The following is a 40,573-nucleotide window of genomic DNA, read 5'->3' on the forward strand; positions in this document are numbered from 1 at the left end:
TATAACGGAAAAGTTTTACCGGTAGCTGCAACAACACCTTAAGGTGTTGCCAAGCTATCTGCATTTGTATCGTCTATTAACTTTTTAACTTCCGGCAAGCTCCTAACACGGTTATTAATACCATTTACAATATTTAACGGTAACTTCACTGTAAGGTCTACTCCGTTTTTATCAACTATTGTAAACGATTTTGCCGAAAATTTAAAATTCTTTCTTTCGTCGATTTTTAAGTCATACCACTTCTTAACAGCATCAAGGTAAGCGGTAGTATCATTAGCAGACAATAAAGTATCTACCGTCGGCACGTCTTCATACGCGCTTTTAGCATCGTTAAATTTGTCTTTGTGAGTTGTCACCACATATTTTTGGGTTGGTACATTTTTGTTGGTTGAAGTATTCACCGATGATGGGTTGTTATTGCATCCTGCAATCACTGCTATAGCAGCAAAGAATAAAATTTTTTTCATGTGATAAAGTTTAATATGGTTTAGATACTCGTGTAAATAGATTAGTGATATTTATTGTCCGTCCGCTTAGGGACAGAACAGTTAAACTATCGGATATTCGAGGTTTATTTTTTTAATAGCAACATAATAATAGCTATTATGCCGCTAAACTGGCCTGCCCAAAAAATAAACATCCATTTAATTACATCAACTTTTGTCTCATTAATTTCTTTACGAACTAACGTTAGATCATCTTTAGTAGCTAATGTCTGGATAGTATTTTCCACAGATCGTTCTGTTTTATTATCGATGTATTTAAACATGGCCTCGGTAGTGTCATTACCTAATTTATCAGATAACAACTGGTATAGCCGGGCGGTTTCTTTTGCCTCTAAATACATAACAAATATAGTGATAAGGTTTAGGTTTAATAATGATAAGGTTTAGGTTTTTATATCATTATATTTCTTTAATTACGGCTGCTTACTTTTAAAAACTCGTTCACCACAATTTCTGAGGTATACTTTTTGTTGCCGTCTTTATCTAAATAGCTGCGATTGTTTATTCGGCCTTCAACTACAATTTCGTCACCTTTTTTCAGGACGTCTTCGGCTATTTTAGCCTGTGCGCCCCACAGCACTAAGTTATGCCATTGCGTGTCGGTAATCTTTTCGCCTTTGTCGTTTTTGTAACTCTCGCTGGTAGCAAGCGATAGCTTAGCCAGTTTCTTGTTGGTGTCAAACGTTTTAATTTCCGGGTCCATGCCTAAGTTGCCTACCAGGCGTACGCTGTTTTTTAATGAGTTCATGATTTCTAAATTTTACTTGTTCTACGTGTTTTAATTGACAGGACAAAGGTGCAGTGACACCCGAAAATTAGTCGGTTGTTAAGCGTTTATAGTCGACAATATACATTTGCAAACGTTTGCAAACGGATATAATATTGATTAACTTAGCTTTATGGAAACCGAAAAACATGCCTTGATTGCGGCAACCCCATCCACGGCCGCGCCGACAAGAAGTTTTGTAATGACTTGTGCCGCAACAATTATAACAACCAATTGAATAGCAATAGCTATAACCTGGTGCGCAATATCAATAATATATTAAAGCGTAACCGGCGCATTTTAGAGGAGCTTAACCCCGGCGGCAAAACCAAAACTACCAAAGCTAAAATGGCAGCGAAAGGGTTCGACTTTAAATACCTGACAAACAAATACGATACCCATAACGGCAAAACCTATCACTTCTGTTACGAATACGGCTACCTGCCCTTAGAAGGCGATGAAGTACTACTGGTTAAACGCGAAGAGAAAATAGAGTAGGTTTATCATCTTACTATCATAAGCCGTTAATCTTACAAAACGGTGAGACTACTAATGCCGCTACTATCCATATTTGCTTCAAAAAACATAAACATGCCCAATTTATTCTCACCGCTCAAAATAAAAAACACCGAATTCAGGAACCGTATCGTTGTATCGCCCATGTGCGAGTATAGCAGCGATGACGGATTTGCCACCAACTGGCACCTGGTACATTTAGGCAGCCGTGCCGTAGGCGGCGCAGCGCTGGTATTAACCGAAGCCATTGCCGTATCGCCTGAGGGCCGCATAAGCTACGGCGACACGGGAATCTACAAAGACGCACACATCGACAAGCTAAAAGAGATCAACGAGTTCATTCAGTCGCAAGGCGCGCTGTCAGGTACACAGTTGGCCCATGCGGGCCGCAAAGCCAGTCATGAGTTGCCATGGAACGGCAATGCGCAAATCCCTTCCAATCAACCTAACGGCTGGAAAGCCGTAGCCCCGAGCGCCATCCCTTTTGATGCAAAGGAAGAAGCACCTTTAGCACTTGATAAAGCCGGTATAGAAAAGGTAAAGGCTGACTTTAAAGCCGCTGCCGCCCGCACCTTAGCCGCCGGTTTCGATGTGATCGAGATCCACGCCGCGCATGGCTATTTAATACACGAGTTCTACTCGCCGTTAAGTAATCAACGAACCGATGAGTATGGCGGATCATTCGATAACCGTATCCGTTTGCTTTTAGAGGTAGTTGAAAGCGTGCAGCAAGTATGGCCGGCTGATAAGCCGCTCTTCGTGCGTATCTCATCAACCGATTGGACTGAGGGCGGTTGGACGATTGATGACTCTGTGGCCCCGGCTGCAATCTTGAAAGATAAGGGTGTCGACCTGGTGGATTGTTCATCTGCCGGTAATGTGCTGGCCAAGATCCCGCTTAAACCTGGTTACCGGTGGAGTTTGCCGGGGCCGTTGGCAAAACCGGCATCCTTACCGGCGCGGTAGGTTTAATAACCGAAGCCAAACAAGCCGACGACATCATCCAATCCGGCCAGGCCGACATGGTATTCATCGCACGCGAGCTATTGCGCGACCCACATTTCCCGCTGCGCGCAGCACACGAGCTTGGTTATGAAGTGAAATGGCCGGTACAGTACGAACGGGCTAAATGGCAGTGATTAGAAGTTGGTGATTAGAGAATTAGGCTGTTAATTGCAATAATGTTCAACTAATCTCTAATCAATAATCTCTAACCACTAATTACTATCTTTACAAATACATAACCATTAAACTATAAGCACCATGAAACGCACCGCACACGCCCACTGGAACGGTACTTTAACCGAAGGCCGGGGAGAGATCACCACCCAAAGTACCATACTTAACAATACCCAATACTCGTTTAAAACGCGCTTTGCCGATGGCATTGGCACCAACCCCGAAGAGCTGATTGCCGCCGCGCACGCAGGCTGCTTTACCATGGCGGTTGGCGCGGCCTTAAGCCAGGCCGGTTTTACACCGGGCGACCTGACTACCGACGCCATCCTCGGACCTCGATATGCAGGCCCTTGCCATCACCGGCATCCATTTAGAGTTAAAGGGAACCGCGATTGCCGGGGTAGACGAAGCTAAATTCAAAGAAATTGCCGAGGGCGCCAAAGCCAACTGCATTATCAGCAAGGCACTTAGTGTGCCTATTACGCTGAATGTGAGCTACCAATAACCGCGCTTGTAGAGACGCAATATTTTGCGTCTCCTATACGGGATATATCAAAAGCCATGGGTTTATAACCCGTGGCTTTTTTATTGTGATCCCCCTTGAAAATATGACGTGGCGGCAGGTATTACTCACCGTTTCCAAATGTAATGATCAACCCGCCTGAAACTATAAGCAACCCGCCCACGATCATCGGTAGGGTAGGGACGGATTAAACGTTATATAGCTTATCACGACTACAAAACCGGACCAACACAGAATTAATCATTTTTTTCAAATGCCTTTAAAACGCCCAGATCTCCGTCATCATCTATAATACGAAGTTTAAAAGTAGCATTATCCACAATCACGTCCACAATTATTGGTGCTGCAATCGGCGCTTTTTCCTGTTCTGCCAGATGAGTCCGGTCAAATATCATGGACACATAACTAACTTTCTCCGGTTTCCGGTTTATTCCATATAGCAGTGGCACACTCTCCAAATTTTCTACTAACTCTTCAGTGTTGGTAAGTATCCACCGTACCGCCTGAAAATATACGATATAGCCAGTTTTCGGGCCTTTTATTAGCTGCTTTTTTACAAAATCTGTGAGTGGTTGCTTGTCACTCCGCTCACAGGGGATAAAGACCACATACATGGGGATGGGCTGACTATCTGTATCATAGATAATCAACCCGTTTATTGTAGCGATATTTTTTTCTGCGCCGCCGCATATTCAATAAAGGAACTAAAGGTAAATACCATAATAATAATGATTAATCGCATGTGTGATAAGCTCTTTATATTTTTACGCATATTAACTTCAGCTAAATTAAGCGCATCGGCGGCAATAGCCTTGGCTTGATTTTTTGTATAAAGCAAATTTCTTCTACGTTATAGTAAGGCAAAACAAAGTAAACTTGCGGTAGTTGTACGGCCCTGACGTCAGCCGGGGCCGTTAAATCCTTAGTCATAATTGTCCCAGTCATATTCGCTGCTTAACCAAACCATACCCGTGCTTTTACCTGTTTCTACCTTCAAATCAAAGTTATTTCCGGTTTTGTGATAAACATAGTTTCGCCACATAAAACCAAAGTAGTTTTTAGGAATTGTTGTTAATTGCCCCGGTACCAGCTGGCTTAATGAATCAGGATAATGTTGATGTACAGTTTTATATGCTTCTACCGCATTAATAATTTTATTGGCATTAGTTAACCTGCTATTCTCCTGGAAGCGTAACAGCCCAAAAGCAATCAACAAACTAACAGGTACGGCAATAGCTGCATACGTTAGCGGCCTGTTTTTTTTTATTAAACCAAACACTATTATAAAAAGAGCTATTATGGTTAGAGCAAATGCTAAGTAAATACTAAACGGCGAAAGAAAATCAAGGTAAGAACAAACCAGTCCTATCATAATTAAACAATCAATTGGTAACCAGGTTAAGAAAGTTTTCATAGTGTTCTATAATACATAAATAATTAAATAACCTCTTTTTTGCCCGTTTATATAAATTGAAATAGAATTATAACTATAGTCACTCTCCTGTTATTTTATTGTAAGAGATTATGAAATAGTCACGAGTAAAAACCGGGCTATCTTCCAGACCGAGGCCTGCTTTTTTAAAATATAAATGGTTTCGCTGGAGTCCTCCGGGCCGCTCCAATGGTAAACTGTACATATCGCCAGGCTTTTATCAGTCGAATAAGCTACCGGGGACAATTCTAAAAAGGCTGTTCCCTTGAATTGATACTTTGGTATTTCGCGGAGATAAGCGGATGGCCTTTTAGTGCAGGGAGTTTATCTTCCCTTAATTTCCGCAGGTCGACGCCGGTCAAAAACGCGCGTAAGCCGGGATTTGTTCAGTACCCAGCCATTGCAGCTTGGCGTCCTTGAAATCGAGCCTTTTAAATACTGTAACCGATGTTTTATAAAAAATGGGGATTTGGCTGTCAACTCCCAGCTGTCGAACCAAATCTTGGTAAAGTTCAATTTTTTTCAGCACCATTTACCCGGCCCTTTACACTACATCCATATAAAAATGCAATGAAAATTAATATAATCTTTAGCTTCATAAATCGTTCACTTTTTGTTTAGTGCTTTGTACTGTCAACCGACCTGAAGGGCTGTAACATATTTGCGCACCACTTCTTATGAAAATTGATGCTTTTAAATACAACAAGAGTGATGCTACGAAACATCCGCAAACTAACGACTGGCTTTCAAAAAAACAGCTACAACCATGCAGGTTAGCATGATTAAGAGGTATATATAAATTGTTTTTCAGTTTAGGTAATATTAGCAAAAGCATCAATCTCATCAAATTTAAACAGATTTAATGAGATGGCCAATAGCTAAATTGCTTACCCGCTGCCGAAGTTTGTAACTTCCTACCACTATGCCTGTGGCCTGCGGCTACACCAATAAACTCTGCGCGCCAGGTTGTCACGTTAACCTATCGTGCAGGGATCGCCACACTTGTGTATCGTTCGCAATGACGGTGTGGCTGCGGTGTCGAGTTGGGGAGCGGATACCGGCCTGTGCCTAACGCTAACGCAAATAACTATAAATCAGATATTTTGATAGAAAATGAATTTCGCTTGTAAATAAATTAAACAAGTTAATAACAAAGTTGTTACATTCGGGTAAGTTTTAGCCCTGAACTACCGGTAAAACTATATAAACCAATGTTAAATTTAAATTAACTCTGTGTTGTTTGTAGTAACTGCATAGCATTAGTTTAACCTAAAAATTTTTTAAAGCTAATAGTAATTTGACCTTGTAATAACAGTATAACCCTTGCTTTGCCTAAAATTTTAAATATGTTTACTAATTCACAATAAATCCCAAACTTGACCACTATGAGACAAATTTACCAGCGATTATTAATAGTTTGCTGTATGATGTTAAGCGTAGCTGCGCTTGCCCAGCAACCGGGCCGGACAATTACCGGTAATGTAAAAGACGAGAAGAACCAACCGCTGCCCGGCGTGTCGGTATTAATTGCGGGCACTAACACGGGTGTAATGACGGATGTTAACGGTAACTACAGCCAAAGTAAACGGTAACGTAACGTTACGTTTTAGTTTTGTGGGCTACCTGACACAGGACCTGCCAGCCACCAGTAACACCCTGAATGTTACCTTGGTGCCCGATGCTAAACAACTTAAAGACGTGGTAGTAATTGGTTATGGTACATCAAGCAAAAAAGATGTAACGGGCGCTATAGCCACTTTAAAGGCCGAAGAGTTTAATATGGGTGTAACCACCACTCCGGCCGACTTGTTACAGGGTAAAATAGCGGGCCTTAACATTACCAAAAGCGATGACCCTAACAAAGCGCCTACGGTAATTTTAAGGGGGCCGTCAACCTTCCGTACGGATGGTGGGGCGCAGGAGCCGTTTTATGTAATTGACGGTGTACCGGGCGCTGCTATTGATGTATTGGCTCCGGCTGATATTGAAAGCATTGATGTGTTAAAGGATGCGGCGTCGACCGCCATATATGGGTCGCGGGCTGCTAACGGGGTAATTATTGTTACCACCAAAAAAGCCAAAAGTGGCCAGACGCGTTTATCATACAGTGGTTATGCGGGGATACAAAGTGTATCTAAAAAAATAAAAATGTTAACCGGCGACCAACTGCGCCAGTACCGGCGGATAACAAGGTGCCTGCCTTGGCAAACCCGAAAGATGATGATGGATCAAACACCGACTGGCAAAGTTTGGTGGAGCGTACCGGCTACTCGCAAAACCATAATATCAGCTATGGCGGTGCCGGCAAAAACTCTGATTATGGCGCAAGCGTAAACTACTTTAAAAATGATGGTGTGCTTAAACGTACCTCATTACAACGCACCATTTACAGGGGCTACATTAACCAAAGGTTTTTTAATGACAGGTTGAAATTGGGATTAAATATTACCAACACCAACTCGGACGTGAACGATATTTACCAGGCCAACGTATTGCCGGGCATGTTGTTTTACCTGCCAACGGTTAGCCCATACAACCCTGATGGCAGCTATAAAGAAAACTACCAGCGTACCGGCAGCGGTACTTTAAACCCGCTATCATTATTAAATAACAATACCATTAAAACCAATGATAATAAAACGCTGATAAACGGTATTGCCCAGTTAGATATCATTGACGGGCTGCGGTTTACTTTCAGCGGATCGATACAACGCGACCAGAATAACTGGAATAGCTACCAGAACAGCATGTCGGGTCTGGCTATAGGGTTAAATGGTGTTGCCAAGCGCCAGTCGTATTTAAACACTAATAATATCTTCGAATCTTACTTCAACTACGATAAAAACTTCGGTAAGCACTCGTTAAAACTATTAGCGGGATATTCTTATCAGCAAAACCGTACCAATGATGGTTTTGGTGTGCAAACGCAAGGATTCTCAAACGACGAGTTAATGTATAACAGCCTGTCGCTTTCAAACCCGAGCCAGTTATCGCAAATCGTGTTTGATTCTACCACGCCTATATCAACCTTAAGGCTGATATCTTTTTACGGCCGTGCGCAGTACCAGTTTGACGATAAATATTTACTGCAGGCTTCCTTACGGGATGATGGTTCGTCGGGCTTTGGTTTAAATACGCGCCATGGTTTGTTCCCGGCGGTATCTGCGGGCTGGAGAATTACCGGCGAAGACTTTATGCAAAAAGTACCTGTTATCAGCGATCTGAAGTTAAGGGTAGGTTATGGTGTATCTGGTAACAGCCTTGGTTTTAGTCCGTTTACGCCTTTATTGATTTATGGCAGCGCCAACAGTAAATTTTTATATAACGGCAACGTTATTAACGCTATTGGCCCGGTACAAAACCCTAACCCCGATTTGCGTTGGGAAAGTACCGGAACGCTTAACATTGGTTTAGATTTTGGCTTGTTCCAAAACCGCTTAACCGGTTCATTTGATTATTACGACAAACGTACCAGCAACCTGATCTACTCACAGTACCCGGTATCATTAACCCAGTACTTCCTGCCAACCATTACGGCAAACGCGGGTAATATCAAAAACTCAGGTGTCGAGTTAAGTTTAACTGCGGTTGCGGTAAGATCAGGCAGTTTTAACTGGAAAACCTCTTTCAACGTATCGCATAACACCAACGTGGTTGAGAGCTTATCGAAAGATATTTATAACCTGCCGGCATTTTATACCGCGCAACTGGGCGGCAAGGGGCAGTCGGGCAACTACAGCCAGATTGTACAGCCGGGCCAGCCTATTGGTACGTTTTACTTATGGCACTACCGGGTAAAAATGCTACAGGTGTAAGTACTTACCAAAACGCTGCGGGTGCTACTATTGCTACACAGCCTTTAACAACAGATCAGCGCGTCGCAGGCAGTGCGCAGCCAAAAATGATATATGGCTGGAGCAACACCTTTAGTTATAAAAACTTCGATTTGAATTTCTGGTGCGTGCGGTAACAGGCAACAAAATATTGAACGCAACCCCGGCTAACTTAAATAACCCTACGGATTCTAAACTACAAAATATCCCTCAGTTTACTTTAAATGAGGCATTTACAGATGTGAATGGTTATTTGATATCTGATCGTTTTCTGGAGAGCGGCTCATACCTGCGTATGGATAACGCTACATTGGGTTATAATATTAAAACCCAGTCGGGTGCTTTTAAAGCAATCAGGTTGTACGTAACAGGCGATAACTTATTTGTGATAACCAAGTACCGCGGTGTTGACCCTGAAGTTAACATAGGCGGTTTAACGCCGGGTATTGATAACAATAACTTTTATCCAAAAACACGTACATTTTTATTTGGCATTAACGCTTCATTCTAATTTAATCGAAACATAAGAACATGAAAAAGATATATTCATTTTTAGCGGGATGTGCAGCTTTAGCCACTATAGGCTCATGCACCAAGTTAGATGTGCCTGTAGAATCGCAGTATGTACAAGCTAACTTCCCAAAAACCACGGCTGATTATACGGCTTTACTGGGTACCATGTATGCCAACCTTTCTTCAAACTACGCTGTGCCTTACTGGCGCATGCAGGAGTTATCAACCGACGAGGCCATTTTGCCGGCGCGTGATGGTAACTATGATGACGGCGGCCAATACCGCCAGCTGCATTACCACACACGGACGTTTGATCACCCTAACGTTATAGGCGTTTGGCAATGGGGCTTTAGCGGTATCAATACCTGTAACCGTTTGTTAACACTTGTTAACGGAGGCCCGTCGCCAGAGTCTGTTAAAGCGTCTTATTCGGCCGAGATAAGGGCCATGCGCGCATTGTATTATTTCTTTATGATGGACCTGTATGGTAATGTGCCTATCATTACCTCCTTCCCGGTAAACGGCCTGCCGGCTACCGAGCAACGTGCAAAAGTAGCTGCCTTTATTGAAAGCGAATTGAAAGCAATTTATCCTATCCTGCCCCGGAAATCAAGCAACGCGGCAGCCAATACGCTGCAATATGGCCGCCCTACCGGGAAATGGCATTCGCATTATTGGCAAAGCTGTATTTAAATAATAATGTTTATACCGGTGGCGCAGACCGTGGAAACGAAGTTGTTGCAATGTGTGACAGCGTATCTAAAAATACCAACTACAGCTTAGATGGCAAATACCGCGATATATTTTTACCAAACAACGGCCCGCAGATAAACGAGACCATATTTGCCGTTCCTTACGATCAGCAAATTGGTACTAACCAGTTTACCCGCTTTGGTTTTTACCCGGCGCTTTACGGCCTACGGCCTTGCCGCCCCAAACCTGAGTATAGCCATGAGTACTACCCCCGAATTTTATAACCGCTTTAACATACCTAACGACTTCCGTACCAAAACCTGGTTGGTTGGCCCGCAGTATGTACCGGATGGTGCAGGTGGTTTTACTGCGCAACCAGCTTATTACCCAGGCACTACCAACCAAATTGTTATTACCGCTACTTTAACATTGGTACCGCCAAAACCTATGGATTTAGGTAATACACAGGCAAGCCAGGGCAACCGGCATACGTTCTATAAAATTTTATCCTGATCCTACTATTACCACAGCTACCCGTTTAAACGGGAACGACATGCCGGTATTTAGGTTAGCTGATATTTATTTAATGAAAGCTGAGGCCATTTTGCGCGGCGCTGCGCCAACTACCGTTAACGGCGTATTAGAAACACCTTTAATACTGGTTAACAAATTACGTGGCCGCGCAGGTGCGCAGGCAGCAGGTACCGTTGATCTGGATGTGTTGTTAGACGAGCGCGCCCGCGAACTATCATGGGAGGGCTGGCGCCGTAATGACCTGATAAGGTTTGGCCAGTTTGAAGTTGAGTATCCGTTGCCAAACGATGTGCTGACGATGAATAAAGATGTAACAAGGAGACTTTACCCGATCCCATCAACAGAGCTGAAAACAAATACAGCCCTGCAGCAAAACCCGGGATATCCCAAAAATTAAAATAAAAAAGAGCCCCAACAAAACAGCCCCGGATATTCGGGGCTGTTTTTGTTTATGTCTTATCGATCTTTATATACACAGTAGTCTTAATTCAACGAGTGCCGTTGTTCGGGCTTGTGCAAAGTGTGATAATTGGTGTTTAATAAAATCATGGTAATTAAACCAAATACCGGGCAAAGGCCGGTAATAAAATTCGATAACAACACATTATTACTTACAACACTTTTCCCGGTTTCCATTAGCCGGCTGCTTTCGGCAACCTGGATATTTATCAGCTGGTTTAAAGATTGCTGTAGCTGTGTAAAGTAAACCTCGCTTAATGCTATTTGCCCCTGGCCGTTAGTTAATAACGAAAAGCTCTTCAGTTGCAACCTAAAAACGGCCCATTGGGCGGCTTCTTCGGGGTTAAATGAGTAGCCTCATATTTCTTTGCCAAAGTTTCAATAGCGGTAAGATTAGTTTTTATACTTGCCGGACTACTATTTTTAGCCATCATGAGTTTATTCTCATAAAGCAAATTGTTCATTTCGTGAGCAAAAGCCGCAGGCAATAGCCTGTCGTTTCTTAGCGATGTCAGCGTTTTATCCAATGTCGCCACATGGTTTTGGCTAACTACATTGGCCAACAACAACAATACAGTTAAAATTGAAAATATACACGCCGCTTTAACTTTGTTTTTTACAGAAAATGCCCACTTCATAATAAATCAGATTTTTATATAAAGATACCAATTAAATAGCAAGTGATCTATTTATTGATCAGCCCCTAATATTGGCGCGCTGATTTGTTTGCCTTCCCCGGCGGCTTAATTACACCAGCAGCCATGCCAAAATGGTACCAACCACAAATCAAGGTTTGTTAAGCTATTTCACGCCCACCGCTTCTTTGCGGCGCCTGCTCCATAGCTGTCCCATGTGTTTGGTGGGGATGTTGTCGCCTAATATTTTGCCCGGGGTTTAAGGTCGTCAATACGGTCGAAGATGATTTTAAGTACCGCTATAAAGGGGATAGATAAAAACATGCCCGCTACGCCCCATAGTGCATTACCCAGCAATACCACCACGATGGACACCAGCGCATTGATTTGTACCTTGGATGATACGATGCGCGGCACCGGGATATTATTATCAATAAACTGGATAACCGCATAGGCTAATATTACCAGCAGTTGGGTGCTGTAGCCGTCCTTGGTTACAGTTGCCATTAGCACCGGCAATGCTATAGCCACTATACCGCCCGGTAGGGTATTAAGTTTAGTATGGCGCCTATACAGCCTATTAACACCCCGTATTTTATACCTAACAATAATAGCGCTGCTGAGTTCATGGCGGCTACGATCATCATTTCGATCAGCAACCCTACGATATAGCTTTGTATGGCGGTTTTGGTTTCTTTTAAAACTTCGCTCACCTTTTTTAGATTTTCTTCTGCGAATACTTCGTATAAAAAATTAAGAATAAGTGTTTTATACAACATCATTAAAAATATATATACCGGCAGCAATAGTATGACACCCAAGGTACCAAACAGCGAGCCCACAGTTTGGCCAACCATGGCCTGGCTGCTACCCAGTGCATCTTTTATCATTTGGTCCTGCTTTTTTACGGCCAGGCCAAAAGTAGCGGCTATCCACTTTTTAAGGTCGACAGACATCTCGGCAAATTTTTGTTTGAGCATAGGCAGTGAGTCGCCAAACTGGATGATCTGGGTGGACAGGAAATAAAATACCGCCGCCACCACTACAAAGGCTATCAGCATTGCCAAACAAATAGCGTAAATTTTGGGGATTCCATAGTGCTCGAACCGGTTGGCCAGCGGATTAAGCAATACCGACAAAAACGCCGCGAAAGCCAGAGGCACCAATATATCTTCTAACTGTGCAAATACGTAAACCAGCAAAACCAGCCCAAATAGTATTACGGTGGTTTTTAAATAGAAGGGATATTCTTTAGCAGCCATGATATATAAGTTTAACAAACAAATAGCATAATGGCTATAATTGTTTTAAGTTAAGCCGGGCTTTAATGGCCGGCAGGCAGCATAAAGCAAAGTTCGGTACCACGGCCGAGGGCGCTTTTGGCCCAGATCTTTCCTTTTTGTTTTTCTATCAGGTCCTTGCAAAACAGCAGGCCCATGCCGGTGCCGCTTTCGTTTTCGGTGCCGGTAGCGCTGGTTACCTGGCTTTTAAACAGGGTGCTTAAATATTCAGGACGCATACCCACGCCGTTGTCCTTTAAGCAAAATGACACGCTCTCATCGTCCTCCAACCAGGCCGAGATCTCGATAAGACCGTTGCGGTTTGAGAATTTAATGGCATTGGTTAAAAAGTTATGCACCACAATCCGCACCGAATTTGGATCGGCGTGTGCCACGGCATTAATGGCTACGTTTATTTTAGTGGTAATGTTTTTTTGCTTGAGCTTATCTTCCATGTGCAATAACTCGCGGTTCAGAATATCAATCAATCCAAAATTGGTTGTGCGGTCCTCGGCCAGGTCTACTGGCTGTTTATCCAGAACAGCAGGGTATCCAAAAAATCAGAGGTGTGCTCCAGTGTATTAAATACCTTAGGCGTCATGGCTATAAATTCCTCGGTGCTGATGCTGGTATCAATCATCAGGTTAAATAACCCTCTTAGCGTACTTATAGGCGCCCGCAGGTCGTGTGCAAGCACACCTATCAGGCGGTCCTTTAGTATGTTTAGTTCGTTTAGTTTAGCGGCACGGGTGTTAAGGTCGGCTTGCTGGGCGGCCAATAAGGCATTAATTTTTTGCTGTTTGCTTTTTGCGACATAATAAACCAACGCTATTATGGCCAATATAAGAATAACGGCTGCCGACACCTGATTCTCAGTGTTTTGTTTGGCTATTTTTTGTTGGTAAACTTTTTCTTTCTGACGTTGTTTGGCTGCGAGGTCTCTTCGTTTTTTGGCGAAGTCGAGCTCCGGTTATAAAACATTATTTTATTTACACTTTCGTTGTGTTTCAGATCGCTTTTTAAAGTCGAATACAATTCATACTGATGGTAGGCCTCTTCAAAACGTTTTAGACCCCGCAGGGGCCTTGCTAAGCGCTAAAGCTGCATTGGTTTTAATAGACAGGCTGTTTAGCTTAGCACCTATGTTTTGGGCCTGTATTGCGTGGTTGTAAGCTTGCTGGTATTTCTTCTCTAAGTTATAAACTAATGCGAAACCGATATTAGCATTGGCCCTGTTAAATAAGATCTTATTGTTGGCTGATGTACTTAAAGAAAGGTTAAGGTAATAAAGTGCAGAGTCGAGATTTTTGGTATAATAATGATAAAGCCCCAGATCATAATAAACCAAACTTTTGCCATCAGTGTCGTCAAGACGATGGAATATTACTGATGCCCGCCTTAAAAATTTAATGGCCTCGCTATAGCGTTGTTGTGCAATTAGTGTTTCACCTATATTTTGGCACCCGGTACTAATTCCCTGCTGGTCATGTAATCGCTCCCAAACGCTAAGTGCTTTGTTAAAATAAGATATAGCTTTTGGATACATTTCGAGTTGATGCATAATTAAACCGATATTGCTATATACATTAGCCGCGGATAGATGGTTATTATGTTTAGTATAAAAAAACAAGGCTTTAAAGTAGCAGTCCAGCGATTTTGAAAACTCTCCTTTGTTATTGTAAGTAATACCCATCAGGTTATAACATTCAGCCTGATCGCTTTCGTCAGCTGTTTTTGAACACCAACGCAGCGCTTTATTGTAAAGTGTAAGTGCGGTATCATAATTACCCAGATAATCCTGTATGTAACCTAACCCCCGGTAGCCTATGCAGATACCATGAGCATACCCTATTTCTTCGTATAAATTTAATGCGGTTGTATAATTTCTGGTAGCTATTTCATAATCTCCCCTAAAGGTGTTTACATCAGCAATATGGGCCAGCCCATCCGCGACGCCTTTTTTAAAGTTGATCTGTTTTGATAGTTTTACCTGTAGATTGCCATAGTAGGTAGTGCTATCCGGAATTGATTCAAAATATTTTTCTGCGAGTTTATCAAGCCAGCTGATGATGAGCGTATCAGGTTTAGCCGAACTTTTTAAAGAAGCTGTAACTAACCTCTTAAGGCTATCAGTTGACCTGTCTTGCTGTTTTGCAAACACATTTAACACAGCCAGATTAAAAATAATAAGTATAGCGAAATAAGGTTTCAATATAGAACTGATCGACAATTAATTAAAAATAAAAGTATAACTTATTATTTAAAAAATATCGACAATAATAAATATCAAAAAAGCCCGCTAATATTTTCAGCGGGCTTTTAATAAGTTGTTATCCGATCATGACTTATGACTGCATCAGGTTAATTACTTCAACAAATTCTTCCAGCTTACTAAATCGCCAATAATTTTATCTAACTGGTCGGCGGCAACACGTTCTTGTTTCATGCTGTCGCGATGGCGGATGGTAACGGTGTTATCTTCTAAAGTCTGATGATCAACCGTGATACAGAACGGTGTCCCGATAGCATCCTGGCGGCGGTAGCGTTTGCCTATGGCGTCTTTCTCCTCGTATTGCAGGTTAAAGTCCAGCTTAAGGCTGTCCATTATTTCGCGGGCCTTTTCGGGCAGGCCGTCTTTTTTAATTAACGGGAATACAGCCGCTTTAACCGGTGCAAGGCAAGGGTGCAGGCGCAATACGGTGCGGCTGTCTTGTTTTTCATCTGTGCTCAGGTCTTCTTCCCGGTAAGCGTTGATCATGGTTAGCAGGAACATGCGGTCCAACCCAATTGATGTCTCAATTACGTAGGGGATATAGTTTCCATAAGGTTTTTCGGTAGCCGGGTCAATCTCAGGGTCGAAGTATTGCATCTTCTTGCCCGAGAACTGCTGGTGCTGGCTCAAATCAAAATCGGTACGGCTGTGGATGCCTTCCACCTCTTTAAACCCAAACGGGAACTCAAATTCGATATCATAGGCAGCATCGGCATAATGCGCCAGCTTGGTATGTTCATGGTAGCGGTATTTAGCCGCGTCGGTGCCTAAAGCCGGGTGCCATTTAAGGCGGGTTTCTTTCCATTTGTCAAACCATTGGGCCTGTGTGCCGGGGCGTACAAAGTATTGCATCTCCATTTGCTCAAATTCGCGCATACGGATAATGAACTGCCTTGCAATAACCTCGTTACGGAAAGCTTTACCTATCTGCGCAATACCAAACGGAATTTTCATCCTGCCCGATTTTTGAACGTTTAAATAGTTTACAAAGATGCCCTGGGCAGTTTCCGGGCGAAGATATATCGTGTCAGATTCATCGGCTATAGCGCCCACACGGGTGCTAAACATCAGGTTAAACTGTCGCACTTCTGTCCAGTTGGTGGTACCGCTGATAGGGCATTTTATATTTTGTTCGATGATAAGTTCGCGCAGGCGGGGCAGGTTTTCGGCTTTAAGCGCGTTGTCCATTTCCACCTGTAGCTCTTCGGCTTCGCTGGTTTTTCCTTCTTCGTCAAGTTTGGCTATGCGGTCTTCCAGTAACTGATCGGCGCGATAGCGTTTATTCGAATCTTTATTATCTATCATCGGGTCGCTGAAGCCATCAACGTGGCCGCTGGCTTTCCAGATCTTTGGGTGCATAAATATAGCCGAATCGATCCCTACAATATTATCGTGCATTTGCACCATGCTTTTCCACCAGTAGGTTTTGATGTTGTTTTTCAATTCGGCGCCAAACTGGCCGTAATCGTAAACGGCACTAAGGCCGTCATAAATCTCACTACTCGGGAAAACAAAGCCATACTCCTTGGCGTGTGCTATAACGTTTTTAAACAGTTCGTCGGTATTCTTGCTCATAATAGGGGCAAAGATATATTTTTTTGATCTTGGATGGGGGAATTAATACTTAAAAGTGTTTGATGGTAAATGGAGATAAATTAGGATGTGTTTGATAATAATAATAGCGTTGCCTTCGGCCCGGGCTGTCCATTCATACGCCTGCAGGCCTTAGGCGCCTGGCCGGTATCCATTGCCATCCCTAACGCGGGGTTTACTTCCTCAATTCCCGCAAAGCATCGCCCGCAATCCACTTAGCAGCCTTGCTATCCTGCTGCTGTATCCGCTCGGCACATTGAATAGCCAGCGGCCTTAATGTACCGTTGCGCTTACCAATTTGCCTTAGCGCCCAGTTAACGGCTTTCTTCACAAAGTTACGATCGTCCCAGGCTTCGCGCTCTATGATGGGGAAGAACCGGATAAACACCAGGTCGTCAGCCTTTTTATCATGCACTGCAAGCTCAGCCATTAGCACAAAGCCGGCGCGTTTTATAAATTCTTCTTCACGTTTGCTAAACTCCAGTGCTTTGTCAATAGCATAAGGCGTGCGGTCAAATAGATTGCCGCAGGCCTGGTCGCATACATCCCGAGGAGGCAAAATCTTTGGTCCAGTTATCAATTAGTTTGGGGTTGGTTAGCTTTGGGTCGGCTATCAGGGTTGCCAGTATGCGGGCCTCGTGGATGCCGGTATCCCACAGTTGTTGGGCCAGCTCGTGGTCCTTTTTTATCAGTTTTGATAATGCCCTCACTTCTGGAATTTTAACGCCCAATGCTTTTTCATTAGCAATACCAAAGCGGGCCATACCGGCGTGGTACTGGCATCGGCTTTCTGTTTAAGGTGATCAATTACTTCGGTAACGGTCATGACTGGTGAGTTGGATAAGTGAAAATTATGAAATTACATGAACTTTGCGGCATTAATGGTGTTTAATAGCCAGCAGTACTAAGTGTTTTGTTTCACGATGTGATGAAACAGATGAAACAAGTGAAACAAGATTTAGGCTTAACAGATTGACAGTAAATTGATTATAAAAACTGGTGAAACAAAATGAAACAAATTTTACCTGTCAACTATCTAATAATCAATTCATTAATAAAAATAATAATTGTTTAAACATTATAAGAAACTCATAAATTATTGCTGATGAAATTACGCTTTACTTCGCTCTTGATGTTGCTGTTTGTAACCGGATATGCACAAGAATTTACCGATACTACCGGCAAAAGATCGCCTGCCAGAACATTAACTTCTGCGCAATACCAGGCCTATTTAAAAGGCGAAGCAGGTGAGGACTGGCGCGCGTGGCCGAAATGAACCACTACCCGCTGCCGGACAAAGTATTAAAATGGCGCAATGAAATTGACCTGAGCCCTATCCAGATCAAAAAAATTACTGAGGCCAGCGCTTACCTTCGCCGCCGCCGGTTGCAGATTGGTGGCTCTATTATTGATACAGAAAAGATGCTTGACAGTATGTTCAGGTACAATAAAGTGCAGGATGGTAACCTTATTTTTTATGCTACCGGGTATGGCTCTTACCGGGGCGAACTGCGAAATGCCTTATTACAGGCCTGTTTATCAACCCAAAAGCTACTGTCGCAACAGCAGTTAAAAAAGTATGAAAGCCTGCAAAAACGTAATTGATGAATATGCCGTTTGATTTATTTAATTTAGCGCCCTCATTTAGTTAGGATATGAAGATTAGTTTCGATTTTGAAAAACCACTGGCCGAGTTGCTTCACCAAATTGAAAAAGTGAAGCAGGTTGAAGACAAGAACAAGTTAGACATGTCTGCAACATTAACCGAGCTGGACAATAAATTAGAAGCAGCAAAGAAAGAAATATATGGCAACCTTACCGGTTGGCAAAAAGTACAGATCTCCCGTCATCCTGAAAGACCCTATACTTTACAATATTTAGAGTTGATGTGCGATGATTTTATAGAACTGCATGGCGACCGTACCGTTGGCGACGATAAAGCGATAATAGGCGGCTTTGGTACCTTAAACGGCGAAACTGTAATGTTCATCGGCCACCAAAAGGGCCGTAACACCAAGGAGCGCCAGTACCGTAATTTTGGTATGGCTAACCCCGAAGGTTACCGCAAGGCTTTAAGATTGATGAAGCTGGCTGAAAAATTTGGCAAACCGGTAGTTACCCTGATTGATACTCCCGGAGCGTTCCCCGGCCTTGAGGCCGAAGAGCGCGGACAAGGCGAGGCTATCGCCCGTAATTTGCTGGAAATGGCCGTGTTAAAAGTTCCGGTTATTTGCGTGGTTATTGGCGAAGGCGCATCGGGCGGTGCGTTGGCGATTGGGTATTGATGCTGGATAGGAGGCTTCTCTGCCGCACATGGCCTTATGCGCTGCAAATCAGGTAAAACCTAAGGCCCGGTCCTTTTGCCTCCTGTTGTCGCACAAAACCCTCGCTTCAGTCAAAATTACCAATGCCTTTGCAGCCGCACAGCCCACCTTGTTTTACCTGATTTCGCCCGAAGCTGCCCGTACGACAGTTTTAGGACAGAAACAACATCTTCTTATTAATGAGTATTAGAAAAAAAAGCGTAAAGGCCTGTCAGCACGCCGGGCCGGGAGTATGGCCTTGCGGGCGGAAGCGATCGGGCTGACTTGATTCCGCAACTTCCTGCGCGGGGATGATATCCGGCATTACTTCATTGTATTTACGTAACGCGTTTTTAGCCAGGTCGGCGTGGCCTTCTTTATACAGGTTCTCGGCGAGGTTAGTGTATAAGCGGCTAATTAACGGGTAAAACATGGTTAAAGATTCATGGTCGAGGTAACTGGCCGTTTTCATGTTGCCATATTTAAACTTATTCATCATATTATTATACATCACCATGCTATTGGTGCTTTCCAGTGGCTGGGCGGCGGTATCAGGTTTTAATGGTAATAAATGATAAGTAAAGCCCTCGTTATACATGTATTTCCCTAAGCCTATCATACTTTCAGATGGCACGGTAACGGTAAAGTAAATGGGCCTTTTCCAGTTGTTATGCGACAGGATATCCAGTAATGCTAAATTATCTTTAGTAACAAACTGGCGGGGTAGGTAAAATTAACCTCGGGTGCTATCTGGTCGCGCTTGTCGGCAGGTAGTGTCCCGGTTTTTATTACTTCATCGGCATTAACCGTTATTTTTAAGTTTTTGGTAGGTAGGTAGTTTACCGATTCGCCATTTTCATACTGTGCCATAGCGTCTTTATTGTCCGACAGCATAAAGTCAAACACATCCTTTAACTCAGAATAGCCCGGCAGCTTGGCATCATTAAAATAAATAACATCGCGTGTGCCGTTTTTAAACTTATCGTTAGCCATAGTAATAGGCAATGGCGCCGATTCATTCATTTTGGTTTTCATTTGTTTAATATACCAATCGGTGCCTAACAAACTTAAGTTTACTATGCGTACATCCGGGCGTACATTTTCTACTTCCTGCAGGTACCATACCGGGTAGGTATCGTTATCGCCATAAGTAAACAATATGGCATTTGGCGCGCACGAGTTTAGGTAGTTGTATGCCATATCATGCGGCGTAAGCTTGGTAGACCGGTTATGATCGTCCCACTCTGGTTAGCCATTAATATCGGCCCAACAGCCAAACAAACAACAGTTGATAATACGGCCGCGTTAACCGCTTTTTCTTTGTTTCTTCTTAACAGATCAGCAATAAATAATACCGCCAGGCCTATCCATATCGCGAAAGCATAAAAAGAACCCGCGTAGGCATAATCACGCTCGCGCGGTTGCAGTGGGTCCTGATTAAGGTATAGCAATATGGCAATACCAGTGAAGAAGAAAAGGACACCAACCACACCGGCGTCTTTTTGGTTACGCTTAAAGTGGAAGTAAATCCCCATAAGCCCCAAAATCAGCGGTAAAAAGAACAGGCGGTTATAGCTCTTGCTTTTAGTTACCGAGTAGGGCAGTTGTTTGCTAAAGTTCCAGCCGCTTATCCAGTCGCCGTCTATACCTTTTTGCTGTCCATCCAGTTCATTGGTGCGGCCGGCAAAGTTCCACATAAAATAGCGGGTATACATTTGGTTAACCTGCCGGGTAAAAAAGAAGTTAAGGTTATCGGCAAAGGTTGGGTTCTGGCCCTCGCCAAGCCCCACCCAACTCCTGTAAAAATCGGCGTGGCCGGCTTTCTCGCTAAACATGCGGGGGAAGATGGTGTTGCGGTCGTAAATTGTGGTCAGCTTTTTACCTGCAACTTCATATTTCTTTTCGCCGCGGCGATATAGGGTTGCACCTTCGGTTTGGTCTACAGGTTTTGAGTCGAAGAACTGACCGTATAATAATGGCGTATCGCCGTACTGGTCGCGGTTAAGGTAGCCGTTCAGCGCGAATGCATCCTGCGGGTTGCTGTTATTTAAATTGGTACCCGCTTTAGCACGGATAACAATCATCACAAACGAGCTGTAGCCAAATAATATAAACGCAAAGCATATTAAAAAGCTGTTTAAGGCAAAGCGTTTGGTACGGATCTTAACGATATACTCTAACAGCGCAACAATCGCGATAGCTAATACCAGGCCTAATATGCCGGCGCTGATGGTAAGCGTTAAAATAAAGCTTGCTACCATTACAATTAGCGCAGTTTTGCTCTCGTTTTTGGTAAAGATTATACCGGAGACAATAGTAGCGGTAAGCAACAGGAAGAAGGCGATAGCGCCACTGCCGAAGCCAAATCCTAAAGTATTTACAAAGAACAGGTCAGAAAACGCGGCGCCTTTTACCGTGTATTGAATAATGCCCCACAGCACCGCGGCTACAATTACCACGCCCAATAAAAAGGCCTTAATTGTGCCCCCGGTAGTTGCCGTTGGCGATTTGCGGAAATAAATAACCAGCGCTATAGCCGGTATAACCAGTAAGTTTAATAAGTGGATACCTATAGAAAGGCCCATTACATAGGCTATGAAAATGATCCATTTGTCAGCACCCGGTTCGTCGGCATGTGCATCCCATTTTAATATCGCCCAAAAAACAATAGCGGTGCATAATGATGATTGCGCATAAACTTCCGATTCGACGGCTGAGAACCAAAAGGTATCAGAGAAAGCATAAGCTAATGATCCAACTAAACCGGCGCCAATGATTAATATGATATTGGTGAGGTGTAAATCCCCTTCTTTTTTAATCAGGATTTTTTTGGCAAGTGCGGTAATGGTCCAGAATAAAAACAATATGGTAGCGCTGCTGGCTAAGGCCGATGCCATGTTGGTCCAGTAAGCAACTTTGGTAATATCGCCAAATGATAGTAGCGAAAACGCTTTGCCCAGCATGGTAAACAACGGCGCACCCGGTTGGTGGGCCACTTGCAGGCGGTATATACAGGCAATAAATTCGCCGCAATCCCAAAAGCTTGATGATGGCTCAAGCGTTAAAACGTAGGTAATAGTAGCAATTGCAAAGGCCAGCCAGCCAAACAGATTGTTGATTTTATTATATTTCATTTTAAGAAATTACAAAAAGTAGTGGTTTATTCAAGCAACGAAAATAAGAAACTAACCCGATGTTGCAGCTAAATAGGGAAGGATTTAGCATTTTTTAACATAATTTACGCGCCCCACCCAGCCCTCGCCGGTAGGGAGGGCTTAGTAATCAGCACTTAAAGTCTCCCCTTCCGGAGGATATTTTGTGGGACCTTATTTTTTTGAAATTTCCATTTTGAAGTTGAAGATTTCGTCTTATATTTGCATTCCTTTTCGGGACGTATGTTTTCGGAGGAGGAGATTGCCTGATAGTATAATGGTAGTACGACGGTTTTTGGTACCGTTTGTCTAGGTTCGAATCCTGGTCGGGCAACAAATCAATTCGGATTTCGGATTTTCAATTTCGGATTTAGGTCTGGAGGGAAATGAAATCCGAATTGTTGTTTATAGCTATTAACTCATTAACCAATTCGAAATCGAATATTCGAAATTCGAAATCAAAAGATGCCTTTACAGTTTAACACGGTTAAATTATTTGCAGGTTCCGGATCAATAGATCTGGCGCAGAAAATTGCCGATGCTTATGGGCAGGAGTTGGGCCAGTCAGCCTTATCGCGCTTTAGCGATGGCGAGTTCCAGCCCCACTTTAATGAGTCTGTACGTGGTTGTGATCTGTTCCTGATAAATTCTACCCATCAGCCTACCGATAACTTAATGGAGTTATTAATGATGATAGATGCCGGTCGCCGCGCATCGGCCCATCACGTAAACGCCGTTATCCCTTATTTTGGTTTGGCCGGGCAGGACAGGAAAGACCGCCCGCGCGTTGCTATAGGCGCTAAGCTGGTTGCAAATTTATTGGTTGCCGCGGGCATTGACCGCATAATGACCATGGACCTGCACGCTGCACAGATACAAGGATTTTTTGACATCCCGGTTGATCACCTGGATGGTTCAATAATTTTTGTACCTTATATAAAAAGCCGGGTTTGAAAATGCTCACCATTGCTTCGCCTGACATGGGCGGATCATACAGGGCGCGTGGCTTTGCCAAGTTCTTTAACGCCGAGGTGGTTATTTGCGATAAGCAACGTAAACGCGCCAACGAAATTGAATCAATGACCCTGATAGGTGATGTTACCGGCCAGGACATTGTATTGATAGATGATATTTGCGATACTGCCCGCACATTAGCTAAAGCAGCGCAATTAATTATGGACAAAGGTGCCGCCAGTGTACGTGCGGTTTGTACGCACCCTGTATTATCAGGCAATGCTTACGAAACTATTGAGAACTCTGCGTTAGCCGAGTTGATAGTTACCGATACCATACCGCTTAAACAGCAAAGCCCTAAGATAACCGTGTTATCAACCGCCGACCTGTTTGCAAAAGCGATAATGAATGTAAACGAGCATGGCTCAATAAGCCAGCTTTTTAAAGTAGAGTAGGCCTCACCTAAATCCTCTCCAAAGGAGAGGACTTGAATGGCTTGTGTAAAATGAATTAAAATATCCTTACGATAGCCCCTGTCCTTTGGAGAGGGGTTGGGGTGAGGCTTTAAAAACAAATAAATAATTAAAAATGAAATCAATTGCTATTAGCGGTTCTCCAAGAGAGAACGTAGGGAAAAGAGACGCGAAAGAGCTGCGTTACCGTGCTTTGGTACCGGCAGTGCTTTACGGTGGTGCAACACAAACCCACTTTTCGGTGTCCGCAGCTGATTTGAAAGCCGTAGTTTATACGCCGGTTGTTCATTTCATCGACCTTGACATTGCTGGTGTTAAATCACAGGCTATTATTAAAGATTTGCAGTTCCATCCATTAACTGAGCAGATCATACACGTAGACTTTTTATTGTTAGACCAGGCTAAACCTATCGCTATCGATATCCCTGTGCGTTTAACAGGTACTTCGCCAGGTGTTAAAGTAGGTGGTAAACTGGTACAAAAATTACGTAAGCTTAAAGTTAAAGCACTTCCTAAAGATCATTTAGACTTTATCGAAGTTAGCATTGCCGCTTTAGAGGTAGGTAAATCTGTAAAAGTTGGTGAAGTTAGCATCCCTAACCTTACTATCTTAAATACTAAAGAAGATACTATTGTTTCTGTAACTACTTCACGTGCATTACGTCAGGCAGAGCAGGAAGCAGCTAAAGGTAAATAAATCCCTAACCCCTGAAGGGGAATAAAGAGGAAACTAAAGCGATTGACATGTGTCAGTCGCTTTTTTATTTAATGTTAATATCTTCGCAGCATATCAGCTTCCCCTTTAGGAGGCTAAGGGCTAATGGGGATGCGTCCATATTTTGCAAAATTTTTAAAAAAGCCAAAGTCTGCAATTGCAAGGCCGGTGCCGGTTAACAATAATATGAAATATCTGATAGTAGGTTTAGGTAACATTGGGCCCGAGTATGCCGATACAAGGCATAACATCGGGTTTATGATATTGGATGAGCTGGCCAAACAGGAGGGGGCAAAATTTCACAACATGCGCCTGGCTTATTACACCGAGGTTAGCCACAAGGGCCGCACCCTGCATTTAATAAAACCAACCACCTACATGAACTTAAGCGGAAAAGCGCTTAATCACTGGATGAATGAGTTGAAGATCCCCGTTGAGAACGTATTGGTATTGGTTGATGATATTGCCCTGCCATTAGGTACCCTGCGCCTTAAGCCCAAAGGAAGCGCAGCCGGCCATAACGGCTTAAAACATATAGAGGCTACCTTAGGTAATAACGAATACGCCCGTCTGCGTTTTGGCGTTGGCGATAATTACCCTAAAGGCCGGCAGGTTGATTATGTGTTAAGCGGATTTGATGCTGACGAACAACCCGAGTTACCGGTTTTGATAGACCGCTCAATAGAAATGATAAAAAGCTTTGCGACGATAGGGACTGAGCTGACGATGACGAAGTTTAATAAATAACCAGCATCTGCTATCGGTAAATTTGGTTGAGTAAGACTACTTTAAGCGTATAAACATTATCTTTAAACACTTAGCCTGTTTCATAATTGTATGCGTGTTACAAACCAAACGTCTGTCCGGCCCACAAATCATTTGCTGGAAATCGCCAATCAAAAGCATATACCATCTTTAGATGGGTTAAGGGGAGTTTCTATCATCATGGTAGTGGTATCTCACCTTACGCTATCCTCGAACTATTTTTACACCATGATCTTTAACGGACCATTAGGTGTTAATATTTTTTTTGTGATAAGCGGTTTTTTGATCACGTCATTGTGTTTAAAAGAAAAATTGCTAACCGGCACCATATCTCTTAAAGATTTTTATATCAGGCGGGTGTTAAGAATATTTCCGGTGGCTTATTTGTATATAGCTGTTGTTTTTATTCTTGATCATTTTTTTCATCTGCAAATAGCCTGGTTTCAATATTTAGCTGCATTATTTTACATTATGAATTTCAGCTATTTTCGGGCGCATGGGGATACGGTACAACTTGGACATTATTGGTCTTTATCTATCGAAGAGCAGTTTTATATTATCTTTCCATTCTTTTTAAAGAAGAACTATAAGATATTCTATTGGGCAGTAATATTTATAGTAATTGTGTTGCCTGTACTTTGTGGTTTGCAAGAGTTGATTCAATCAATAAATCACGGTGTGTTTTATTATTTTACACATTACTTTATTAAGTTTCAATCTATAGCAACAGGCTGCTTATTGTCTATGTTGATTTTAAAAAAGGGATTAACTACCAATGGCTGTTATCGTTTAAGGTTATAGGTAATCTGTTGGCTATTTTTATCATATTCTATCTAAGGTATGACCCGTTTTATACCATTAAAGCAGTCTATATTAATTTAATTATAGCTATTTTGATAGCTTATATTATTGCCTCGAACATTACTCCGGGTAATGATGTGATTTATAGGTTTCTTAATTCTAAAATTCTATCTTTTATCGGTAAGCTCTCCTACAGCATATATATATGGCAACAATTATTTGTATTTAATGATACACGGCTGCCTTCCATCATGACAACTTTTCCCGGGAAACTATTTTTTATAATCGTAGTTCCTTGTGTGTCGTATTTTGCTTACGAAAGGTATTTCCTGAAATTAAAGGCACACTTCAGTAAAATAAAAGGAGTCCAAGCTGGAACTCCCCATTTCAGTTAAATTAGGTTAAAGTTTTAAAAAAGTGTAACGGGATAGGGACATTCGCGTCTTTATAATGATGATACTAAACAGCGGGAAATATAAATACCGGTAATTATGCATTTTCCTGTAACGGTTTCTTAATTAACACGTCTATATAGGCAATTAACTTTATGAAACTACTTTTCCTTGCCTTTGTAGCAGTTTGCTGCGCCCTTTTATCTTTCGGTCAATCTCCAAAAAATCTTACTGTTAAAGGTACTGTAACCGACTCTGTGACCAAGCAACCAGTTGGCTATGCTACTATCGGACTGCAAAATCTGCAAACCCGGGCTATAGTAAAAAGTGTTTTAACTAAAGACGACGGCAGTTTTGAATTAACTGTACCTGCAGGTAAATACCAGCTGGCTATCGCTAACATGGGCTATCAAAGCAAAAGTGTTTTATTGAAAGATACCATAGGTGTTATTAATACTGGCAATATATCAATAACCACAACCAGCAAACAATTAAACACGGTGACGGTAACAGGTGTTAAACCCTTGATGAAACAAGAGGTTGATAAGCTAACCTACGATGTGCAGGCCGACCCGGAAAGCAAAGTTGTTACCGCGCTGGATATGATCCGTAAAGTGCCATTACTTTCAGTTGATGCATCAGATAATATCAAACTGCGTGGCAGCGGGAGTTATAAGATCCTGATCAACGGTAAAGAATCGGCTATGATGGCACGTAATCCATCGGATATATTGAAAGCGATGCCGGGCAGCAACATTGTTAGCATAGAAGTTATTACCACGCCACCTGCAAAGTATGATGCTGAAGGGCTGGCAGGGATCATCAATATCATCACCACAAAAAAAGGCGCGCAGGGATATAACGGATCGATGGGGTTAAACTATAATACTGTATATGGCTATAGAGCTAATTTGAACTTGACCGTAAAGCAGGGTAAAGTAGGCTATAGCGGATTTGTAGGTAGCGGTAAAAATCCGAATATGTATTCAAGGTTCGGTAACGAGAGTACTTTTTACACTCCCTTATCTACCCCGGTGCAGGATGGTTTACAATCAAGAGGGGGAAACAATACGTATAATAGTAACGAGTTGAGCTTTGAGATAGATACACTTAATTTAATTACCGGTACTTATAATCGTTTTAATGGAACTAATACTTCCGGTAATGATCAAACCACTTTTGCGCGCAACGCTGCAAAAACATTGGTTCAACAATACTACTTATCAAACAGGGGCCGGGGCGCTTACAGCGGGCAGGATATGGGTATCAATTACCAGCTTGGATTTAAACATAATAAGGGCCAATTGTTAACCGCATCGTACAAATACAGCAGTAGCGATAATAAGCAGTTTAGTGATATAGTATCAGATCATGGTGTTGGTTATACCGCGCCCGATTACAGGCAGTACAATAATTCGGGATCAAAAGAATATACCACCCAGTTAGACTACGTGCAGCCAATGAAGGTGCTAACCATAGAGGCCGGTGGTAAAATGATATTGCGTAACAACTTCAGTAATTTCCATAATGATACGCTGGCGTCAACCAACCAATACCAAACAGATGCGAAACAAACTAACGATTTTACCTATCACCAGGATGTTTATGCCATATATAACTCATACCAGCTAAAATTTACTAACTGGACTGTTAAAGGCGGGCTGCGTTTTGAACGCACCAAAATAGATGCCGATTTTTCCCAGACCGGCGGCGGCGCGTTCGACCGGGGATATAATAATTTTGTTCCGTCGTTTTCTGCACAGCGCACTATCAATACAACCAGCAATATAACTTTTGGGTTTACACAGCGGATACAAAGGCCTATAATAGGTCAGCTTAACCCCTTTGCCGACAGATCAAACCCTAACTTTATAAGCATGGGTAACCCAGCTCTGCGCCCGGCTGTTACCAATAACTTTGAGTTGGGATATAGCAATTTCGCCAAGGGCTCGGTTAATATTCTCGCGCATTATGCGTTTGCTAATAATACCATACAACCGATAGTATCGGTTAATAACAGGATAACTACCAATAGCTACGCTAACGTAGGCTCAAACAAAAACTGGGGGCTTGATGCAAATATTCAATACCCTATCACCAAAAAACTTGATGTTAACATAAATGCCGAGCTGATGCAGGTGTATTTAAAAGGCACCTATAACGGCCAGTTTTTTACTAACAGCGGGCAGCAAGGGCATATTTTTACTTTTACCAGTTTTAAGTTTGATGGTGGTTATAGAGTAGGTGTACAAGTTGGGTTTGATAGCCGTTATGTATTCTTACAAGGCAGGGATAACTTCTACTTCAATAACGCTTATAGTGCTTCAAAAGATCTGTTTAATAAAAAGGCATCAGTTGCCTTATTTGTCAGCAACCCTTTCGCCAAGTTTAATAAGCTTGATTTCTTTAACGAAACGCCCGACTATATCACCTATAACTACCGGATGAACTTTTTACGTACGGCCGGGTTTAACTTCGTGTACAAATTCGGCAAGTTTAATGGCTCAATCAAAAAGAACCAGCGCGGCATTAATAATGACGATGCTGCCAACGGGAGAAATTAATTCTTGCTAAATTTACCGTATGAAAGTATACGGAATTACCAATTGCAACACGGTTAAAAAAGCGTTAGACTGGTTTAAAGCCAACCAGGTTATGTATGAGTTTCACGACTTTAAAAAACTGGGTATAAGCCCCGAAAAACTGCAGGAGTGGGATACCAAAGCAGGTTACGAAACCTTTTTAAACAAAAAAGGCACAACCTGGCGCGGACTTGATGCTGATACTCAAAACAGCATTAAAACCAATAAAGATGCCCTGCAACTACTTGAAGCCAAAACCAGCATGATAAAACGCCCGGTAATTGAGGATGGCGGTTTCCTGTATTTTGGATTTGATGAGAATGTCTATAAGGATCATTTCAAAAAATAGCCCCCGCTTGCCATTTCGACCAACAGGAGAAATCTTATACCCCTTGCTATTATCGCGTATTAGCATTTCTCCTCGTACTCCGTTCGAAATGACAAAAGGGTAATAGCCCAACGTAATAATTTGTTTACGTCTAAATCGGGTTGGTTATTTTTATATTTTTACGTTTCACATTTTAAAATTAACTGATGAAACTGAATTCCGCTGCCGGTTTAACACTGGCTTTAATGGCAAGTATGGCCACCGCTATGGCACAAAATACTCCGCCTGCAACCACCCCTGGCGCTGCTATGCGCCCTGCGGTCCGCCAAAGAGGCGGTGCACCCTATACCGAGCCAAACGCGCCCGAAACCAAGTACAATTACAACGAAACACGGAAACCATTTTTCTACACAAAAAATGGCGACGAGTTTAGAGCGGCCGACGGACAACCCGGCCCAAAATATTGGCAAAACCGTGCCGATTACAAGATCGACGCGAGAATTGATACGGTGAAGAACGAGATCAGTGGTTCTGAGGTTATTACCTATACTAACAACAGCCCGCAAAAACTAACTTTTGTGTGGATGTGGTTAGATCAAAACCTGTTCAAGCAAGATTCTCGGGGCGTTAAGCAAGTACCTTTAGTTAAAAGTGCCGATGGCAAAGTATTGCAAAGCAGCCGTAACTGGGGCATGGGGCAAATATTTGATGCCGGCGATAAGATCAAATCTGTCGCTATCATATCAACAGTAAATGGTAAAACAACTACCACTACTGCTAAATACCTGATCAACGATACCCGTATGCAGGTATTTGTACCGGCCGGTATCCCATCTGGTGGTAAAATTCAGTTTAAAATAGATTGGTCATTCATATCTCCTGACTATGGGTCGGACCGTATGGGTATTGTAAATAATCCTGAAGGTAAAGTATTCCAGGTTGCGCAATGGTACCCACGGATGTGTGTGTATGACGATCTGCAAGGCTGGAACACCCTGCCATACACCGGCGAAAGCGAGTTTTATTTAGAGTATGGCGATTTTGATATCAACATTACCGTGCCTGCTAAAAATATCGTCGTATGCTCCGGTCAGCTGTTAAACCCTAAGGATGTATATACACCTACCCAATTAGCAAGATGGGCCGAGGCTGCAAAAAGCGACAAGACTGTATTTATTGTAAAACCAAACGAAGTATTTACCCCGGCATCGCGCCCGGCGGGTAAATCAGAGTTAACCTGGCATTTCGTGGTGAGGAACGCACGCGATGCGTCATGGTCAACCGCCGCTTCATTTGTTATCGATGCTGCTAAAATGGACATGCCAAGCGGAAAAAACCGTTAGCTATATCGGCTTATACAGTTTCAAGCGCTGCACGCAATGCACGCTCGACCGAGTATGCGAAATACTCTATCGAATACAATTCAAAAAAATGGTTTGAATATCCTTACCCTAACGCAACTGTTGCCGTGGGCCGTGCCGGTGGTATGGAATACCCGGGTATTGTGTTTGTAGGCCGGGGTGGCTGGGGTGTTATCGACCATGAGTTTGGCCATAACTGGTTCCCGATGGTAGTTGGCTCAAACGAGCGTTTATACGGCTGGATGGATGAAGGCTTTAATACTTCATCAACACACTATCAACAGCTAACGCGATGAATGGCGAAAACATGCGCGGTGGCCGTGCTTTTGGCCCAACCGCCCAGGCATTCACCAGGCCAACACTTGAGCCTATCATGAGCAACCCTGATAACCTTAAAGAAGCCAACAACGGTACATTATTGTATAGCAAACCAAGCGCCGGTTTAGTAATGCTGCGCGAGCAGATCTTAGGCCCTGAGCGTTTTGATTATGCGTTTAAAACTTACATCGAGCGTTGGGCATATAAACACCCGTCGCCTGATGATTTCTTCCGTACAATGGAAGCAGCTTCCGGCGAAAGCCTACAGTGGTTCTGGAGAGGCTGGTTTGTAAATAACTGGCAGCTGGATGTTGGCGTTCGCGCGGTAAGTTATGTAGATGGCGACGCAGCAAAAGGCTCGATCATCACTATCGACAACCTGGAGAAAATGGCTATGCCGGTAACGCTGGAGATCAAGACCGTTAGCGGCAAAACAGACCGGGTTAACTACACTGCCGAAATTTGGGAGCGTAATGTAAGCTGGTCTTTCATCTATCCTTCAACGGAAGCTATAGAATCCGTTACTTATGACCCTGATCATAAACTACCGGATGCCAACCGTGCAAACGATGTTTGGACAGCAAAAAAGTAACGACTAACTAAATAACAAGAACCCGGCCCTAAGCCGGGTTCTTTGCTTAGTGTATTTTGTTAAAAGATGTTAAACATTAACATTGGTATTATAATTGATTAATTTTAACAGTATAATTCTAAGACCTATGAAACGCTACCTTGTATTTATCGCATTGTTATTTATTGCCCGTGCCACCAACGCGCAGGATGTTATTAAAGGCACCGTAGTTGAACAGGGTACCAACGAAAAACTGACCAATGTTTTTGTACATAATACCAGCAATAAACAAATTACGCTGGTTGATAAAAACGGTAACTTCCAGATAAAGGGGGCTTAAACCAATTAGTGGTTTTTGACTCGCCGGGTTATGTGCCCGATACGGTACTGGTGGTAGATTATAAGCCCTTAAGGATTGTATTAAAGCCGATGGGGATAGCCTTGAACCAGGTTAATATCACCGCCTCACGCAGGGCGTTTGATCCGCATGTGGAGTATCCGGAAATCTATAGAAAGAGTAAAGTTTACCCGCTTTCGCCAAGCACCGGTTCTCAAAAGAGGGGAGGGATGCCCGCCGCCTTAAACGTTTCTTTGAAAAAGAGGAGCAGGAACGTTATATAGATAAATATTTTACCGCTGCATTTGTAAGCAATATTGTGCCTTTAAAGGGCGACGAGCTGCAAAGTTTTATGTCGATATACCGGCCAAGCTATGCATATGTTAAAAGCAATAATGGCCCCTCGTTAACGCTATATGTTAATGATGCCTACCAGAAATATAAAGCTTTGCCTGCTGACAAAAAGATATTGCCGGGCTTGAATGGTAGATAGGTAATAACGATTTGTCATTTCGAATGAGCGTAGCGAAGAGAAATCTTATACTCTTAACAGGCGGATCGATTGTTTAAGATTTCTCACTCGTCCCTCGTTTCAAATGACAACTTAATAAGGGGCGGAATTTTACACCAAATACTCAAACAAAGTCTGCTCTTTATTCAGTTCAATAACCTCAAAGCGGTGCTCTTTAAAGCGTTGTAACAGGCCTTCGTAATCAGCCCTGTTGGCTAATTCCACGCCTACCAACGCCGGGCCTTGTTCTTTTTCGGTTTTTTTAATGAATTCAAAACGGGTGATATCGTCATGCGGGCCTAAAACATTATTCACAAATAACTTTAAAGCTCCCGGGCGTTGCGGGAAACGTACGATGAAGTAGTGTTTTAATCCTTCGTACAGTAATGATTTCTCCTTGATCTCCTGCATACGGGCGATATCATTATTACCGCCGCTGATTACACAAACCACCTTTTTGCCTTTGATCTGATCCTTGCATTGATCGAGGACCGCGACGGATAATGCTCCTGCCGGTTCAACTACTATGGCTTCCTCGTTATATAATTTCAGGATTGTTGTACAAACTTTACCCTCGGCGGCCAGCTTTATTTCGTCCAGCACTTTGGTGCAAAGGTCATAGGTCAGGCTTCCAACGCGCTTAACCGAAGCACCATCAACAAAACGGTCTATTTCTGCTAAAGTAACCGGTCCGCCGTGTTTAAAAGCCTCCATCATGGATGGCGCACCTTCGGGCTCGACACCGATTAATAGGATATCTGGATTTTTTCTTTGAGATAAGTTCCTGTTCCGGCAGCTAAGCCACCGCCGCCAATTGGCATTATAATAACCTCTGCATCTGGTAGGTCTGTTAATATCTCTACACCAACCGTGCCCCGGCCCTCAATAATGCTGTAATTATCAAAAGGAGGGATGAAGGTCATTTGGTGTTTGGCGGTATAGGCCAGCGCTTCCATCAGGCAATCATCAAAAGTATCGCCAACCAAAACCAGCTCAACACTGCCGTTGCCAAACATTTCTGTTTGCTGTACTTTTTGTTTTGGGGTGATCTCCGGCATAAAAATCACGCCTTTGGTACCCAGCTTATCGCAACTGAAAGCTACCCCCTGCGCATGGTTACCCGCACTGGCACAAACTACACCGCGGCTTAACTCTTCGGCACTTAACTGACTGATCATGTTGTATGCGCCACGCAATTTGTATGAGCGCACAATTTGCAGGTCCTCGCGTTTCAGCCAGATCTCACAATCGTATTTTTCTGATAGACGGGGATTATAAATAAGCGGCGTATGCTTTACAACGTCCTTTAATCGCTTTGCAGCGGCTTCAAAATCTAATTTAACGGTGTTGGCTGACATACTTGAAACTGTGTTATTTATGCTGCAAAGGTAACCTTTTTTGTCATCCTGAGCGATAGCAAAGGATCTTGTACGCCATGCTCTTCGAACTGCTTTTACAAGATTCTTTGCTATCGCTTCAGAATGACAACTGGGATAAACAACAACGCCTCGTTGTTACAGACGAGCGTTGAATATTGTTAATCATTCCCCCTTCAGAGGGTTAGGGGCTATACGTTCTTAGCCAGCCAGTCGCCAACTTCGCTGGTTTTGTAGGCTTTGTTTTTACCGGCCAGGTCCTCGGTTACGATACCTTCGGCTAATGATTTATTTACTACGTCACGGATCGCGGCGGCTTCTTCTTTCAATCCAAATGCATCCTCAAACATCATAGCAGCCGATAAGACGGTAGCTAATGGATTAGCGATGTCTTTACCAGCTGCCTGCGGATAAGAGCCGTGTATAGGCTCAAATAACGACGTATGCACACCGATTGACGATGATGGCATTAATCCCATTGAGCCTGATATTACAGACGCTTCATCAGTCAGGATATCGCCAAATAAATTTTCAGTGATCAATACGTCATAGCTGCTTGGCCATTGTACCGGGCGCATCGCCACGGCGTCAACAAACTCATAGCTAACCGTAACTTCCGGATAATCTTTTTCCATGGCCTGTACGGTTTGTCTCCAAAGGCGGGAAGTTTCTAATACGTTAGCTTTATCTACACAACATAATTTTTTAGTGCGCTGCATCGCCATTTCAAAACCTAATTTAGCCAGGCGCTGAACTTCTTCCTTCGTATAAGTACAGGTATCAAAAGCAGTATTGCCGTCTTCTGAGCGTCCGCGTTCGCCAAAGTAGATGCCACCGGTTAGCTCGCGAAGAATAATCAGGTCGGTACCTTCAATACGTTCGCGTTTAAGCGGTGAATTGTCAATCAGCGAAGGGAAAGTAAATGTAGGGCGCACGTTTGCAAACAGCCCTAATTTTTTACGCATTTTCAATAATCCTTGCTCAGGGCGTACTTTAGCCGTTGGGTCATTATCAAAACGCGGGTGGCCAATAGCGCCGAATAGTACAGCATCAGCAGCCATACAAACCTCGTGGGTCGAATCAGGGTATGGTTCGCCAACGGCATCAATCGCAGCAGCGCCGGTTAGGGCCGATGTCCATTCAATTTCGTGGTTGAATTTTTTTGCGATCGCGTTTGATACTTTAACAGCCTGGTCAATTACTTCCGGGCCTATTCCGTCTCCTGCTAAAAGGGCGATGTTTAGTTTCATTTTGTCTTGTGTTTAGCCTCACCCCAACCCCTCTCCAAAGGAGAGGGGCTTGAATGGATTTTTATTTATATGTTAGTTCTTGTTTCTTGTCTCTTGATTCTTGACTCTAAATGATATTCAGCATCTTCTGTGTAGCTTTAATAGCGCACACCGTCTGATCGCTGTCTAACCCGCGGGTTATAAATTTTTTCTCGGCAGTTTCCCGGGTAATAATGGTTTCGCAAAGCGCGTCGGTGCTGCTGCCCGGGGCAATGCGTACCACATAATCAATAAGGGTAGGTAGTTTGCGTTGTTTTTTGTCGTAAGCTTTGGTAAGCGCCTTCATAAAAGCATCAAACTGGCCATCTCCCTGCGCGTTCTCCTCAAAAATATCGCCCTCAATATTTACTTTAATGGTGGCCGACGGGCGCAAGCCCATCGAGTGCATTAACACGTATGACTCAACTACTACTTTCTGATCATACATATTGCTATCCAATACGTCGGATATAATGTAGGGCAGATCTTCCTTCGTTACCGTTTCCTTTTTATCGCCCAGCTCAATAACGCGCTGGGTAACTTTTTTAAGGTCGGCATCATTTAGTTTTAAACCCAGTTCTTGTAAGTTCTTTTCAATATTGGCTTTGCCTGATGTTTTGCCTAACGCGTATTCCCGCTTGCGGCCAAAACGCTCGGGCAGGAGGTCGTTAAAGTAAAGATTGTTCTTATTATCACCATCGGCATGGATGCCGGCGGTTTGGGTAAACACATTCTCGCCAACAATTGGTTTGTTGGTAGGTATGCGTACACCCGAGAAAGTCTCTACCAATTTACTCACCTTATAAACTGATGATTCTGCTATCTGCGTCTCCACATCAGAGACAAAGTCATTTAGTACCGCAACAGCGCTTGCCATTGGTGCATTACCGGCACGCTCGCCCATGCCATTTATGGTAAGGTGCAAACCGTTAATGCCTGCTTTTACAGACTCCAGCACATTGGCCGTACCCAAATCATAATCGTTATGGGCATGAAAATCAAAATGTATGTCAGGATATTTTTCCCTTACATCGCTAATAAACAAAAAGTTTCCATCGGCGTAAGCACACCTAATGTATCAGGCAGCATTATCCGTTTTACCGGTTGTTTGGTAATAAAATCCAGATACTGGTACACATACCCGGGCGAGTTACGCATACCATTGCTCCAGTCCTCTAAATAAACATTGGTGGCAATGCCGTTTTTTGCGGCGAGCTCAATTACCTGTGTTATCTCGGCAAAATGTTGTTCGGGTGTTTTTTTAAGTTGATGGGTGAGGTGATTTAACGACCCTTTAGTTAACAGGTTCTGCACCTTTACACCTGCATTGATCATCCAGTCAATAGACACCCCATTGTCAACAAACGACAGTACTTCGATACGGTGTGTATAGTTGTGTTGCCCGGCCCAATCCATAATAGCTTTTACTGCACGGAACTCGCCCTCAGACACCCGCGCAGACGCGATCTCTACACGATCAACCCGGAGTTCCTCCAGCAGTAGTTGTGTAATGGTAAGTTTTTCCGAGATAGAAAATGATACACCCGATGTTTGTTCTCCATCGCGGAGTGTGGTATCCATTATCTCTATTTTCCTGCGGTTCATTGCGGTTGGTTAATTAGTGAATTAGTTGATTAGTGATTAGTTGGCTTCGTGCTAACTAATCACTAATCAACTAATCACCAATCACTTTATAATTAAAAGGGAAGCTGCGCTGCAAACTCCTGTATTTCGCCTTTAATGCTTTGCAGATAATCGATATCATCAAAGCCGTTTTGCATGTTGTTCTTTTTGTATGAGTTGATGTCAAACTGCTCTGATTCGCCTGTTGATAACAGGGTGATGGTTTGCGCAGGCAAGTCTATTTTCAGTTCTGTTTTGTCAGCATAAATAGCTGCGAAGATCTTCTCGGCAAATTCAGGGCTAACCTGTACCGGCAGTACACCAATATTTAAGCAGTTGCCTTTAAAAATATCAGCAAAAAAGCTTGACACTACAGCACGGAAGCCATAATCATAAACTGCCCGGGCGGCATGTTCGCGCGATGAGCCCGAACCAAAATTTTTACCTCCAACCAGTATCTTGCCACTGTAGGTAGGGTCGTTTAATACGAAATCTGTTTTAGGCGTATTATCCGGGTTGTAACGCCAATCGCGGAAAAGGTTATCGCCAAAACCAACACGCTCTGTCGCTTTTAAAAAACGGGCGGGGATGATCTGGTCGGTATCCACATTCTCAATAGGCAAGGGCACCGCGGTGCTTGTAAGTATATTAAATTTATCGTAAGCCATTCTTTTTAAGTTTGTAGTCGTAAGTCTTAAGTCTGTAGTCGATTTAATTTACTTCCGACTAAAGGCTTAAGACTCAAGACTAATTAAACAAGTTCTTCAATTAACGTTCTCGGATCTGTTACTACGCCGGTTACTGCTGCCGCTGCTGCTACAAGGGGACTTGCCAGCATGGTGCGAGAGCCTGGTCCCCGGCGTCCTTCAAAGTTCCTGTTTGAGGTACTTACCGCATATTTGCCGGCAGGTACTTTGTCATCGTTCATGGCTAAACAGGCAGAACATCCCGGTTGACGCAATTCAAAACCGGCTTCATTTAAAATATCCAATAAGCCTTCTTCTTTAATCTGCGCCTCAACAATGTGCGATCCGGGCACTAACCAGGCCGTAACATTAGCTGCTTTGTGTTTGCCTTTTACCAATGAGGTAAACGCGCGGAAATCTTCTATACGGCCATTGGTACAGCTGCCCACAAAAACATAGTCAACCGGCTTACCAATCATGCTGTCGCCTTCATGGAAGCCCATATAACCTAATGATTTTTCGTAAGTAGCTACACCGCCTTCAACCTGCTCGGCATCTGGGATCTCGTGCGAGATACCCATACCCATACCAGGATTGGTACCGTAGGTAATCATTGGTTCGATGCTTGAACCATCAAAAGTTAACTCTTTATCAAAGATAGCACCGGCATCGGTTTTTAAAGTTTGATAATAAGCTAAGGCTTTGTCCCAGGCTTCGCCTTTTGGGCTAAACTCGCGGCCTTTAACGTAGTTAATGGTAGTTTCGTCAGGGGCTATCATACCACCGCGTGCACCCATTTCAATACTCAGGTTACAAACAGTCATACGGCCTTCCATGGTCATGTTTTCAAAAACATCACCGGCATACTCTACAAAGTAACCCGTAGCGCCTGATGTTGTTAATTGTGAGATGATGAACAAAGCCACATCCTTAGGTGTAACCGCTTTACCCAATTTGCCATTAATGTTAATGCGCATTTTTTTAGGTTTTGGCTGCATGATACACTGCGTAGCCAGCACCATTTCAACCTCTGATGTACCGATACCAAAAGCGATAGCGCCAAAAGCACCATGGGTTGAAGTGTGCGAGTCGCCACAAACAATAGTTGCGCCGGGCTGGGTAATACCATATTCAGGGCCTACAACGTGTACAATACCATTTTTCTGGTGACCTAATCCCCAGTGGCTGATACCGTACTCGGCTGAGTTTGATTCCAACATACGTAGCTGGTTAGCCGATAGCGGATCAACAACCGGACGGTCTGGTGAATGGTGGGTGTATTGTGGTCGGCAGTAGCAAACGTACGGTTAGGGTATAATACCCTGGTTCCCCTGCTTTTTAAGCCTAAAAAGGCCACAGGGCTGGTTACTTCGTGAATAAGGTGGCGATCAATAAAAAGCACATCCGGCCCGCCTTCAATTTTACGTACTACGTGCGCGTCCCACACCTTATCAAATAATGTCTTGCTCATTTTTATTTCTATTATTATCTTTTTTGCATTGCCTGAACGTACGAGTTATCGGCAGTCATCAGCAATAAAAGATCATCATCATTAATATCTAATTTATTATCGGCCAAAGTTAAAAAGCGATGATAAGCATCTGCTAATTCATCCTTGTTAAGGTTAATACCCGGCGCTCCGGTGGAACTTTAAAGCATGGCGGCCGCTGCGTGCGGTTAGTACAATACTTGCATTAGGGAAACCAACATCCTCGGGGCGGATAATTTCGTAATTCTCGCGGTTTTTCAGGAAACCATCCCTGGTGGATGCCTGAGCTGTGTGCAAACGCGTTGCTGCCTACAATAGCCTTGTTAGGCTGTACCGGCATGCGCATTTGCGAACTAACCATACGGCTAAGCTCATAAAAGTTTTTACTGTTGATATTGGTATGAAGCCCCAATACGGTGAGTTTTCAAAATCATCACTACTTCTTCAATAGCGGTATTACCCGCACGCTCACCAATGCCATTAATGGTACCCTCTATCTGGCGGGCACCGTTTTGCAAGCCTGCAACAGAGTTTGCCGTAGCTAAACCCAAATCGTTATGGCAATGCACAGATATAATAGCTTTATCTATGTTTTTTACATTTTCCTTAAGGAACTTAATTTTTCGCCGTATTGATCTGGCAGACAATAGCCGTTAGTATCCGGGATGTTTACCACTGTTGCGCCTGCGGCAATAACAGCTTCTATCATTTGGGCAAGGTAGTGAACGTCGGCGCGACCGGCATCCTCTGCATAAAACTCAATATCTTCGACAGATTTTTTAGCATATTTTACGGCTTCAACAGCGCGCTCTAAAATTTCTTCCCGGGTACTGTTAAACTTAGTTTTGATATGCATATCAGACGAGCCAATGCCGGTGTGGATACGTGGGTGTTTGGCATATCTAAGCGATTCAACTGCGGCATCGATATCGCCCTTATTGGCACGGGTTAGTGCGCAAACGGTAGGATTCTTTACAGCTTTTGATATTTCTACCACGCTTTGGAAATCGCCCGGGCTTGATATCGGGAAACCCGCTTCAATAATGTCAACTCCTAAAGCTTCCAGTTCGCGGGCAATCTCAATCTTTTCAGGGGTAGTTAACTGGCAGCCCGGTACCTGCTCGCCATCGCGCAGCGTGGTATCAAAAACGTAGACTCGGTTTGGATCGTGTAACATATCTTTTGTTGTTTAATAGTTAGTCTAAAGTCCGTAGTCTTAAGTCTTGAGTCTTTTTTCCTTTTAGGGCTTCAGACTACAGACTTAAGACTTCGGACTAATATAAATTATGCTTCTACAGCCTGGTTCTCAGGGCGTAAACTGCGTACAGTTTTGCCTGCCTGCCATAATTCGCTGTCGCGTAATTCTGCTAATTCAGCATCAAGTTTCTCGCGGTAGTCAACTTTACTGTTTGAGTCGATTGAACGTTGTGACTCTTTGCCGGTAGCAACGCTGTTATACAATTCTTCAAATGAGATCCCAGAGGTTTTGGCCAAAGCGTTCTACATTGCCAAAAGCGGCCGCCCGGGACCAGTACTGATAGATATCACCAAAAACGCGCAGATCCAGTTGTTCGATTACGAAGGTTATACCAAATGCGAGCATATCCGCAGCTATCGCCCAAAACCAATTGTACGTACACAATATATTGAGCAGGCAGCCGCTTTAATTAACCAGGCTAAAAAACCATTTGTATTCGTGAGCGCTTGCAAAACTAAAAAACGGCGCAAGCCTACCGCCTTGATGTATTGTTACGCCTTTCGGCTGCGACCAGAAATGAAGAAAAAATTTATAACCCGCGGGTTGTTTCTATTAAAGCTACGCGAAGATGCTGAA

The 40,573-nt window shown here is 43.3% G+C and carries 50 protein-coding genes, 1 tRNA gene and 6 pseudogenes; 29 read left to right on the top strand and 28 right to left on the bottom strand.

Annotated elements, in window-relative coordinates; genetic code table 11:
* Window positions 1-38 precede the first annotated feature (38 nt).
* The 3 genes from HK413_RS04550 to HK413_RS04560 all read right to left on the bottom strand — a co-directional run bounded on the left by HK413_RS04550 (window position 39) and on the right by HK413_RS04560 (window position 1,254).
* Window positions 39-467 (bottom strand): hypothetical protein, encoded by a 429-nt coding sequence (locus HK413_RS04550; RefSeq protein ID WP_175269257.1) that lies wholly within the window; start codon window positions 465-467, stop codon window positions 39-41.
* 104 nt (window positions 468-571) lie between these two features.
* Window positions 572-847, bottom strand: a complete 276-nt coding sequence (locus HK413_RS04555) for a hypothetical protein (protein WP_175269303.1) — start codon at window positions 845-847, stop codon at window positions 572-574.
* Between the two features lie 68 nt (window positions 848-915).
* Window positions 916-1,254 (bottom strand): single-stranded DNA-binding protein, encoded by a 339-nt coding sequence (locus HK413_RS04560; RefSeq protein WP_175269304.1) that lies wholly within the window; start codon window positions 1,252-1,254, stop codon window positions 916-918.
* A gap of 252 nt (window positions 1,255-1,506) precedes the next feature.
* Here HK413_RS04560 and HK413_RS04565 point away from each other — a divergent pair, with 252 nt between their 5' ends.
* The 4 genes from HK413_RS04565 to HK413_RS04575 all read left to right on the top strand — a co-directional run bounded on the left by HK413_RS04565 (window position 1,507) and on the right by HK413_RS04575 (window position 3,381).
* Window positions 1,507-1,770, top strand: a complete 264-nt coding sequence (locus HK413_RS04565; RefSeq protein ID WP_317169288.1) for a hypothetical protein — start codon at window positions 1,507-1,509, stop codon at window positions 1,768-1,770.
* Between the two features lie 54 nt (window positions 1,771-1,824).
* Window positions 1,825-2,754: an NADH:flavin oxidoreductase/NADH oxidase gene (locus tag HK413_RS04570; RefSeq protein ID WP_262886788.1), complete on the top strand. Its 930-nt coding sequence runs from the start codon at window positions 1,825-1,827 to the stop codon at window positions 2,752-2,754.
* Window positions 2,703-2,927, top strand: coding sequence for an oxidoreductase (locus HK413_RS20735; RefSeq protein WP_317169289.1), 225 nt, complete (start codon window positions 2,703-2,705; stop codon window positions 2,925-2,927). Before HK413_RS04570 ends, HK413_RS20735 begins: the two co-directional genes overlap by 52 nt.
* A gap of 124 nt (window positions 2,928-3,051) precedes the next feature.
* A complete protein-coding gene (locus HK413_RS04575) occupies window positions 3,052-3,381 on the top strand; it encodes an OsmC family peroxiredoxin (RefSeq protein ID WP_246229764.1) in 330 nt (109 codons plus the stop codon).
* 345 nt (window positions 3,382-3,726) lie between these two features.
* Here the strand turns inward: HK413_RS04575 and HK413_RS04580 are convergent, their stop codons facing one another.
* The 3 genes from HK413_RS04580 to HK413_RS04590 form a co-directional block, all read right to left on the bottom strand.
* On the bottom strand, window positions 3,727-4,140 hold the full coding sequence (locus HK413_RS04580) for a hypothetical protein (protein ID WP_175269305.1): 414 nt from the start codon (window positions 4,138-4,140) through the stop codon (window positions 3,727-3,729).
* A 272-nt stretch (window positions 4,141-4,412) separates the two neighbouring features.
* Window positions 4,413-4,769 carry a type II secretion system GspH family protein gene (locus HK413_RS04585; protein WP_217452068.1) on the bottom strand — a complete coding sequence of 119 codons (357 nt, stop codon included), beginning with the start codon at window positions 4,767-4,769 and terminating at the stop codon, window positions 4,413-4,415.
* A 511-nt stretch (window positions 4,770-5,280) separates the two neighbouring features.
* A complete protein-coding gene (locus HK413_RS04590) occupies window positions 5,281-5,454 on the bottom strand; it encodes a hypothetical protein (RefSeq protein WP_175269307.1) in 174 nt (57 codons plus the stop codon).
* 853 nt (window positions 5,455-6,307) lie between these two features.
* Between HK413_RS04590 and HK413_RS16715 the strand changes: the two genes are divergently transcribed.
* From HK413_RS16715 to HK413_RS14855, 8 genes are all read left to right on the top strand, one after another.
* On the top strand, window positions 6,308-6,514 hold the full coding sequence (locus HK413_RS16715) for a carboxypeptidase-like regulatory domain-containing protein (RefSeq protein ID WP_246229766.1): 207 nt from the start codon (window positions 6,308-6,310) through the stop codon (window positions 6,512-6,514).
* Window positions 6,480-7,256 carry a TonB-dependent receptor plug domain-containing protein gene (locus tag HK413_RS16720; RefSeq protein ID WP_246229767.1) on the top strand — a complete coding sequence of 259 codons (777 nt, stop codon included), beginning with the start codon at window positions 6,480-6,482 and terminating at the stop codon, window positions 7,254-7,256. The genes HK413_RS16715 and HK413_RS16720 overlap by 35 nt, the downstream gene beginning before the upstream one ends.
* 1,447 nt (window positions 7,257-8,703) lie before the next feature.
* Window positions 8,704-8,892, top strand: a complete 189-nt coding sequence (locus HK413_RS16730) for a hypothetical protein (protein WP_246229769.1) — start codon at window positions 8,704-8,706, stop codon at window positions 8,890-8,892.
* 14 nt (window positions 8,893-8,906) lie between these two features.
* A complete protein-coding gene (locus tag HK413_RS16735; protein ID WP_246229771.1) occupies window positions 8,907-9,266 on the top strand; it encodes a hypothetical protein in 360 nt (119 codons plus the stop codon).
* A gap of 20 nt (window positions 9,267-9,286) precedes the next feature.
* On the top strand, window positions 9,287-9,961 hold the full coding sequence (locus HK413_RS14840; RefSeq protein ID WP_217452069.1) for a RagB/SusD family nutrient uptake outer membrane protein: 675 nt from the start codon (window positions 9,287-9,289) through the stop codon (window positions 9,959-9,961).
* The gene (locus HK413_RS14845; protein WP_217452070.1) at window positions 9,928-10,245 is read left to right on the top strand and encodes a hypothetical protein; all 318 of its coding nucleotides are present in this window, start codon (window positions 9,928-9,930) and stop codon (window positions 10,243-10,245) included. Before HK413_RS14840 ends, HK413_RS14845 begins: the two co-directional genes overlap by 34 nt.
* Complete coding sequence (locus HK413_RS14850; protein ID WP_217452071.1) at window positions 10,220-10,474, top strand: hypothetical protein; 255 nt, start codon at window positions 10,220-10,222, stop codon at window positions 10,472-10,474. The genes HK413_RS14845 and HK413_RS14850 overlap by 26 nt, the downstream gene beginning before the upstream one ends.
* A 7-nt stretch (window positions 10,475-10,481) precedes the next feature.
* On the top strand, window positions 10,482-10,892 hold the full coding sequence (locus HK413_RS14855) for a RagB/SusD family nutrient uptake outer membrane protein (RefSeq protein ID WP_317169290.1): 411 nt from the start codon (window positions 10,482-10,484) through the stop codon (window positions 10,890-10,892).
* An 86-nt stretch (window positions 10,893-10,978) separates the two neighbouring features.
* Here HK413_RS14855 and HK413_RS04605 read toward each other — a convergent pair whose 3' ends face one another.
* The 10 genes from HK413_RS04605 to HK413_RS14870 form a co-directional block, all read right to left on the bottom strand.
* Window positions 10,979-11,263 carry a hypothetical protein gene (locus tag HK413_RS04605; RefSeq protein ID WP_175269308.1) on the bottom strand — a complete coding sequence of 95 codons (285 nt, stop codon included), beginning with the start codon at window positions 11,261-11,263 and terminating at the stop codon, window positions 10,979-10,981.
* Window positions 11,254-11,592 carry an MCP four helix bundle domain-containing protein gene (locus tag HK413_RS04610; protein ID WP_175269309.1) on the bottom strand — a complete coding sequence of 113 codons (339 nt, stop codon included), beginning with the start codon at window positions 11,590-11,592 and terminating at the stop codon, window positions 11,254-11,256. Before HK413_RS04610 ends, HK413_RS04605 begins: the two co-directional genes overlap by 10 nt.
* 237 nt (window positions 11,593-11,829) lie before the next feature.
* Window positions 11,830-12,120: an AI-2E family transporter gene (locus tag HK413_RS19350; RefSeq protein WP_217452072.1), complete on the bottom strand. Its 291-nt coding sequence runs from the start codon at window positions 12,118-12,120 to the stop codon at window positions 11,830-11,832.
* Window positions 12,120-12,851: an AI-2E family transporter gene (locus HK413_RS04615; protein WP_217452073.1), complete on the bottom strand. Its 732-nt coding sequence runs from the start codon at window positions 12,849-12,851 to the stop codon at window positions 12,120-12,122. Before HK413_RS04615 ends, HK413_RS19350 begins: the two co-directional genes overlap by 1 nt.
* 62 nt (window positions 12,852-12,913) lie before the next feature.
* Window positions 12,914-13,357: a sensor histidine kinase gene (locus HK413_RS04620; RefSeq protein WP_175269310.1), complete on the bottom strand. Its 444-nt coding sequence runs from the start codon at window positions 13,355-13,357 to the stop codon at window positions 12,914-12,916.
* A gap of 32 nt (window positions 13,358-13,389) precedes the next feature.
* Window positions 13,390-13,734: a histidine kinase gene (locus tag HK413_RS04625; protein WP_217452074.1), complete on the bottom strand. Its 345-nt coding sequence runs from the start codon at window positions 13,732-13,734 to the stop codon at window positions 13,390-13,392.
* 192 nt (window positions 13,735-13,926) lie between these two features.
* Window positions 13,927-15,030, bottom strand: a complete 1,104-nt coding sequence (locus HK413_RS04630; RefSeq protein WP_217452075.1) for a tetratricopeptide repeat protein — start codon at window positions 15,028-15,030, stop codon at window positions 13,927-13,929.
* A 204-nt stretch (window positions 15,031-15,234) separates the two neighbouring features.
* Window positions 15,235-16,716 carry a glycine--tRNA ligase gene (locus HK413_RS04635; protein ID WP_175269313.1) on the bottom strand — a complete coding sequence of 494 codons (1,482 nt, stop codon included), beginning with the start codon at window positions 16,714-16,716 and terminating at the stop codon, window positions 15,235-15,237.
* A 193-nt stretch (window positions 16,717-16,909) separates the two neighbouring features.
* A complete protein-coding gene (locus tag HK413_RS14865; RefSeq protein WP_217452076.1) occupies window positions 16,910-17,293 on the bottom strand; it encodes a DNA alkylation repair protein in 384 nt (127 codons plus the stop codon).
* Complete coding sequence (locus HK413_RS14870; RefSeq protein WP_217452077.1) at window positions 17,247-17,498, bottom strand: DNA alkylation repair protein; 252 nt, start codon at window positions 17,496-17,498, stop codon at window positions 17,247-17,249. The genes HK413_RS14865 and HK413_RS14870 overlap by 47 nt, the downstream gene beginning before the upstream one ends.
* 341 nt (window positions 17,499-17,839) lie before the next feature.
* Here HK413_RS14870 and HK413_RS04645 point away from each other — a divergent pair, with 341 nt between their 5' ends.
* The 3 genes and pseudogenes from HK413_RS04645 to HK413_RS04655 all read left to right on the top strand — a co-directional run.
* A complete protein-coding gene (locus tag HK413_RS04645; protein ID WP_175269314.1) occupies window positions 17,840-18,010 on the top strand; it encodes a hypothetical protein in 171 nt (56 codons plus the stop codon).
* Window positions 18,007-18,339: a hypothetical protein gene (locus HK413_RS04650; RefSeq protein ID WP_175269315.1), complete on the top strand. Its 333-nt coding sequence runs from the start codon at window positions 18,007-18,009 to the stop codon at window positions 18,337-18,339. Before HK413_RS04645 ends, HK413_RS04650 begins: the two co-directional genes overlap by 4 nt.
* Window positions 18,340-18,389: 50 nt before the next feature.
* A pseudogene (locus HK413_RS04655) lies at window positions 18,390-19,013 on the top strand (carboxyl transferase domain-containing protein); the annotation flags it as partial.
* Window positions 19,014-19,269: 256 nt separating this feature from the next.
* Here HK413_RS04655 and HK413_RS04660 read toward each other — a convergent pair.
* The 3 genes from HK413_RS04660 to HK413_RS16740 form a co-directional block, all read right to left on the bottom strand.
* The gene (locus tag HK413_RS04660) at window positions 19,270-19,656 is read right to left on the bottom strand and encodes a hypothetical protein (protein ID WP_175269316.1); all 387 of its coding nucleotides are present in this window, start codon (window positions 19,654-19,656) and stop codon (window positions 19,270-19,272) included.
* Between the two features lie 74 nt (window positions 19,657-19,730).
* Window positions 19,731-20,237, bottom strand: coding sequence for a hypothetical protein (locus HK413_RS04665; protein ID WP_175269317.1), 507 nt, complete (start codon window positions 20,235-20,237; stop codon window positions 19,731-19,733).
* A complete protein-coding gene (locus HK413_RS16740; protein ID WP_246229773.1) occupies window positions 20,219-22,171 on the bottom strand; it encodes a glycosyltransferase family 117 protein in 1,953 nt (650 codons plus the stop codon). Before HK413_RS16740 ends, HK413_RS04665 begins: the two co-directional genes overlap by 19 nt.
* Window positions 22,172-22,452: 281 nt before the next feature.
* Here HK413_RS16740 and HK413_RS04675 point away from each other — a divergent pair.
* The 13 genes and pseudogenes from HK413_RS04675 (at window position 22,453) to HK413_RS04725 (ending at window position 32,279) form a co-directional block, all read left to right on the top strand.
* A tRNA-Gln gene (locus HK413_RS04675) sits at window positions 22,453-22,523 on the top strand.
* A 131-nt stretch (window positions 22,524-22,654) separates the two neighbouring features.
* Window positions 22,655-23,598 (top strand): annotated as a pseudogene (locus HK413_RS04680) (ribose-phosphate pyrophosphokinase).
* Window positions 23,599-23,731: 133 nt separating this feature from the next.
* Window positions 23,732-24,313 carry a 50S ribosomal protein L25/general stress protein Ctc gene (locus HK413_RS04685; protein WP_175269318.1) on the top strand — a complete coding sequence of 194 codons (582 nt, stop codon included), beginning with the start codon at window positions 23,732-23,734 and terminating at the stop codon, window positions 24,311-24,313.
* Between the two features lie 204 nt (window positions 24,314-24,517).
* The gene (pth, locus tag HK413_RS04690; RefSeq protein WP_175269319.1) at window positions 24,518-25,078 is read left to right on the top strand and encodes an aminoacyl-tRNA hydrolase; all 561 of its coding nucleotides are present in this window, start codon (window positions 24,518-24,520) and stop codon (window positions 25,076-25,078) included.
* A gap of 90 nt (window positions 25,079-25,168) precedes the next feature.
* A complete protein-coding gene (locus HK413_RS04695) occupies window positions 25,169-25,897 on the top strand; it encodes an acyltransferase family protein (protein WP_217452078.1) in 729 nt (242 codons plus the stop codon).
* Window positions 25,898-26,444: 547 nt separating this feature from the next.
* The gene (locus HK413_RS04700) at window positions 26,445-28,853 is read left to right on the top strand and encodes an outer membrane beta-barrel family protein (protein WP_246229775.1); all 2,409 of its coding nucleotides are present in this window, start codon (window positions 26,445-26,447) and stop codon (window positions 28,851-28,853) included.
* 19 nt (window positions 28,854-28,872) lie between these two features.
* Window positions 28,873-29,220 (top strand): Spx/MgsR family RNA polymerase-binding regulatory protein, encoded by a 348-nt coding sequence (locus HK413_RS04705; RefSeq protein ID WP_175269322.1) that lies wholly within the window; start codon window positions 28,873-28,875, stop codon window positions 29,218-29,220.
* A gap of 185 nt (window positions 29,221-29,405) precedes the next feature.
* Window positions 29,406-30,542 carry a gluzincin family metallopeptidase gene (locus tag HK413_RS16745; RefSeq protein ID WP_246229776.1) on the top strand — a complete coding sequence of 379 codons (1,137 nt, stop codon included), beginning with the start codon at window positions 29,406-29,408 and terminating at the stop codon, window positions 30,540-30,542.
* Between the two features lie 125 nt (window positions 30,543-30,667).
* Entirely contained in the window at window positions 30,668-30,856 is a 189-nt protein-coding gene (locus HK413_RS16750) for a hypothetical protein (RefSeq protein WP_246229778.1), read from the top strand.
* Window positions 30,853-31,470, top strand: coding sequence for a M1 family aminopeptidase (locus HK413_RS16755; RefSeq protein ID WP_246229780.1), 618 nt, complete (start codon window positions 30,853-30,855; stop codon window positions 31,468-31,470). Before HK413_RS16750 ends, HK413_RS16755 begins: the two co-directional genes overlap by 4 nt.
* Before the next feature lie 127 nt (window positions 31,471-31,597).
* On the top strand, window positions 31,598-31,789 hold the full coding sequence (locus tag HK413_RS04715; RefSeq protein WP_175269323.1) for a hypothetical protein: 192 nt from the start codon (window positions 31,598-31,600) through the stop codon (window positions 31,787-31,789).
* 8 nt (window positions 31,790-31,797) lie between these two features.
* Window positions 31,798-32,070: a hypothetical protein gene (locus HK413_RS04720; RefSeq protein WP_175269324.1), complete on the top strand. Its 273-nt coding sequence runs from the start codon at window positions 31,798-31,800 to the stop codon at window positions 32,068-32,070.
* A 35-nt stretch (window positions 32,071-32,105) separates the two neighbouring features.
* Window positions 32,106-32,279 carry a hypothetical protein gene (locus tag HK413_RS04725; protein ID WP_175269325.1) on the top strand — a complete coding sequence of 58 codons (174 nt, stop codon included), beginning with the start codon at window positions 32,106-32,108 and terminating at the stop codon, window positions 32,277-32,279.
* A gap of 129 nt (window positions 32,280-32,408) precedes the next feature.
* Here HK413_RS04725 and ilvA read toward each other — a convergent pair.
* The 9 genes and pseudogenes from ilvA to HK413_RS04760 form a co-directional block, all read right to left on the bottom strand.
* Window positions 32,409-33,655: pseudogene (ilvA, locus tag HK413_RS04730) on the bottom strand (threonine ammonia-lyase IlvA).
* 209 nt (window positions 33,656-33,864) lie between these two features.
* The gene (leuB, locus tag HK413_RS04735) at window positions 33,865-34,923 is read right to left on the bottom strand and encodes a 3-isopropylmalate dehydrogenase (protein WP_175269326.1); all 1,059 of its coding nucleotides are present in this window, start codon (window positions 34,921-34,923) and stop codon (window positions 33,865-33,867) included.
* A 106-nt stretch (window positions 34,924-35,029) separates the two neighbouring features.
* Window positions 35,030-35,986, bottom strand: a complete 957-nt coding sequence (locus HK413_RS21975) for a LeuA family protein (protein ID WP_394353132.1) — start codon at window positions 35,984-35,986, stop codon at window positions 35,030-35,032.
* Window positions 35,968-36,546, bottom strand: a complete 579-nt coding sequence (locus HK413_RS16765; RefSeq protein ID WP_394353133.1) for a beta/alpha barrel domain-containing protein — start codon at window positions 36,544-36,546, stop codon at window positions 35,968-35,970. Before HK413_RS16765 ends, HK413_RS21975 begins: the two co-directional genes overlap by 19 nt.
* Before the next feature lie 92 nt (window positions 36,547-36,638).
* A complete protein-coding gene (leuD, locus tag HK413_RS04745; RefSeq protein ID WP_175269327.1) occupies window positions 36,639-37,232 on the bottom strand; it encodes a 3-isopropylmalate dehydratase small subunit in 594 nt (197 codons plus the stop codon).
* An 83-nt stretch (window positions 37,233-37,315) separates the two neighbouring features.
* A pseudogene (gene leuC / locus HK413_RS04750) lies at window positions 37,316-38,721 on the bottom strand (3-isopropylmalate dehydratase large subunit).
* A 153-nt stretch (window positions 38,722-38,874) separates the two neighbouring features.
* The gene (locus HK413_RS16770) at window positions 38,875-39,036 is read right to left on the bottom strand and encodes a homocitrate synthase/isopropylmalate synthase family protein (protein WP_246229782.1); all 162 of its coding nucleotides are present in this window, start codon (window positions 39,034-39,036) and stop codon (window positions 38,875-38,877) included.
* Window positions 39,037-39,122: 86 nt separating this feature from the next.
* A pseudogene (locus tag HK413_RS16780) lies at window positions 39,123-39,916 on the bottom strand (hypothetical protein).
* A 107-nt stretch (window positions 39,917-40,023) separates the two neighbouring features.
* Window positions 40,024-40,233: a hypothetical protein gene (locus tag HK413_RS04760; protein WP_262886791.1), complete on the bottom strand. Its 210-nt coding sequence runs from the start codon at window positions 40,231-40,233 to the stop codon at window positions 40,024-40,026.
* Here HK413_RS04760 and HK413_RS04765 point away from each other — a divergent pair.
* Window positions 40,205-40,432, top strand: a pseudogene (locus HK413_RS04765) (acetolactate synthase large subunit); the annotation flags it as partial. The gene HK413_RS04760 and the pseudogene HK413_RS04765 sit on opposite strands and share 29 nt — an antisense overlap.
* Between the last annotated feature and the right edge of the window lie 141 nt (window positions 40,433-40,573).

This window comes from Mucilaginibacter humi (assembly GCF_013087555.1).

Excerpts from the sequence above, each read along its gene's own strand:
- HK413_RS04590 (WP_175269307.1), bottom strand. The coding sequence starts at position 5,454 with ATGGTGCTGAAAAAAATTGAACTTTACCAAGATTTGGTTCGACAGCTG.
- HK413_RS16745 (WP_246229776.1), top strand. The coding sequence starts at position 29,406 with ATGAAACTGAATTCCGCTGCCGGTTTAACACTGGCTTTAATGGCAAGT.
- HK413_RS04665 (WP_175269317.1), bottom strand. The coding sequence starts at position 20,237 with ATGGCATACAACTACCTAAACTCGTGCGCGCCAAATGCCATATTGTTT.
- HK413_RS14850 (WP_217452071.1), top strand. The coding sequence starts at position 10,220 with ATGAGTACTACCCCCGAATTTTATAACCGCTTTAACATACCTAACGAC.
- HK413_RS04700 (WP_246229775.1), top strand. The coding sequence starts at position 26,445 with ATGAAACTACTTTTCCTTGCCTTTGTAGCAGTTTGCTGCGCCCTTTTA.
- HK413_RS14840 (WP_217452069.1), top strand. The coding sequence starts at position 9,287 with ATGAAAAAGATATATTCATTTTTAGCGGGATGTGCAGCTTTAGCCACT.
- HK413_RS04650 (WP_175269315.1), top strand. The coding sequence starts at position 18,007 with ATGAACCACTACCCGCTGCCGGACAAAGTATTAAAATGGCGCAATGAA.
- HK413_RS04560 (WP_175269304.1), bottom strand. The coding sequence starts at position 1,254 with ATGAACTCATTAAAAAACAGCGTACGCCTGGTAGGCAACTTAGGCATG.
- HK413_RS04660 (WP_175269316.1), bottom strand. The coding sequence starts at position 19,656 with ATGATAGGCTTAGGGAAATACATGTATAACGAGGGCTTTACTTATCAT.
- pth (WP_175269319.1), top strand. The coding sequence starts at position 24,518 with ATGAAATATCTGATAGTAGGTTTAGGTAACATTGGGCCCGAGTATGCC.
- HK413_RS04705 (WP_175269322.1), top strand. The coding sequence starts at position 28,873 with ATGAAAGTATACGGAATTACCAATTGCAACACGGTTAAAAAAGCGTTA.
- HK413_RS16730 (WP_246229769.1), top strand. The coding sequence starts at position 8,704 with ATGGCACTACCGGGTAAAAATGCTACAGGTGTAAGTACTTACCAAAAC.
- leuB (WP_175269326.1), bottom strand. The coding sequence starts at position 34,923 with ATGAAACTAAACATCGCCCTTTTAGCAGGAGACGGAATAGGCCCGGAA.
- HK413_RS04550 (WP_175269257.1), bottom strand. The coding sequence starts at position 467 with ATGAAAAAAATTTTATTCTTTGCTGCTATAGCAGTGATTGCAGGATGC.
- HK413_RS14845 (WP_217452070.1), top strand. The coding sequence starts at position 9,928 with ATGGCATTCGCATTATTGGCAAAGCTGTATTTAAATAATAATGTTTAT.
- HK413_RS04570 (WP_262886788.1), top strand. The coding sequence starts at position 1,825 with ATGCCGCTACTATCCATATTTGCTTCAAAAAACATAAACATGCCCAAT.
- HK413_RS04685 (WP_175269318.1), top strand. The coding sequence starts at position 23,732 with ATGAAATCAATTGCTATTAGCGGTTCTCCAAGAGAGAACGTAGGGAAA.
- HK413_RS16755 (WP_246229780.1), top strand. The coding sequence starts at position 30,853 with ATGAATGGCGAAAACATGCGCGGTGGCCGTGCTTTTGGCCCAACCGCC.
- HK413_RS16765 (WP_394353133.1), bottom strand. The coding sequence starts at position 36,546 with ATGAACCGCAGGAAAATAGAGATAATGGATACCACACTCCGCGATGGA.
- HK413_RS04695 (WP_217452078.1), top strand. The coding sequence starts at position 25,169 with ATGCGTGTTACAAACCAAACGTCTGTCCGGCCCACAAATCATTTGCTG.
- HK413_RS04645 (WP_175269314.1), top strand. The coding sequence starts at position 17,840 with ATGAAATTACGCTTTACTTCGCTCTTGATGTTGCTGTTTGTAACCGGA.
- HK413_RS04635 (WP_175269313.1), bottom strand. The coding sequence starts at position 16,716 with ATGAGCAAGAATACCGACGAACTGTTTAAAAACGTTATAGCACACGCC.
- HK413_RS16740 (WP_246229773.1), bottom strand. The coding sequence starts at position 22,171 with ATGAAATATAATAAAATCAACAATCTGTTTGGCTGGCTGGCCTTTGCA.
- HK413_RS14870 (WP_217452077.1), bottom strand. The coding sequence starts at position 17,498 with ATGGCCCGCTTTGGTATTGCTAATGAAAAAGCATTGGGCGTTAAAATT.
- HK413_RS16720 (WP_246229767.1), top strand. The coding sequence starts at position 6,480 with ATGTTAACGGTAACTACAGCCAAAGTAAACGGTAACGTAACGTTACGT.
- HK413_RS04615 (WP_217452073.1), bottom strand. The coding sequence starts at position 12,851 with ATGGCTGCTAAAGAATATCCCTTCTATTTAAAAACCACCGTAATACTA.
- HK413_RS04610 (WP_175269309.1), bottom strand. The coding sequence starts at position 11,592 with ATGAAGTGGGCATTTTCTGTAAAAAACAAAGTTAAAGCGGCGTGTATA.
- HK413_RS04715 (WP_175269323.1), top strand. The coding sequence starts at position 31,598 with ATGAAACGCTACCTTGTATTTATCGCATTGTTATTTATTGCCCGTGCC.
- HK413_RS16715 (WP_246229766.1), top strand. The coding sequence starts at position 6,308 with ATGAGACAAATTTACCAGCGATTATTAATAGTTTGCTGTATGATGTTA.
- HK413_RS04575 (WP_246229764.1), top strand. The coding sequence starts at position 3,052 with ATGAAACGCACCGCACACGCCCACTGGAACGGTACTTTAACCGAAGGC.
- HK413_RS04555 (WP_175269303.1), bottom strand. The coding sequence starts at position 847 with ATGTATTTAGAGGCAAAAGAAACCGCCCGGCTATACCAGTTGTTATCT.
- leuD (WP_175269327.1), bottom strand. The coding sequence starts at position 37,232 with ATGGCTTACGATAAATTTAATATACTTACAAGCACCGCGGTGCCCTTG.